Origin of the sequence: Clostridium culturomicium (assembly GCF_000821305.1) — a bacterium.
Classification (GTDB): domain Bacteria; phylum Bacillota; class Clostridia; order Clostridiales; family Clostridiaceae; genus Clostridium_J; species Clostridium_J culturomicium.
The window spans coordinates 461,372-519,042 of record NZ_CCXK01000016.1 but is presented as its reverse complement, the minus strand read 5'-3'; the positions used below and the strand labels follow the sequence as shown (position 1 = coordinate 519,042).

At 32.6% G+C, this 57,671-nt stretch carries 54 protein-coding genes (2 of these 54 running past the window's edge); 47 read left to right on the top strand and 7 right to left on the bottom strand.

Annotation, left to right across the window (positions count from 1 at the left end):
• The 11 genes from BN1075_RS20790 to BN1075_RS11710 all read left to right on the top strand — a co-directional run.
• A protein-coding gene (locus BN1075_RS20790; protein WP_052406517.1) for a cell division protein ZapA crosses the window boundary here: on the top strand, positions 1-173 show its 3' end. 538 nt of this gene lie to the left of the window's left edge; only the last 173 of its 711 coding nucleotides appear in the window; the start codon falls outside the window, past its left edge; the stop codon is at positions 171-173.
• Positions 174-345: 172 nt separating this feature from the next.
• Positions 346-1,338, top strand: coding sequence for a glycosyltransferase (locus BN1075_RS11750; protein WP_040193336.1), 993 nt, complete (start codon positions 346-348; stop codon positions 1,336-1,338).
• A gap of 262 nt (positions 1,339-1,600) precedes the next feature.
• Positions 1,601-3,961 carry a peptidase U32 family protein gene (locus tag BN1075_RS11745; protein WP_040193335.1) on the top strand — a complete coding sequence of 787 codons (2,361 nt, stop codon included), beginning with the start codon at positions 1,601-1,603 and terminating at the stop codon, positions 3,959-3,961.
• A gap of 17 nt (positions 3,962-3,978) precedes the next feature.
• Positions 3,979-6,345 (top strand): endonuclease MutS2, encoded by a 2,367-nt coding sequence (locus tag BN1075_RS11740; protein WP_040193334.1) that lies wholly within the window; start codon positions 3,979-3,981, stop codon positions 6,343-6,345.
• Between the two features lie 13 nt (positions 6,346-6,358).
• Positions 6,359-6,832 carry a 2-thiouracil desulfurase family protein gene (locus BN1075_RS11735; RefSeq protein ID WP_040193333.1) on the top strand — a complete coding sequence of 158 codons (474 nt, stop codon included), beginning with the start codon at positions 6,359-6,361 and terminating at the stop codon, positions 6,830-6,832.
• A gap of 28 nt (positions 6,833-6,860) precedes the next feature.
• On the top strand, positions 6,861-7,883 hold the full coding sequence (locus BN1075_RS11730; RefSeq protein WP_040193332.1) for an alpha-hydroxy-acid oxidizing protein: 1,023 nt from the start codon (positions 6,861-6,863) through the stop codon (positions 7,881-7,883).
• 241 nt (positions 7,884-8,124) lie between these two features.
• On the top strand, positions 8,125-9,021 hold the full coding sequence (ptb, locus tag BN1075_RS11725) for a phosphate butyryltransferase (protein WP_040193331.1): 897 nt from the start codon (positions 8,125-8,127) through the stop codon (positions 9,019-9,021).
• A gap of 25 nt (positions 9,022-9,046) precedes the next feature.
• The gene (gene iorA, locus BN1075_RS11720) at positions 9,047-10,813 is read left to right on the top strand and encodes an indolepyruvate ferredoxin oxidoreductase subunit alpha (protein WP_040193330.1); all 1,767 of its coding nucleotides are present in this window, start codon (positions 9,047-9,049) and stop codon (positions 10,811-10,813) included.
• A 1-nt stretch (position 10,814) separates the two neighbouring features.
• Positions 10,815-11,402 carry an indolepyruvate oxidoreductase subunit beta gene (locus BN1075_RS11715; RefSeq protein ID WP_040193329.1) on the top strand — a complete coding sequence of 196 codons (588 nt, stop codon included), beginning with the start codon at positions 10,815-10,817 and terminating at the stop codon, positions 11,400-11,402.
• 134 nt (positions 11,403-11,536) lie between these two features.
• Positions 11,537-11,677 (top strand): hypothetical protein, encoded by a 141-nt coding sequence (locus tag BN1075_RS21585; RefSeq protein WP_156132791.1) that lies wholly within the window; start codon positions 11,537-11,539, stop codon positions 11,675-11,677.
• A 176-nt stretch (positions 11,678-11,853) separates the two neighbouring features.
• A complete protein-coding gene (locus BN1075_RS11710; RefSeq protein ID WP_040193328.1) occupies positions 11,854-12,699 on the top strand; it encodes a hypothetical protein in 846 nt (281 codons plus the stop codon).
• A 58-nt stretch (positions 12,700-12,757) separates the two neighbouring features.
• Here BN1075_RS11710 and BN1075_RS11705 read toward each other — a convergent pair whose 3' ends face one another.
• Positions 12,758-14,248 carry an aminotransferase class I/II-fold pyridoxal phosphate-dependent enzyme gene (locus BN1075_RS11705; RefSeq protein WP_040193327.1) on the bottom strand — a complete coding sequence of 497 codons (1,491 nt, stop codon included), beginning with the start codon at positions 14,246-14,248 and terminating at the stop codon, positions 12,758-12,760.
• Between the two features lie 431 nt (positions 14,249-14,679).
• Here BN1075_RS11705 and BN1075_RS11700 point away from each other — a divergent pair, with 431 nt between their 5' ends.
• The 25 genes from BN1075_RS11700 to spoVAE all read left to right on the top strand — a co-directional run bounded on the left by BN1075_RS11700 (position 14,680) and on the right by spoVAE (position 41,507).
• Positions 14,680-15,741 (top strand): tetratricopeptide repeat protein, encoded by a 1,062-nt coding sequence (locus BN1075_RS11700; RefSeq protein ID WP_040193325.1) that lies wholly within the window; start codon positions 14,680-14,682, stop codon positions 15,739-15,741.
• Between the two features lie 297 nt (positions 15,742-16,038).
• On the top strand, positions 16,039-17,883 hold the full coding sequence (locus tag BN1075_RS11695; protein ID WP_040193324.1) for a polysaccharide biosynthesis protein: 1,845 nt from the start codon (positions 16,039-16,041) through the stop codon (positions 17,881-17,883).
• 35 nt (positions 17,884-17,918) lie between these two features.
• Positions 17,919-19,022, top strand: coding sequence for a DegT/DnrJ/EryC1/StrS family aminotransferase (locus BN1075_RS11690; protein WP_040193323.1), 1,104 nt, complete (start codon positions 17,919-17,921; stop codon positions 19,020-19,022).
• A 55-nt stretch (positions 19,023-19,077) separates the two neighbouring features.
• On the top strand, positions 19,078-20,394 hold the full coding sequence (locus BN1075_RS11685; protein ID WP_040193322.1) for a nucleotide sugar dehydrogenase: 1,317 nt from the start codon (positions 19,078-19,080) through the stop codon (positions 20,392-20,394).
• Positions 20,395-20,489: 95 nt separating this feature from the next.
• Complete coding sequence (locus tag BN1075_RS11680) at positions 20,490-21,590, top strand: Gfo/Idh/MocA family protein (RefSeq protein ID WP_040193321.1); 1,101 nt, start codon at positions 20,490-20,492, stop codon at positions 21,588-21,590.
• A 16-nt stretch (positions 21,591-21,606) separates the two neighbouring features.
• Positions 21,607-22,899 (top strand): flippase, encoded by a 1,293-nt coding sequence (locus tag BN1075_RS11675; RefSeq protein WP_040193320.1) that lies wholly within the window; start codon positions 21,607-21,609, stop codon positions 22,897-22,899.
• A gap of 10 nt (positions 22,900-22,909) precedes the next feature.
• The gene (locus tag BN1075_RS11670) at positions 22,910-24,007 is read left to right on the top strand and encodes a leucine-rich repeat domain-containing protein (RefSeq protein ID WP_040193319.1); all 1,098 of its coding nucleotides are present in this window, start codon (positions 22,910-22,912) and stop codon (positions 24,005-24,007) included.
• A 14-nt stretch (positions 24,008-24,021) separates the two neighbouring features.
• The gene (locus tag BN1075_RS11665; RefSeq protein WP_148315496.1) at positions 24,022-25,380 is read left to right on the top strand and encodes an O-antigen polymerase; all 1,359 of its coding nucleotides are present in this window, start codon (positions 24,022-24,024) and stop codon (positions 25,378-25,380) included.
• A gap of 18 nt (positions 25,381-25,398) precedes the next feature.
• Positions 25,399-26,502 carry a glycosyltransferase gene (locus BN1075_RS11660; protein WP_052406516.1) on the top strand — a complete coding sequence of 368 codons (1,104 nt, stop codon included), beginning with the start codon at positions 25,399-25,401 and terminating at the stop codon, positions 26,500-26,502.
• A 14-nt stretch (positions 26,503-26,516) separates the two neighbouring features.
• The gene (locus tag BN1075_RS11655) at positions 26,517-27,599 is read left to right on the top strand and encodes a glycosyltransferase (RefSeq protein WP_040193315.1); all 1,083 of its coding nucleotides are present in this window, start codon (positions 26,517-26,519) and stop codon (positions 27,597-27,599) included.
• A 15-nt stretch (positions 27,600-27,614) separates the two neighbouring features.
• Positions 27,615-28,682 carry a non-hydrolyzing UDP-N-acetylglucosamine 2-epimerase gene (gene wecB, locus BN1075_RS11650; protein ID WP_040193314.1) on the top strand — a complete coding sequence of 356 codons (1,068 nt, stop codon included), beginning with the start codon at positions 27,615-27,617 and terminating at the stop codon, positions 28,680-28,682.
• Positions 28,683-28,684: 2 nt separating this feature from the next.
• Positions 28,685-29,905 carry a glycosyltransferase family 4 protein gene (locus BN1075_RS11645; RefSeq protein ID WP_040193313.1) on the top strand — a complete coding sequence of 407 codons (1,221 nt, stop codon included), beginning with the start codon at positions 28,685-28,687 and terminating at the stop codon, positions 29,903-29,905.
• A 12-nt stretch (positions 29,906-29,917) separates the two neighbouring features.
• A complete protein-coding gene (locus BN1075_RS11640) occupies positions 29,918-31,087 on the top strand; it encodes a DegT/DnrJ/EryC1/StrS family aminotransferase (protein ID WP_040193312.1) in 1,170 nt (389 codons plus the stop codon).
• Between the two features lie 242 nt (positions 31,088-31,329).
• Positions 31,330-31,980 carry a sugar transferase gene (locus BN1075_RS11635; RefSeq protein ID WP_040193311.1) on the top strand — a complete coding sequence of 217 codons (651 nt, stop codon included), beginning with the start codon at positions 31,330-31,332 and terminating at the stop codon, positions 31,978-31,980.
• Between the two features lie 22 nt (positions 31,981-32,002).
• Positions 32,003-32,890: a DMT family transporter gene (locus BN1075_RS11630; RefSeq protein WP_040193310.1), complete on the top strand. Its 888-nt coding sequence runs from the start codon at positions 32,003-32,005 to the stop codon at positions 32,888-32,890.
• A gap of 230 nt (positions 32,891-33,120) precedes the next feature.
• Entirely contained in the window at positions 33,121-34,644 is a 1,524-nt protein-coding gene (gene hutH, locus BN1075_RS11625; RefSeq protein WP_040193309.1) for a histidine ammonia-lyase, read from the top strand.
• Between the two features lie 35 nt (positions 34,645-34,679).
• On the top strand, positions 34,680-35,576 hold the full coding sequence (ftcD, locus tag BN1075_RS11620) for a glutamate formimidoyltransferase (protein ID WP_040193308.1): 897 nt from the start codon (positions 34,680-34,682) through the stop codon (positions 35,574-35,576).
• 98 nt (positions 35,577-35,674) lie between these two features.
• Positions 35,675-36,922 carry an imidazolonepropionase gene (gene hutI, locus BN1075_RS11615; RefSeq protein ID WP_197072305.1) on the top strand — a complete coding sequence of 416 codons (1,248 nt, stop codon included), beginning with the start codon at positions 35,675-35,677 and terminating at the stop codon, positions 36,920-36,922.
• Between the two features lie 32 nt (positions 36,923-36,954).
• Entirely contained in the window at positions 36,955-37,590 is a 636-nt protein-coding gene (locus BN1075_RS11610) for a cyclodeaminase/cyclohydrolase family protein (RefSeq protein WP_040193307.1), read from the top strand.
• A gap of 345 nt (positions 37,591-37,935) precedes the next feature.
• Positions 37,936-38,271 (top strand): anti-sigma F factor antagonist, encoded by a 336-nt coding sequence (gene spoIIAA, locus BN1075_RS11605; RefSeq protein ID WP_040193306.1) that lies wholly within the window; start codon positions 37,936-37,938, stop codon positions 38,269-38,271.
• 17 nt (positions 38,272-38,288) lie between these two features.
• The gene (gene spoIIAB, locus BN1075_RS11600; RefSeq protein ID WP_040193305.1) at positions 38,289-38,720 is read left to right on the top strand and encodes an anti-sigma F factor; all 432 of its coding nucleotides are present in this window, start codon (positions 38,289-38,291) and stop codon (positions 38,718-38,720) included.
• Positions 38,721-38,728: 8 nt separating this feature from the next.
• A complete protein-coding gene (gene sigF, locus BN1075_RS11595) occupies positions 38,729-39,484 on the top strand; it encodes an RNA polymerase sporulation sigma factor SigF (protein ID WP_040193304.1) in 756 nt (251 codons plus the stop codon).
• A gap of 173 nt (positions 39,485-39,657) precedes the next feature.
• Positions 39,658-40,110 carry a stage V sporulation protein AC gene (gene spoVAC / locus BN1075_RS11590; RefSeq protein ID WP_040193303.1) on the top strand — a complete coding sequence of 151 codons (453 nt, stop codon included), beginning with the start codon at positions 39,658-39,660 and terminating at the stop codon, positions 40,108-40,110.
• Between the two features lie 4 nt (positions 40,111-40,114).
• On the top strand, positions 40,115-41,134 hold the full coding sequence (spoVAD, locus tag BN1075_RS11585) for a stage V sporulation protein AD (protein ID WP_040193301.1): 1,020 nt from the start codon (positions 40,115-40,117) through the stop codon (positions 41,132-41,134).
• Between the two features lie 16 nt (positions 41,135-41,150).
• Entirely contained in the window at positions 41,151-41,507 is a 357-nt protein-coding gene (spoVAE, locus tag BN1075_RS11580) for a stage V sporulation protein AE (RefSeq protein WP_040193556.1), read from the top strand.
• Positions 41,508-41,565: 58 nt separating this feature from the next.
• Here spoVAE and BN1075_RS11575 read toward each other — a convergent pair whose 3' ends face one another.
• Positions 41,566-44,262: a transglycosylase domain-containing protein gene (locus BN1075_RS11575; protein ID WP_081911568.1), complete on the bottom strand. Its 2,697-nt coding sequence runs from the start codon at positions 44,260-44,262 to the stop codon at positions 41,566-41,568.
• Between the two features lie 206 nt (positions 44,263-44,468).
• Here BN1075_RS11575 and yunB point away from each other — a divergent pair, with 206 nt between their 5' ends.
• Positions 44,469-45,092 carry a sporulation protein YunB gene (gene yunB / locus BN1075_RS11570; RefSeq protein WP_040193299.1) on the top strand — a complete coding sequence of 208 codons (624 nt, stop codon included), beginning with the start codon at positions 44,469-44,471 and terminating at the stop codon, positions 45,090-45,092.
• A gap of 196 nt (positions 45,093-45,288) precedes the next feature.
• A complete protein-coding gene (locus BN1075_RS11565) occupies positions 45,289-45,753 on the top strand; it encodes a helix-turn-helix domain-containing protein (protein WP_040193298.1) in 465 nt (154 codons plus the stop codon).
• 159 nt (positions 45,754-45,912) lie between these two features.
• On the opposite strand, the gene hpt is transcribed toward BN1075_RS11565, so the two are convergent.
• Positions 45,913-46,440, bottom strand: coding sequence for a hypoxanthine phosphoribosyltransferase (hpt, locus tag BN1075_RS11560; RefSeq protein ID WP_040193297.1), 528 nt, complete (start codon positions 46,438-46,440; stop codon positions 45,913-45,915).
• A gap of 271 nt (positions 46,441-46,711) precedes the next feature.
• On the opposite strand from hpt, the gene hflX reads away from it, so the two are divergent.
• From hflX to BN1075_RS11520, 8 genes are all read left to right on the top strand, one after another.
• On the top strand, positions 46,712-48,511 hold the full coding sequence (gene hflX / locus BN1075_RS11555) for a GTPase HflX (protein ID WP_040193296.1): 1,800 nt from the start codon (positions 46,712-46,714) through the stop codon (positions 48,509-48,511).
• A gap of 118 nt (positions 48,512-48,629) precedes the next feature.
• Entirely contained in the window at positions 48,630-49,295 is a 666-nt protein-coding gene (locus BN1075_RS11550) for a HEAT repeat domain-containing protein (RefSeq protein WP_040193295.1), read from the top strand.
• Positions 49,296-49,552: 257 nt separating this feature from the next.
• Positions 49,553-50,200 (top strand): YigZ family protein, encoded by a 648-nt coding sequence (locus tag BN1075_RS11545; RefSeq protein ID WP_040193294.1) that lies wholly within the window; start codon positions 49,553-49,555, stop codon positions 50,198-50,200.
• A gap of 97 nt (positions 50,201-50,297) precedes the next feature.
• A complete protein-coding gene (locus BN1075_RS11540) occupies positions 50,298-51,032 on the top strand; it encodes a YebC/PmpR family DNA-binding transcriptional regulator (RefSeq protein ID WP_040193292.1) in 735 nt (244 codons plus the stop codon).
• Between the two features lie 264 nt (positions 51,033-51,296).
• Positions 51,297-51,551 (top strand): hypothetical protein, encoded by a 255-nt coding sequence (locus BN1075_RS11535; protein WP_040193291.1) that lies wholly within the window; start codon positions 51,297-51,299, stop codon positions 51,549-51,551.
• A gap of 135 nt (positions 51,552-51,686) precedes the next feature.
• Positions 51,687-51,884 (top strand): hypothetical protein, encoded by a 198-nt coding sequence (locus tag BN1075_RS11530; protein ID WP_040193289.1) that lies wholly within the window; start codon positions 51,687-51,689, stop codon positions 51,882-51,884.
• A 157-nt stretch (positions 51,885-52,041) separates the two neighbouring features.
• On the top strand, positions 52,042-52,809 hold the full coding sequence (locus BN1075_RS11525; protein WP_040193287.1) for a dimethylarginine dimethylaminohydrolase family protein: 768 nt from the start codon (positions 52,042-52,044) through the stop codon (positions 52,807-52,809).
• Positions 52,810-52,832: 23 nt separating this feature from the next.
• Positions 52,833-54,287: a basic amino acid/polyamine antiporter gene (locus BN1075_RS11520; RefSeq protein WP_040193286.1), complete on the top strand. Its 1,455-nt coding sequence runs from the start codon at positions 52,833-52,835 to the stop codon at positions 54,285-54,287.
• Positions 54,288-54,384: 97 nt separating this feature from the next.
• On the opposite strand, the gene BN1075_RS11515 is transcribed toward BN1075_RS11520, so the two are convergent.
• The 4 genes from BN1075_RS11515 to BN1075_RS11500 all read right to left on the bottom strand — a co-directional run bounded on the left by BN1075_RS11515 (position 54,385) and on the right by BN1075_RS11500 (position 56,829).
• Complete coding sequence (locus tag BN1075_RS11515; protein WP_040193285.1) at positions 54,385-54,903, bottom strand: DUF4362 domain-containing protein; 519 nt, start codon at positions 54,901-54,903, stop codon at positions 54,385-54,387.
• A 72-nt stretch (positions 54,904-54,975) separates the two neighbouring features.
• A complete protein-coding gene (locus BN1075_RS11510; protein ID WP_040193284.1) occupies positions 54,976-55,749 on the bottom strand; it encodes a YfjL-like protein in 774 nt (257 codons plus the stop codon).
• 26 nt (positions 55,750-55,775) lie between these two features.
• The gene (locus BN1075_RS11505) at positions 55,776-56,342 is read right to left on the bottom strand and encodes a zf-HC2 domain-containing protein (RefSeq protein WP_040193283.1); all 567 of its coding nucleotides are present in this window, start codon (positions 56,340-56,342) and stop codon (positions 55,776-55,778) included.
• The gene (locus BN1075_RS11500; RefSeq protein WP_040193282.1) at positions 56,332-56,829 is read right to left on the bottom strand and encodes an RNA polymerase sigma factor; all 498 of its coding nucleotides are present in this window, start codon (positions 56,827-56,829) and stop codon (positions 56,332-56,334) included. The genes BN1075_RS11505 and BN1075_RS11500 overlap by 11 nt, the downstream gene beginning before the upstream one ends.
• Positions 56,830-57,009: 180 nt before the next feature.
• Here BN1075_RS11500 and BN1075_RS11495 point away from each other — a divergent pair, with 180 nt between their 5' ends.
• Positions 57,010-57,671 carry the 5' portion of an AI-2E family transporter gene (locus BN1075_RS11495; protein WP_081911566.1) on the top strand. 421 nt of this gene lie beyond the right edge of the window, so the window shows 662 of its 1,083 coding nt (coding positions 1-662); it begins with the start codon at positions 57,010-57,012; the stop codon falls past the right edge of the window.

The following is a 57,671-nucleotide window of genomic DNA, read 5'->3' as shown; positions in this document are numbered from 1 at the left end:
AAGATGAAAACAGGAAGCAACAGGGTTTTAGTAAAAAACTTCTTGCTGAAAATAATAGATTTAGATATCAAGAAATGGCTAAAGTAAGAAAGATAGAAGAACTTACTAGAGAGCTAGAGGATAAAAATTTTAAGCTAATAAAATTAGGACAAGCTCCGTTAATTAAAAAGTAAAAATCACAAATGACAGTTCTTTTCGACTGTCATTTTTATTTTATAATAATTATATATATATTTATTATATTGAGATTTATTTTTATTAATAAAATTATTGCTATTGGTGATAATTAAAATTTGTAGGGCATAGGTATTAGATAAAACCATAATTCTTTAGGAGGATTATAACGTGAAAGTTTTACTATGCGCTAGAAGTGACTATGCCAATTCAAATAGTGGAGATATGGATATTATATTTAAGATATACAACTTTTTAAAAGAGAGAAATATTGAGGTACAGATATGTGGTGCCAGTGAGGAGGTTGACTATGGAAAGTTTGATATAGTACATCTCTTTGATGTAAAAAACATATTTGATACCTATACACATTTTAAAAGAGCAAGTAATTATAAATGTAATATTGTTGTGTCACCTATGTATTTTAATATGAGTAGATTCTTTGAATATACTAATAATACATCCAGAGTCAACTCTTGGAACAATTGCAAGGCTTATCGAGAGCTTATTCTAAAAAAGAGCAAACTAATAATATGTAACAGTAATTATGAGAGAGAATTAATTGCCAAGGATTTTGGTATAGGGGGAAAGGTTATTACAGTCCACAATGGAGTAATGGTAAATTACGAAGATATACCACTTTATGATTTTAAGAGCAGGTATGGTATAGATAAATATGTATTGTGCGTTGGGAGAATTTGTGAATGTAAAAATCAATTGACCTTAAGTAAGGTGTGCAATGAGCTAAAAATAAATTTAGTTTTAGTTGGAACAGCTATGGATGAAGAATACTTAAAGGCTTGTTTGAAATATAAAACAACAAACTATTTAGGTTTTATGAAGGAGTATGATTTATATAATGCTTATACTTTTGCAAAGGCTCATGTTTTAACCAGCTTTTCAGAAGTAACCAGCTTGTCATCACTTAAGGCTGGGGCACAGGGGTGCAATATCGTGGTTTCTGAAGAGGGAGCTTCGAGAGAATATTTTAATGATATGGCATTATACTGTAATCCTTATGACTATGATAGTATAAAAGCAGCAGTTAAAAAGGCTATAACAACTAAAAAGAACGATAAATTAAAGAATTATATAAGAGATAATTATAAGGTTGATAAGATGCTAGAAGAGATATATAAGGGGTATTTATTGTTAACGAAGTAGAAAGGGATACAGAAAAAATATCTTTAAATAGTATTTATATAAAAATAATGACAAAATTAAAAATGTAAGAGACCATCCAAGGTTTTCTTACATTTTTTTATTGAGTTCAGGAATGTAACCTTTGAAAGGGTTGCATTGTGGTGAATTGTGGTATAATAAACGATGAGAATGTTTTGAGATAAAACAAAGGATAAAGAGATTAACTAAGTAGTTGGAAGAAGGCAGATTTGGCTGCTTTCGTTGAAATATTAGGAGGATAACAATGGATAAAATAGAATTACTTGCACCAGGTGGAAGTATGGAAAGCATTTATGCAGCTGTTCAAGGCGGAGCAGATGCTATATATATGGGTGGAACTAAGTTCTCTGCAAGGGCTTATGCCAGCAATTTCGGTGAAGAGCAGTTAATTGAGGCAGTTAAGTATTGTCATTTATATAATGTTAAGGTTTATATTGCCTTTAACACTTTAATTAAGGAAGAGGAATTTCAAGAAGCTATAGATTATGGAAGGTTCCTTTATACTATAGGCGTGGATGCATTAATAACTCAAGACCTTGGGCTATTTAAACGCCTTAAGGAGGAGATTCCTGATTTTGAGATACATGCTTCAACTCAGATGAGTATTCATAATGGAGAAGGAGCACTTTTCTTAAAGAAGCAGGGCTTCCATAGAATAGTTCTTTCAAGAGAGTTAAGTCTTGAAGAGATAAAATATATCTCTACAGATTTGGGAATTGAAACAGAAATCTTTGTTCACGGGGCTTTATGTATCAGTTACTCTGGTCAATGCTTAATGAGTAGTGTTATTGGTGGAAGAAGCGGAAATAGAGGACGTTGTGCTCAGCCTTGCAGACTTCCATACAGCATAATCATGAAAAGCACTGGAGAAAGCAAAGAGGGTTACTTATTAAGTCCTAAGGATACTTGTACTATTGAAGAAGTTAAAGCCTTAATTGAAAGTGGAACTTCCTCCTTAAAGATTGAAGGAAGAATGAAGAAGCCAGAGTATGTAAGTGGAGTTGTAACCAGTTATAGAGAAGCTATAGACAGCGTTTATAATAAAAAGAAGTTTGATATAGCACCTAAGAAGGCTATGCTAAATCAGTTATTTAATAGGGAAGGTTTCTCAAAGGCTTATCTTAAAGGCAACATAGGAAGAGATATGATGGCTTATAACTGCCCTAAGAATACAGGGGTATTTCTTGGGAAGGTAGCTGGAGATTATACTATAAAACTTGAAAAGGACTTAAGATGCCAGGATGGAGTTAGAACAGATAATAGTGGTTTTACTGTTACTAACATTATTAAGGGCAAGGAAAAGGTTAAGGAAGCCTTTAAAGGCGATGTGGTTAAGCTGATTCCATCAAAATATAAGCCAGGTGATTCAGTGTATGTTACTTCAGATAGTAAGCTTTTAAGTGAGCTTCAAAAGAATTATGAGGATATCTATGGAGTTAAGCTTCCACTTACAATTCATGTGAGAGTTACACCAGGTGAAAAAATGTATCTGGCTGCGGATTATGACGGACAGCATTTTGAGGTTTATGGTGATATGGTAGAGATTGCATCCAATAAACCTATGGATAGAGATTCTATGATAAAAAATCTTGGAAAGCTTGGAGATACACCATTTAAGTTAGAGGGTGTAGAGTTTGAAAAGTTCGAGGATGGATTCTTAAGAGTATCTTCTATCAACAGTGGAAGACGTGACTTAATTGAAAAAATAATGCATCACCTTGATAATAGAGATAGAAGAATAATTAAAAATACAGATAAAGATGAAAAAGAAGTATTTGCTAAGCATAAGTTTAAGGATGAATACTTAATCTGCGTTAAATCTGATGAACAGCTTAAGGCAGTTCTTAATTTTGCAAAGGAGAATCCAGAAGTAGCACCAGCTTTAGCTGTGGACATTTTCCAAAAGGGTTCTGTTATTAACCTAGATAAAGTTAACTATGATAATTTATACTTAGTTGTTCCTAATATAATTAAGAGTGAATTTGAGCAAGTTGTTACTATAGTTCAAAAGCAGCTTCCAAAGATAAAGGGGATAGTTACAGCTAACCTTGGTATTATTAATATCTTTAAGGATAAAACTTCAATTATTGGAGATTACAAGCTGAACATTATTAATAGTGAAGGCTATAAATTCTATGGTAGATTTACTGATATGTCAGCGTTAAGTGTTGAACTGAATAGCAGAGAAATGTTTGGAGTTGCAAAGAAGCTGAAGGCTCAAGCTCAGGTTGTTGTATATGGTAAGTATGAGCTTATGATAAGTGAATATTGTGTTATAGGAAGCACTTTTGGAACTAAGAGTGCAGAGTCAAGTTGTAGCTTTGGCTGTCACAAGGATAGGTTTGTTCTTAAAGATAGAATGAATGAAGAATTCTTGGTGAAAACCGATAGATACTGCAGAAGTCACATATATAATACATTAGCTGTTAATCTTGTACCTTATTTAAAAGAATTTAAAAAGAATAACATAAATAATTTCAGAGCAGACTTCATTGATGAAGATTATGCAGAGACAATGCAGGTTCTAAGCTATATTTTAAAAGGTGAAGAACTTCAGACAAAAGAAAATTACACCAGAGGTCATTATAAAAGGGGTATAGAATAGAAGGCAGGGGAGATTAAATGAACGAAAAAACCTTTAGGGTACTAGAGTACCACAAAATAAAAGAAATTCTAAAGAAATACACAAAAACTACGGCTGCTAAGGACATTATCGATGGCCTTCAGCCTTACACAAACTTATATGAAATTAAAGAACATTTAGAGGAAACAAAGGAAGCTTTAATATTACTTACAACAAAGGGAGCACCTCCTTTTGAAGGCATATATGATGTTAGAGAAGCACTTCTTAGAGCTAAGAAAAACTCTACCTTAATGCCAGTGGAACTATTAAGAATAGGTAATATGTTAAAAAGCTCAAGAAACTTTAAAGAGTATGTTCACTGTAAGGATGATGAAGAGAAGTTTAGAGTTTTGGAGGATATAGTTACTGGAATAGTTCCTTTTAAAAATATTGAGGATGATATCTTCAGAGCCATATTAAGTGAGGAAGAAATTGCGGACAATGCCAGTGATACTTTATTCATTATAAGAAAGAAGCTTAAGGATAAGAGCTCCTCAATAAAAGAAAGAGTAACCAGCATGGTTAGAACTTATTCTAAATACCTGCAGGAAAATCTTTATACTATTAGAGGAGACAGATATGTACTTCCAGTTAAGATTGAGTATAAGGAACAGGTAAAGGGACTTGTACATGACCAAAGTGCTACAGGTTCAACACTATTCATTGAGCCAATGGGCTTAGTAGATTTAAACAACGAGATAAAAGAACTTAGAAATAAAGAAAAAGCTGAAATAAATAGAATCCTTAAGGATTTAACGCTAAGAATAGCAGGAAACATTGACGTTATTCAAAATAACGGAGATATAGTTTGGGAATTAGATTTTATATTTGCAAAAGCTAAGTATGCTAATAAATTAAACTGTGTATGTCCTGCAGTTAATGATAAGGGAATCATTGATTTAATTGAAGCAAGACATCCGTTAATAGATCAAAAGGTAGTTGTTCCAAGTAATATCTATCTAGGACGTGAATTCACTTCTCTAGTAATTACTGGACCAAACACTGGAGGTAAAACCGTTACTCTTAAAACTGTGGGTTTAATTGAGCTTATGGCAATGAGCGGACTTATGATTCCTGCTAGAGATGGTTCAACGGTAAGTGTATTTAACAAAGTTTTTGCGGACATTGGAGATGAGCAGAGTATTGAGCAGAGTTTATCAACCTTCTCTTCTCATATGACTAACATAGTTAATATAATCGGAGAAGCAGATGAAAATACTTTAGCACTATTTGATGAGCTTGGTTCAGGAACAGATCCAACAGAGGGAGCTGCCCTTGCTATGAGTATCTTAGATAATCTAAGAGATAGAGGCACAAAAATTATGGCAACAACTCACTATAGTGAATTAAAGGGATATGCTTTAAAAACTATGGGGGTTGAAAATGGTTCTGTGGAATTTGATGTGGAGACCTTAAGACCAACTTATAAGCTTTTAATAGGAGTTCCAGGAAAGTCTAATGCCTTTGAAATTTCAAGAAGACTAGGACTTCCGGAGTACATTATCGGAGCAGCTAAAGACAATATTTCTACTGAATCTTTAAAATTTGAAGAGCTAATTCAAAACCTACAGGCTAAGAGCATAAAAGCAGAAAATGATGCAAGATATGCTGAAAGCTTAAAGCAAGAAGCTGAAAAGTTAAAAGGTAAATATGAAGAAAAGCTTTATAAGCTTGAAAAGGTTAGAGAGAAAGCTATGTATGATGCTCAAAGGGAAGCTAAGGATGTTATCAAAGCTGCCAAGGAAGAAGCAGATTCTATAGTTAAAAATATTAGAGACCTTGAAAGATTAGGCTACTCTTCAGAGGCTAGAACTAAAATTGAGAAGGAAAGAAAGAAAATTAAAGATTCTCTAGATAACATTCAGGATAAATTAAGCAAGAAAGATGAACCACAGGGAGAAGCTCTAACAAGCGTAAAACCTGGAGAGGAAGTATTCCTTTCATCTTTAAATCAAAATGTTACAGTTTTATCTGAAGTAGATAATAAAGGAGAGGTTCAAGTTCAAGCAGGAATTATGAAAATCTCTGTTAAGCTTAAAGACTTAAGAAAAGGAAAAGTAACTGCAGAAGATAAAAAGAAAGCTAAAATGCAGCGAAGAGAAGCTAAGCTTAACATGAAAGCTGTTTCTTCATCAGTAGATTTAAGAGGAATGGATTCTCAAGAAGCTATATATACAACAGATAAATATTTAGATGAAGCTTATCTTGGAGGACTTGGAGAAGTAACAATAATCCATGGTAATGGAACTGGTGTATTAAAGAAATCTATAAATGATTTATTGAGAAGTCATCCCCATGTTAAGAGTTACAGATTAGGAAGTTATGGTGAAGGCGGTACTGGAGTTACAATAGCAGTACTTAAATAAGGTGGTGTAAAGTTTGATATTAGTAAGTGGTTGTCTTTGTGGTATTAACTGCAAATATGATGGAAATAACAATTTAAATGATAGAGTTATGGAATTATTAAGACAGGGTAAGGCTGTGCCAGTCTGCCCTGAGCAGCTTGGTGGCCAAGCTACTCCAAGACCTCCTCATGAAATTATTAATGGTGATGGAGCTGGAGTTCTTGATGGGACTTGTACTGTTGATGGACCAGAAGGAAATGATGATGTTACTGCAGAATTTCTTAAGGGGGCCTATGAGACCCTTAAAATTGCTAAGGAAATGGACATTAATATAGCTATTTTAAAGGCGAGAAGTCCTTCCTGTGGTAAAGGAAGAATCTATGATGGTACCTTTAGTGGGGCTAAGAAGGATGGAAATGGAGTAACTGCAGAACTTTTAATGAGAAATAATATAAAGGTTTATTCAGAGGAAGAGTTAGATAAATTCTTTGAAGAAAACCAAATATAAATAAAGTTAAATGATTGGTGGGGACAAGATGAATTATAGTGATGTGAAAAAAGAAGCAAGAGTAAACTTAAATGGCAGCTGTAAGGTTTGTAAGGTATGTAATGGTGTTGCTTGTGCTGGCGAAGTTCCAGGCATGGGTGGAAAAGGTACAGGAAATGCTTTTACAGAGAATGTGGTTGCCTTAGAAAAGTATAAGCTTAATATGAGAGTAATCCATAGTGCAAAAAATCCTGATACATCAATTGAGATGTTTGGAAAGAAAATGGATATACCTGTTTTTGCTGCTCCTGTTTCAGGAACAACTCTTAATATGGGTGGAAAGTATTCTGAGGATGACTATATTAATTGGGTTATAGGCGGTTCCTTAGATGCAGGGATATTCCCAATGGTAGGAGATACTGCGGTAGACTCTTTCTTAATATCAAACTTAAAAGCCTTAAAGGAGTTTGAAGGGGAAGGTATAGTATTTATCAAGCCTTGGGAAAATAAAAATATCATTGAGAAGATTAAATTAGCTGAAGAAGCTGGGGCTTTTGCAGTTGGTGTTGATATTGATGCCTGTGGTCTTATAACTTTAGCTCTTCATGGAAAACCAGTAATGCCAAAGAGTGTTGCTGAAATTAAAGAGCTGGTTGACAGTACTAACCTTCCATTTATCTTAAAAGGAATAATGACAGTAGATGAAGCTCTGCTTGCTGTAGAGGCTGGAGTAGATGCAATCGTAGTTTCAAATCATGGAGGAAGAGTTTTAGATGAAACCCCTGGAACAGCAGATGTTATTGAAGACATTGCTAAGGCTGTAGAAGGAAAAGTTAAAATTCTTGCAGATGGTGGAGTTAGAACTGGAGTTGATGTGCTTAAGTTCTTAGCCTTAGGTGCAGATGCTGTTTTAATTGGAAGACCTTTTGTAACTGCTTCCTTTGGAGGACAAAGAGAAGGTGTTAAGACTTACGTTGAAGGCTTAAAGGGTGAATTAAAATCTGCAATGGTTCTTACTGGTTGCAATAATATTGCTAGTGTTGATAGAAGAATTATATTTGATAAAAGGTAAGTTAAAATATTAAATTATTATTAAAAAAGCAGCTATAGTTATTTCAAATATATGAAATAGCTACAGCTGCTTTTATTATATAAAATACTTTAACACTTTAAAGTTCAACAGTGTGAATTGACTATTATTTACAAGAAATATATACTAAAGTTGACTTGATTGAAAATTGCGACAAATTACTTGTGAAATTAAAATTATAATAAGTTAGAGGAATTTGAAAAAGGTTATAAGGGGTGAATGTATGATTAAAAATCTTGAGGAACTTTTAGAAGCTGCAAGAAATGGAAAAAAGAAAACGATATCAGTAGCAGTTGCACAAGATTCCGTAGTGTTAGAATCCGTGATTAAAGCAGTTGAATTTGATATTGTTGAAGCTATCTTAGTTGGGGATGAAAAAGCTATTAGATCAATAGCAGAAAAAGAAGGTATTAACTTATCTGAAGTTAGAATTATTAATGAACCGGATATTAATAATGCTGCTGCATGGGCTGTACATCTAGTTACTGCAGGGCAAGCGGATTATTTAATGAAGGGACTTATAGGAACTGCTTCTTTATTAAAGGCAGTATTAAATAAAGAAGCTGAATTAAGAACCAATAATTTACTATCTCATGTGATGATTTATGATGTACCAACATATCATAAGCTTTTATTCCTTACAGATGGTGGAATGGTACCTTATCCCGAATTAAAGGACAAGATTGGAATCATAAATAATTCTGTTTCAGTGGCAAAGTCGCTAGGAATAGATACACCTAAGGTTGCACCTATCTGTGCAGTGGAGGTTGTAAATCCATCAATGCAGGCAACTATCGATGCGTCAACTCTTTCAACAATGAATAGAAGAGGACAGATTAAGGGCTGTATTATAGATGGCCCATTAGCCTTAGATAATGCCATATCTAAGGAGGCGGCTAAACATAAGGGCATAGTCAGCGAAGTAGCTGGTGAAGCTGATATTCTTTTGGTTCCTAACATAGAGTCAGGAAACTTTTTGGGTAAATCCTTAACTTACTTTGCAAAGGCAGAAAGTGCAGGCGTAATTATTGGAGCAAAATGCCCAATTGTCCTTGTTTCAAGAGCAGACAGCTTCAAATCTAAATTATATTCAATAGCCCTAGGAAGTATATTGTGCTAATAAATTAATGAAGGTGGTATAAGCTATGAAAAAAGTTATTATGACTGGTAATGAAGCTATAGCTAGAGGAGCCTATGAAGCAGGATGTCATGTGGCATCAGCTTATCCAGGAACTCCAAGTACAGAAATATTAGAGAATTTTGCACTATATGATGATGTTTATGCTGAGTGGGCACCTAATGAAAAGGTTGCTTTTGAAGTTGCTTCAGGTGCATCTATTGCAGGTGCTAGAGCATTAACAACTATGAAACACGTAGGACTAAACGTAGCAGCGGATCCATTATTTACAATGGCCTATGAAGGAGTAAATGGTGGCTTTGTTGTGGTGACAGCTGATGACCCAGGAATGCACTCTTCACAAAATGAGCAAGATAACAGATTTTATGCACCACATGCTAAGGTTGCATTAATAGAACCTTCAAATTCACAAGAATGTATAGAGTATATGAGAGAAGCTTACGAGATAAGCGAAAGCTTTGATACAGTAGTACTTTTCAGAACAACTACAAGGGTATGCCACTCAAAGACTGTGGTTGAGGTAAATGAAAAGATTGAAAAAGCTATAAAGCCTTACGAGAAGGATATAAAGAAATATATAATGACACCAGCACATTCTAGAGCTAAGCACTATGAGGTTGAGGATAGGTTAGAAGCTTTAAGAAAATATTCTAATAGTTCAAAGCTTAATAGAATAGAAATGGGTGATACCCAAATAGGTATTATCACCAGTGGTATTTCATATGAATATTGCAGAGAGGTTTTAGGAGACAATGCTTCTTACTTAAAGATAGGTTTTGCATATCCACTACCAGATGAGTTAATAAGAGAATTTGCAGCTAAGGTGGATAAGCTTTACGTTGTAGAAGAAAATGACCCATTTTTAGAAGATGCTATTAAGGCTATGGGAATTCAATGTATAGGAAAAGAAATTATTCCAATATGTAATGAATTAAACCCAGACGTTATTAGAAAAGCTATTTTAGGAGAAGTAAATGAAGTAAATTATAAAGTTGCTGAAGTAAACCCTCCATCAAGGCCACCAGTTTTATGTCCTGGATGTCCACATAGAGGTATTTTCTATGCGGTTTCCAAGTACAAGGATGTAATTGCAACTGGAGATATAGGTTGCTACACTTTAGGGATGAATGCACCACTTAATGTCACAGATACAGTAATTTGTATGGGTGCTTCAATTTCAGCAGGAGTTGGTATTGAGAGAGTTAATAGAATTGATAAAAGAGATAATAAGAAGGTGTTTGCTTTCATCGGAGATTCAACCTTCTTCCATTCAGGAGTTACGGGTTTAATAGAGAGTGTGTATAATAACACTCCACTTGTTACAGTTATATTAGATAACAGAATAACAGGAATGACAGGACATCAAGAAAACCCTGGTACTGGTAAGACACTACAAAATAGACCAGCACCAATAGTTGATATTGAAGCTTTAGTGCTCGCAACAGGAATTAAAGAAGAAAATATTAGAGTTGTAGACCCTTATAAGCTTAAGGAAACAGAAGCTGCAGTTAAGGATGCTCATAACAGTACAGAGCCATTTGTAATTATTACAAAGCAGCCATGTGCTTTAATCAAAGATGTATTAAAGAAAAGAGTTAACATGAGTTGTGCAGTTAATGGCAATTGTAAGAAATGTAAGCTTTGCTTAAAAACTGGATGTCCAGCATTGCAGTTTAAAAATGGAATAGTCTCTATTGATGAATCAATGTGTAATGGCTGTGGCTTATGTAAGGATGTTTGTCCATTTAATGCAATAGAAAAGGTTGGTGAGTAATATGAAGGAAACTAAAAGCATATTATTTATAGGTGTAGGTGGACAAGGAACTATCCTTGCTTCAAAGATATTATCTGAAGGTTTATTAAGATATGGCTACGATGTTAAGATGTCTGAAGTTCATGGAATGGCTCAAAGAGGTGGAAGTGTAACAACTCAAGTTAGATTTGGAGAAACTGTACATTCACCACTTGTTGAAATAGGAAAAGCTGATGCCATAGTTGCTTTTGAAAAGAGTGAAGCTTTAAGGGCATTAAATTACTTGAAAAAAGGTGGATACTTAATAGTTAATGACTATGAAATTCATCCAGTACCAGTTTTAATAGGAGCTGAAAAATATCCAGAAGGAATTGAAGAAGCGTTAAAATCACAAATTGAAAACACTGTAATAGTTAAGGCCACAGAAATAGCTCAAGAGCTTGGAAATATAAAGGCTCAAAATGTTGTTCTTTTAGGAGCTTTAATTAAAGCTTTGAATATTGAAGATGTAGAATGGAATGAAGTAGTAAAATCTATAGTTCCACCAAAAGCAATAGAGTTAAATGAAAAGGCTTTAAAGGCTGGAATGGATCAATTAACTACTGTTTAATTATCATGACATATTATTTTCACATTTATTTTATAAATGACATAAGTGATACTCCAAATCTATGATTTGGTTAATTGGAACTTACTCCTTCGAGCGAAGCGAGAAGGAGTTTCCTTAAGTGAGCATCCCAATCTATGATTTGGGATATGCGAACTTACTCCTTTGAGAAAAATCAAGAAGGAAGTTCAATTAAAGAAAATAGGTCTTTAATTAGAAAAGGAGTTCATATGAATTTAGATTGCCCGAATGTAGAATTAAGAATGAAGGCGGTTTAGATGTCACTAAAAATATTAGCTCTGCCTAAAAGGTGCAGGGCTAATATTTTTTATTATAGAAACAAATAATTAATAGGAATTTTATGATTTTTTGATATAATGTAAAGTATATCGAAGTAATGTAATACGCAATTTAATATAAAACACAAGACAAAGTATAAGTAGGAGGATGAAGTATGATAGTATATAGAATGGCATCAGCTGAAGAAATGGCAGTAATAAAAGAATATAGCAAATTGTTTGAAGATATAAAAGTATCTGAATCTGTAGATCTAGGTGGAAAGCTTTATAAAGAAGTTATCTTTAAAAAGAAAGGTATTGGAAAGAGTGAGGAATATTTATACTTAGATGGAGAGAATAAAATAGTAGAGAAGGAAAGTATAAGAGCGAGAGTAGCAAGACTTACATTTTTTATGGATGCTTATCTTAATGATGAACCAGGAAGCATAATAAGAGCACTTCAAGGTGAGGATGAAATTGAAAAGAATAAAGATGATTTAGAATTAATGGAGGAAGGACTGAAGTTAATTTCTAATAGATGCTCAAAGTATAATATTGATAAAGGTGAAATAGAAAAGGTACAAGCTATTTTAGTTAAGCTGCTGGAGTTAAGGGGCAAAACAAATGAAAAGCTTAAAGATTTTCTTAAGGTTGTTGAAGCAGAGATGCAGAATAAGAAGTATTTCGATGAAGCTGTAATAGATAACTGTATGGCATCATATAAAGAAGTTATGATTTGTAACTATGAAAAAGTTCAGCTTATATCAAGGGCTGCTCTTAGCTATGGGAAGCTAAGAGGTGCTGCAGAAAAGATGAGAAGAGGGTATAATTTAAGATTTATTACTTCTCACACAGAAGCTTTAATGAAGGTATCTTACATGATGGGATACTTTGAAAATCTTATAAAAGCTTATGGAAGTATGGCTAAGATGACTTATAATGATTATTTAAAGAACATAGTTAACTCAGGTAAAATCAATGCAGAGTACAAATGCTCAGCAATAAGAAAGAAGCAGAAATAAAAGACCACAGTAGCCTTAATTTTTAGGGTTACTGTGGTTTCATTTATCTTGATGGTATTTATTCTACATTAATGAATACTGCGTCTTCTTCTTTAACAACAAGAATATATTCAACTTCTGGGTCTTCTGTTCCTTGAACGTAAAGACCTGCATCTTTAAGGTTTTGTACGTAATCGACAATTTCTTTAGTAATTTTTTCACCAGGGCAAAGTACTGGAATTCCAGGAGGATATGCCATAAGGAATTCTCCGCTTATCATACCAACACTATCTTTAATTCTAACAGGAGTCTTCACACTGTTGAATGCTTCGTTAGGAATCTGGATTTGCTCAGGTATTGGCGGAATATCTAAGAAGTCTGCCTTAGGCGTTCCCTTACCATAATAGTCATCACTGATTTCTCTAAGGGCACTTAGAAGTCTTTCCATGCCTTCAAGTGTGTCTCCAAAGGAACCAACAATAAGAACGCTGTAAAGGTCTGATAATTCCATTTGAATGTGATACTTATTTGCAAGTATCATATCTAAATCATAACCTGTAATTCCAAGGTCACGACAAGTTATTGTTATTTTAGTTGGATCAAAGGCATAAGCACCAGCTTTTCCTAGAATTTCTTCACCGAAGCAGTAGAAACCAGGAATCTTATTAACTTCTCTTCTTACATAGTTAGAAAGCTCAATAGTTTTTTCTAATAATTCTTCACCATGTAAAGCAATCTGGCGTCTTGCAGTATCAAGAGATGCCATTAATATATATGAAGGAGAAGTTGTGTGCATTAGGTTTATAACTTGCTTAACTCTGTTAACATTAATTCTTTTTGCATTAACTTGAAGTAATGAACCTTGAGTCATTGCACCAATAATCTTGTGAGTGCTTTGTGCACAGATATCTGCACCTGCTTCCATTGCTGACATAGGTAGCTTTTTATTGAAATTTAGGTGAGGTCCATGTGCTTCGTCAACTATTAAAGGTATATCATACTCGTGAACGATGTCAGCAATTTGCTTAATATCAGTAGATACACCATAATAAGTTGGATTTATTATAAGAACGGCTTTAGCATCCGGATTAGCTTCTAAAGTTTCTCTTACTGTTTCAGGAGCTACACCGTTAGCAATTCCTAATTTTTTATCAAGCTCAGGCTGCATATATACAGGAATTGCACCTGCTAAAATAATTCCACCAGTAATAGATTTATGTACATTTCTTGGAACTATTATTTTGTCACCAGCACCAACTACAGAAAGAATCATGGCTTGTATAGCACCGGAAGTACCGTGAACAGAGAAGAAGCATGCATCAGATCCGTAAGCATCAGCAGCTAATTCTTGAGCTTTTTTTATTGGTCCAGTTGGGTGATGATAGCTGTCTACAAGTTTAAATACTGTTACATCAATTTTAAATGGATTTTCACCCATGAAATTTTTAAATTCTTCGTCTGCACCTACACCTTTTTTGTGACCAGGTACGTGGAAAGGAAGGGTGTCTCTATTAACATATTCCATTAGAGCGTCAAATAATGGAGTTTCATTTTGATTTAATTTATACAATTCTATACCCTCTTTCTATTTAAATAATATTAAGTAAGTGTTCTTATTAACACAAACTTAAGGGAGAGTCTAAATCTAAGATTTAGGTACTCGGATCTACTCAAATCAGTGAAATAAGTAGAAGCTTACTCATAATAATTATTCATATAATTATACTTAAAATACATTTCTAAATAGTTTAAAATTATAAAACAAATTTATTATAGAATAATATACATACCAATGCAATAAAAATTTCATTTAATTCCTGAATTAATCAATATTAGAGAGTAAAATAGCTATATTTATTATATATTATAGCTTTGAACCTTAAAGATTATTTATTATTAATTTATTTTAAGCAATCATGGTTGAAGTTGCGAATTTATGTTAATATATTTAGATGTAGAAGAAAATAAAGAAATAAAATTAATAGGTTAGAAGGTGTTATGATGAGTAATGGAAATTATTTTTTAGAAAAATTAGAGAAAATGCTATTTCTTGAAATAAAAAAGGATAGCAAAATAAATGAATATAAATTTAAAGAGAATATATATATGCCGGTAAGTTCTGAAAAAATAGTAAACAAAGCTAAGTCTGGCGATAATCTTCAAGATATACCGGTTAATTTGTTTGTAGAGGGTATGTTTTTTGTTTTAGGAGCAGATGAAAAGTTTACTCACAATGGAACTTATATTGAGGTTATAAAGTCAATTCCAAACAGTACAAATTATATAAAAGGTAGAATATTTGATAACATAAAGAATGATAAGTATGAGGATGCTTTCATTATGTTAAAGGGACTTTTACAAGTAGAAGTTTCTAAAGATAATTTAGATAAAGGTTTAATATTAGCTGACGGACTTAGAAAAACTCACTCTGCGTTTAAAGACGAGGAATTAAAGCTTATAGATCTAGCTAAAAAATACAATGATTATGCAGCTCCATATTATTATGATGCTATAATTAAGTATGAAGAAGGTGACATTGAAAAAGCATTCTTTAATATAAATCAATATATTTCTTTAGGTGGGAAAGTTACTGAAGAAGTTGAGGAACTTAAAAATAATTTAAGTATAATAAACGAGTACGACCACGGAAAGGAACTAGTTTATGAAGAGCCTAAAAAGGCATTAGAAACATTACTTCCATTAGTAGATGTTTTAGGAAACAAGGCAGAAGTTTACTATTATATATCAATTTGCTATAGAATTCTTCAGAATTACGAAAAGGCAATTTATTACTTAAATGAAGCTTTAGCAATAGATAGTAATTATGTTCAAGTATTTAATGAACTAGGTATTAACTATGCTTGTTTAAATGAATTTGGAGAAGCTATTAAGTATTTTAGAAGAGTATTTGAACTTACTTCATCTATAGAGGTTTGTACAAATTTAGTAATGTGCTATATGAATAATAATGAAATAGAGCAAGCAAAAACACATTTAGAAATAGCTAAGAAGCTTGATCCGAATGATGAAATAGTTAAAGAGTTAGAAGGAATATTAAAATAGAAAATTAAATTTTAGCAGAGATGTTTATTTTAAGCATCTCTGCTTTTTTATTTACAACTTAATTTTTAGTATAAAATACTTAAAAATGGTATAAGGTAATAAATGCATTGCAAAAAGTAGGAATAAAAGTGCGTAAACTAACATCTTCATAGGAGAAATATAAATAAAAGAACACGTGGTTATTGTTCTGAATAAATATATAAATAAAGGTTAAAAATTACTAATAAATGGATTAGTTTGAGAATATGTTAAAGATACTTACTATATTCTCTATATTAGATTATAGGAAGTGAAGTTGTGGAAAAAGATAAAAGAATTATATTTATTGATATGATACTCATATTGATAAGCTTATATATAGCCATGCTATTGAGGTTTGATTTCAGGGTGCCACCGGGGTATATCGAATTTTTTAAGGTTTCGGTAATACCTGTAATGATTTTTACTATATTTTTTAATATGCTTTTTAAGCTTTACAGCAATATTTGGAAGTATGCATCAATTGAAGAGTTATTATCAATTATTTTTTCTATGACTGCTACCAATATTGTATTTATTATGTATGGATATGTTATTACCCATACCTTATTAAAATATCAATTTTTTAGGTTTCCATTAACTGTTCATATTATATTTTGGCTGCTTAGTGTTATCAGCTTAGGCGGTGTCAGATTTTTTTTCAGAATTATTGAAGGCAGTAATATTGGAGAGAAGGCGGTAAGAAGGAAAAAGAATCTTTTAATCATTGGAGCTGGAGACGCTGCTGCAATTTTGATTAAAGAGATAAAAAATAAAGCAGGCTTAAATTATAAAATTGTCGGACTCATAGATGATAATGAAAAGAAAATTGGAAAGACAATTCATGGAATTAAAATACTAGGTAATAGAGACTTAATTATTCAAGTGTGTAGAACTAATCGTGTAGATGAAATTATGCTTGCAATGCCATCGGTAGATAAGGTCACGAAGAGTGAAATATTAAACATATGTAAGCAGGTAACAAAAAATATAAAAACTATGCCTGGCATTTATAAAATTGCGGATGATGAAATTGCAGTTAATAAAATGAGAGATATAGATATAAATGATTTATTAGGAAGGGAATCCATTAAGTTAGATTCGAAGAATATAGATAAATATATAAAAGGTAAAAATATTCTTGTAACTGGTGGAGGGGGAAGTATTGGTTCAGAAATTGCGAGGCAGATTGCAAAGTTTGAACCTAAAAAGATATTAATATTAGATATATATGAAAATAATGCATATGATTTAGAGATGGAATTCAATAGAAATTATCCACATATAGATAAACAAGTAATAATTGCATCGGTGAGAGATAAAGCGAGGATAAATCAAATTTTTAAGGAACATAGACCGGATGTAGTATTTCATGCTGCCGCACATAAGCACGTTCCTTTAATGGAAAGTAATGTGGGGGATGCAATAAAGAATAATATTCTAGGGACATATAATGTTGCAATGTGTGCTAATAAATACAGGGTGGATAAATTCGTACTTATTAGTACGGATAAAGCTGTGAATCCTACAAACATAATGGGGGCAACTAAAAGATTTTGTGAACTTATAATTCAAGCGATTAATGAAGTTAGTGAAACAGATTATGTAGCTGTGAGATTTGGAAATGTATTGGGGAGTAATGGTTCAGTAATACCATTATTTAAAAAGCAAATTGAGAAAGGCGGACCTGTCACTGTAACGCATCCTGAAATAACTAGATTTTTTATGACAATTCAAGAAGCTGCACAGTTAGTGATTCAAGCAGGAGGATTTGCTGAAGGTGGAGAGATTTTTGTCCTAGATATGGGGAAGCCTGTTAAGATGGTTGAATTAGCCAGGGATTTAATTACTTTATCGGGATTTAAGCCAGATAAAGATATAAAAATTGAATTTATTGGGCTAAGGCCAGGTGAAAAACTATATGAGGAACTGCTGATTGATGAGGCTGGATTAACAACTACGGACCACAATAAAATTTTTGTTGAAAAACCAAAGGATGCCAATATTGAATTTATCGAAGAGGCAATTAAGGAATTTATGAATGTTGATAATATGTCAAGAGAAGAACTTATAAAATTGATTCAAGAGAAGGTACCTACATATGTAAGAAATAAATGTTACTAAATTCATATACCAGCTTATAGATAGGAGTGAAGGAAATGAAAATTAATTTATTAGATTTGCAAGCTCAATATAAAACAATTAAGGAAGAAATAGATAATGCAATACATCAGGTGTTGGATTCATCAGTATATATTTTAGGACCAAATGTAAAGAAATTAGAAAATAGTATAGCTGAGTATACAGGTGTGAAGCATGGAATTGGTGTTGCCAATGGAACGGATGCATTATTACTTGCTTTAGAAGCTATTGGAATACAACCAGGAGATGAGGTTATAACTACACCTTTTACTTTTTTTGCATCTGCAGAAACCACTTCTGTGCTTGGAGCAACCCCTGTTTTTGCAGATATCTTACCAGATTCCTTATGCATTAATCCAGAGGAAATAGAAAAATGCATTACAGAGAGAACAAAAGCTATTATTCCAGTTCATATATTTGGTCAAATGTGTGATATGGATAAGATAATGGATATAGCTCGTAAATATAATTTATTTGTAATTGAAGATTGTGCTCAAGCTATTGGTGCAGAGTATAAAGGAAGACGTGCAGGGTCAATAGGAGACATAGGAACTTATTCTTTTTTCCCAACTAAGAATTTAGGAGGATATGGAGATGGAGGAATGGTTGTTACAAATAATGATGAATTAGCGGAAAGAGTAAGGTTGTTAAGAGCCCATGGAGCAAAAGAAAAATATACCTATGTTGCAATTGGTCATAACAGCAGATTGGATGAACTACAGGCCGCGATTTTAAATGTTAAGTTTAAATATATTAATCAGTGGAATGAAGCAAGAAATATTAAGGCTAAAATATATAATGATTTGATAAGTGGTTCTAAACTTGTAACTCCAACGGAATTAAGTGGGAATAAACACATATATCACATGTATGTAGTGCAATCCTATAGAAGAGATGAAATAATAGCATTTTTAAAGGAAAATGGAATTTTTACAGGAGTATATTATCCTTTACCAGTTCACTTACAGCAGGTTTATGAATATCTTGGTTATAGGGAAGGGGATTTACCAGTTGCGGAAGATGCATGTAAAAAAACTTTTGCGCTTCCATTATACCCAGAAATAGAATTAGAAAAGCAAGAATATGTAGTGGATAAAATTAAAGAATTTTTTAATAGATGATAATATCTAAATTAAATAGAAAAGCCTTGATAAAGATGGAGTTTGGAGGAAAATGATGGGTCAATTAAAAGAAAAATTGATATTAAAGTTAAAGAATAAAACGGCTAAGTTGGGAGTGGTTGGATTAGGATACGTGGGACTACCTCTTGCTGTAGAAAAAGCTAAAGCTGGTTATGAGGTAATCGGGTTTGATGTTCAAGATAAAAAAGTTGAAATGGTCAATAGAGGTGAAAATTATATAGGAGATGTAGTTACAGATGATTTAAAAAGTCTGGTTGAATCAGGAAAATTGAAAGCTACTACAGACTTTAGCTTTATAGGAGAAGTAGATACTGTTTGTATTGCGGTACCAACTCCTTTAGATGTGTATAAACAACCAGATTTATCTTATGTAATAAAGTCTACAAGAGATGTATCTAATTTTTTAAGAAAGGGAATGCTTGTTGTTTTAGAGAGCACAACATACCCAGGAACAACTGAAGAGGTAATTAAAACAATATTAGAAGAAAGCGGCTTAAAATGTGGTGAAGATTTCTTTTTAGCCTTTTCACCAGAAAGAGTTGATCCAGGCAACAAGCTTTATAATACAAAAAACACACCTAAGGTAGTTGGAGGGTGTACTCCGGAATGTACTGAAGTTGCAGGAATGCTTTATAGAAGTGTTTTAGAAGGGGACATTATGGAAGTTTCTTCACCAGCGGTTGCAGAGATGGAGAAAATTCTTGAGAATACCTTTAGAAATATTAATATTGCCCTAGCAAATGAGATGGCAATTTTATGCAACAGAATGGGGATTGATGTCTGGGAAGTTATTGATGCAGCAAAAACTAAACCTTATGGCTTTATGCCATTCTATCCAGGACCAGGAATTGGTGGACATTGTATTCCTTTAGATCCATTTTATTTGGAGTGGAAGGCAAGAGAATATGATTATCATACAACATTAATTGAAACCTCAGGTATTATAAATGATTCTATGCCTAATTTTGTTATAGAGAATGTTATGAAGCTTCTTAATAGCCATAAAAAAGCATTAAATGGAGCTAAAGTACTTGTATTGGGAGTAGCATATAAAAAGGATATTGATGATATGAGGGAATCACCAACCTTAAAGGTGTTAGATCTTTTAGAGAAAAATGGTGCAGAAATAATTGTAAACGATCCATATATACCTAGTTTTAAGCATAAAAATGTGGAGTATGTTTCTGTGGATTGGGAAAAGGTGATTGATGATACGGATATAGTGCTCATAACAACGGACCATAGCTGTTATGATTACGAAATTATTGTTGAAAAGGCTAAATTACTTTATGACACCAGAAATGCAACAAAAAATGTTAGGAATAATAGGGAAAAGATTAATAAACTTTAGTGTGAGTAGATACAGTACATAAGAGGTTCCTTATGTACTGTATCTAAATATTATTACAACTAAAAACTTATCTAAACTTATTAGGAGGATGGACAATGAAAATATTTAAGGTAGCAGTAATTGGATGTGGAAGAATTTCATATAAAGGCATTGAGGCCATTGTAAATAATAAGGAATTTTTAAAGCTGGCTGCAGTATGTGATCCTGTTGAGGATAAAGCTATTGCAAAGAAAAAGGAATATCTTGAGAAGATTAATGAAGATCATAGTGTCAGTATATATAGGGATTATATGGAGATGCTTGAGAAGGAGCAGATTGATATCGCTTATATTGCTACAGAAAGTGGATATCATCCAGAAATATCAATAAATTGCATGAATAAAGGAATTAATGTAGTTGTTGAAAAGCCTATGGCGCTATCAATAAGTGATGCAGAAGCTATGATTGATAGTGCAAAGAAAAATGGTGTTAAGCTTTGTATAGCTCATCAAAACAGATTTAACAAGGCTGTTCAAAGATTAAGAAAAGAAGTAGAAGTTGGAAGCTTTGGGAAAATGGTGAATGGAACTGCAAGAATACTTTGGAACAGGAATATGGGGTATTATGAACAGGCACCATGGAGAGGCACTTACGAATTAGATGGAGGCACATTAATGAATCAATGCATTCATAATATTGATTTATTACAGTGGATGATGAATTCAGAGGTTGATACTGTATATGCTCAATGTGGAACATTTCTTAGAAAAATTGAAGGGGAAGACTTTGGAGCAATTATCATAAGGTTTAAAAATGGAGCAGTGGGAATAGTTGAGGGAAGTGCATGTGTTTATCCGAAGAATTTAGAAGAAACCTTGAGTATTTTTGGAGAAAAGGCTGCAATATGCATCGGTGGAATAGCAGTTAATAAGATTGAAACCTGGAGAGTTGAAGGTTCATCAGAAAGTGAAGAAGAGGTTCTTGCAGCTCAAGATGATAATCCGTCTAATGTATATGGCTCAGGACATACATTGTTATTTAAGGATTTAGTGGATTCAATAATTAATGACAGGGAGCCACTAATAAGTGGAGAAGAAGGAATAAAACCACTTCAAATTATTCTTGCAGCATATAAGTCCTCTGCAACAGGAATGCCAGTGAAATTCCCAATGGGAGAATTTTCAACTAAGGAAATGAAGAAATTAATGAATAAGTAAGAGAGGTACCTACAGGGTGGGATATAAAAAAAATATAGCTAGTAACTTTGTTACACAAATAATTACATCAGCATTAGCTTTTGTAGTTAGTATTATAGTATCTAGAGTACTGGGACCTGAAGGTAAGGGGGTGGCAGCATACTTCCTATTGTTTTTTACAACAATAGGGCAGTATGGTCATTTTGGAATAACATATGCAACCCCGTACTTTAGTAAAAAAACTGAATATGATAGTGAGGAAGTATTTCATAGTAATTTTTCTTACACAATAACTATGTGTAGTATTATTTCTTTAATTATTCTGTTAGGAAGACATTTTGGTTTAATATTTAAAGAATATGATTATTTTATGATTTTTCTTGGTATTTTTACTTTAACTTTTACAATGATTATGGAATTCTTATCTACATTTTATATTGCTAATGAAAGAATCATTGAAGTAAATAGAATTAACTTAACTTCAAATCTGATTAAGTTATTTATAATATTTATTTTATGGATTACCTCTACTTTAACTGTTTATACATATTTATTGGTTTTAGCTTTTCCTTTAATTTTTAATACAGTTTCTATGAGGAGAAATTTGAAGGGGAATTTTAAGTACGTTTTAAATAGTGATTTGTTAAAAAGAGAATTCAAATTTGGAATGACTATATATTTAGCTACTTTGTTTATATTTATGAATTATAAAATAGATCAATTTTTTATAAAATTTATGCTGGGAGAAGCCCAATTAGGAGTTTATACCGTAGCTGTTTCTTTAGCTGAATTACTTTTCTTAATTCCAGGAAGTGTGGCGGGCGCAATTCTTGGAAGGTTATACAATATGAGCAATGATAGCCCAGAGGAAAGAAAAAGGCTTACAAGTGGAACTATAAAGGTAACTTTTTATGTAACCTTTATTTTAATGATTGCAGGAATAATCTGCACAGCCTTAATTCCATATATTTATGGGGAGTCTTATTCTGGAGCTGTATTGCCAACAATTGTTCTATTTATTGGAATTTTGTTTGCATCAATAGGAAAGATTTCATCATCATACTTTCAAAGTTCTGGAGAACCTAAAGTTCATTTGTACATAACTTTTTTAGTATTCATGGTAAATATATCAATGAATTGGATTTTAATTCCTATTGTAGGGATTGTTGGTGCAGCTATTGCTTCTAGTGTATCCTATACGGTTTATGGCATATCCTATGTGATTATATTTATAAAAAGAGAAAAATTTACTTTTGAAGGATTGTTTTTACTTAATAAGAATGAAAGAGAAATTATTTGTTCTACGGTAAGGAAACTTTTGAGAAGATAATGGAGGTCTTATGAAAAAATATTGGGAAGACTTTAAAGATAGAAAGTATGGAAATATAATAATAATTTCTTTATTAGTTTTATCAGTCATTATAGTTTTTGGGGGTGTTACATGGATAGTCCAGCAAAATAGCAGAAGTGAAGGATATAATAATGCTTCTGTAATAGAATTTAGAGATAAGAATTTTGAAAAAGCCATAAGGAAGAAAATTAACAAGTCCTGGGGAGAAATTTATGATGTGGATGTGGAAAATATAACAGCAATTAATTTAGCTAATAAGGGGATTGAAAGTATTGATGGAATACAATATTTTTATTCGTTAGTTAGCTTGAATCTTTCAGGGAATAAAATAAAAGATCTAACAGTAATAAGTAATTTAAGATATTTAAAAGAATTATATTTAAGTGACTGTGATTTAGTGGATGCCAGTGTGGTTGGAAATCTAACAAATCTTACATATTTGGATTTATCGAAAAATAATATTAATAATATTTCTTTTATAAGATCTATTACAGGCCTCACTTTTTTAGATTTAACAAGAAATAATATCAGTGATATTAAGCCGTTAATAGATTTAAAGAACCTTAATTTATTAAGTATAAATAATAATAGAATTAATACTGTTCAAGATGTAATACAGATAAGCAGTTTGGTTACTTTAGATATTTCTAATAACAGTATTGTAGATTTAACAGGTATTGAAAGATTGACAAATTTAATAGAATTAAAAGCTAACAACAATGGAATCGGAATTATAAGTTCCTTAGAGAACCTGAAAAATTTGCAAGTATTGGAACTAGCTCATAATAACATCAATAATTTAGAGTTTGTAAAGAATAATTCTGGTTTGAAAAGCATCAACATATCTAATAACGATATAAGTGATATAAACCTTCTTCAAGGTATTTCAGCCTTAGAAAAGGTAAGTATCAGATTTACTAAAGTAAAGGATATAGGGGTTTTAGCATCTTTGCCTAATCTTAATGAGGTTTATTTAGATGATGATGTAGATAGAGAACCAATAAGAGAAATGAAAACCAGATTTAAAAATGCTGATATAGTAACAAAAGAGTTTTTTGTGAATGCACTATATAATGACCAAAAGTAAAGGATGAAGTAATAATGATTCTTAAAATAATAATAGTTGCCATGGGATTAACGGTGAGTACTTATTTGTTTAAAAAGGCATCAGGCACACTAAATGTTAGAAAATTGAATTTGATTTCATATACATATTACTTATTTTTGTTGCAGACATATATTGGAGTAAGTCTGATGTATTTAGGGGATAGAGGTCATTATACCCTTAAATATGTTATTAATGAAGCTTCAATTGACAGAACTTATTATTATGTTTTGTTAACTGCTATTTTATTCCCCTTAGTCATAATGCTTGTATATAAAATTCTCAAAGTGGATATGAATACTATATATGATGAGTATTTAGCTAAGGATACAGAAACTTACAATGAAAAAGCAGTTTTTTTTATTGTAGTTGCTATTTCAGCAGTTTGTATATCATTAATGATATTGCTTTTTATAAAAATCGGATATATACCGTTGTTTAAAATATTATTTGCTGAAAATGGGTTTAACTTTAAAACAGAAAGAATAAAGGTTGCACAGGTTACAATCATAAATCAATATATTAAAAATATATTAGTACTTTCGCTGATACCTGTTTTATCATATATAGCATTTACTTATTCTTGTACTACAAAAAAAGTAAGTTGGTTTTTACTATTTGCCGTTTTATTCACCTCGTCAATATTTATCAAAACCTATAATTTTGCTAAAACACCAGTTATATTTTATTTATTTACGCTGGTTATCTTATTCATAATTTTAAACAATGGAATAAATAGGCTTTATTTTTATGGAATAATAGCTTCATTTGCCATATTAATTTTTTCATTATATGGAGTTATGGGAGCTAACATGGAGATATCACTATATAACGGTCCTATAGGAAGAACTTTATTTACACAAGCTGGAACTTTAATATATCATTTTGATTTTTTCCCAGAGTCCTTTCCATATTTAATGGGAAGAAGCTTTGCAGGCTCAATATTGGGAATTGTTGGTTCAACTATGACAAGTGTCAGGTCAGCTAAAATAATCATGTCCTTTTATGGATCACGTAGTGTATATGATGGTATTGCAGGAGTTATGAATGCCTTATTTATAGGTGAGGCTTATGCAAATTATGGTTCTATTGGAGTAGTTATTAGCATTGTTTACGTAGCACTTTTATTTGGTTTGATTTTATGGCTGTTTACAAGAAAGCTAAAAAAAACTGCTTTGAATGTTGCGTTATTGGGCGTTTTTACTAGTGAGTTAGCGAATACAACACAAGGCGGATTCTTTGATTTTTTATATAATGCAAATATGATTGTGATTGTTATTATGTTTATTTGTATAACCTGCTTTAGTAGATTTTTATTCAAAGATGAAAAATATAAAGGTAGAACTTATGATTAAGGATTGGAAGGGATGCTCATGAAAAAGTGCATTGTTTATTACCCATTTAACATTGATAAAAACCATCCAAGTGCAACGAATATCAGACCGGTAAAGTTTATAGAAGGCTTTAAAGAAGCTGGATATGAAGTTGAAGTAATAATGGGTTATGGACAGGAGAGAAAGGCAAGGGTGGAAGAAGTTAAAAGAAAAATAGAAAAGGGTGAAAGATATGATTTTCTTTATACAGAAAGTGCTACAGAACCAACACTTTTAACTGAGAAAAATCACATTCCAAAGTTTCCATTTTTAGACTTCGGCTTCTTTAAGTACTGTAAGAAGAAAGGTATACCAATAGGGTTGTTTTATAGAGATATTTATTGGAGATTTAGCTTATATAAGGAAAGTGTAGCTCTTCAAAAGAGAATACCTGCATATGCTTTTTATTATTATGATTTGATGATGTATAAGAAATATTTAAATGTGCTTTTTTTACCGTCAACGATGATGAAAAAGTACATACCGTTTAATATCTCAATTCCAACATATCAGCTGCCCTCAGGATGCGAGGAAGTACTTGTAAAGAACTCGTCTCCTAAAGAGAATAAAACCATAAAAATTTTATATGTGGGGGGCATAGATAAGAAATTATATAATATCGAAGGTTTGGTTAAAGCGGTATATGAAAATGAAGAATTTACTATGGATATATGCTGCAGGGAAAATGAATGGAAGAGTAATAGAGGGCAGTATGAAAAATATCTAAATGATAGAATTCATGTAATTCACAAAAATGGAAAAGAACTTGATGAAGCAGCAATGGAAGCTGATTTGTTTTCCTTAGTTTTTGAAACCTCAGAGTATAGAAAATTTGCAATGCCAATGAAGCTGTTTTCATATATTGCTTACGGAAAGCCTATTATAGGGATAAAAGATACAGCAGGGGGAGACTTTATTGAAGAAAATAATATTGGATATGTTGTGAATTACGATGAAAGTGAAATAAAAGCTCTACTAAAAAGGATTGAAATAATATCAGAGGATGAAAAGGAAAGAAAGCTGCAAGCTGTTAAGGAAGCTTATAAGAAGAACACCTGGAAGCAGAGAGCTATAATGGTGGCAGAGTGCCTTAACAAGAAGTAGCAAGAGGAGAAACTATGAAAATTTGTTATTTATCAGATGCTAATAGTATACATACAAAAAAATGGTGTAATTATTTTAAGAGTAAGGGATATGAAATTCATGTTATTTCATTAAATGAGGGTAGTATTCCAGGGGTAAAAGTATATAGTTTAAATATGAAGCTTGATGAAGTTAAAGGACGCAGCTATTTTGGCAAGTTTAAATATATAACGCTAATAGGGAAAGTTAAAAGGCTTGTTAATGAAATTAAGCCGGATATACTTCATGCTCACTATGCATCAAGTTATGGCTTTTTAGGTGCGTCAACAGGGGTTCACCCTTATATTATTTCACTATGGGGAAGTGATATATATGATTTTCCTAAAAAGAATATTTTGTTTAAAAAGTTTCTAGAAAGAAATTTAGAAAGAGCAGATATTATTTTATCTACAAGCAGAGTTATGGCTGATGAAGCTAAAAAATACACAGATAAAAATATCGAAATTACACCTTTTGGAGTAGATATTGATTTGTTTAAACCGCTGGATGATAGTAAGAAAAAAGAAAGTGATAAGTTAATAATTGGAACTATCAAAGCTTTTGAAAAACAGTATGGAATTGAGGATTTAGTAAAAGCTTTTGGGTTATTATCGAAGAAATATAAAAATATATATTTAGAGTTAGGTGGAAGTGGTTCGCAGCAAGGTGAACTTGAGCAACTTATTAAGAGTTTAGGTATTGAAGATAGAGTTAAATTTTTAGGGTTTATGCCACAAAGGTCGGTTGTTGAAGCTTTAAACAGATTTAATATAGCAGTTTTTCCTTCAATATTTGAAAGTTTTGGAGTCGCGGCTGTAGAAGCGCAAGCATGTGGAATTCCTGTAATAGTGTCTAATGCCGAAGGTCTTAAGGAAGCTACTTGTCCAGGAAGAAGCAGTATCCAAGTAGAAAAGGGAAATGTTGAACAGTTAGCGGAAGCATTGCAGGAACTCATTACTAATGAAAAATTAAGAGAAGATATGGGTAGGTTTGGAAGAATTTTTGTGGAAGAGAATTTTAATATAAAAGATAATTTTGATAAGGTGGATAGATTATATCGAAGAATTACTATTATATAGGAGAGGAAATATTAAATGAAGATAATAACGGTCATTGGAGCAAGACCTCAATTTATAAAGGCTGCGGCAGTTTCAAATAAGTTGAGGAAAAAAAATCAAGAGATATTGATTCATACAGGACAGCATTATGATGAAAATATGTCAAAGATATTCTTTGATGAACTTGATATTCCATACCCAGACTATAATCTTTCAGTTGGTTCTGGAGGCCATGGAAAGCAGACTGGAGAGATGTTAATAAAACTTGAGGAAATATACGAAAAAGAAAAGCCAGAATTGGTATTAGTTTATGGTGATACAAATTCAACTTTAGCTGGAGCATTAGTAGGAAGTAAAATGCTTATTCCAGTTATTCATGTGGAGGCTGGTCTTAGAAGCTTTAATAAATCCATGCCAGAAGAACAAAACAGGATAATAACAGATCACTTGTCCTCATTACTTTTTGCACCAACAGAAATAGCGGTAAAAAATTTAAGCAACGAAGGAATCGTCAATAATGTTTATAATTCTGGAGACGTAATGTTTGATGCAGTGCTGCATTTTGGTGAGGTTGCAAAGAAAAAAAGCAATATCATAGAGGAGCTTGGAATTAAAAATCAAGAATATATTTTAACTACTATTCATAGAGCTGAAAATACAAATGATATTTGTAGGTTACAAAATATAATTGACGCTTTAAATGAATGTGGAAGGATTGTGATTCTTCCATTGCATCCAAGGACTAAAAAGTATATTCAGGATTATGGGTTAACTTTCAATAGCAATATTAAGGTAATTAGTCCTATAGGTTATTTGGATATGCTTTCATTAGAAAGAAGCTGTATAAAAATTGTAACAGACAGTGGCGGAGTACAGAAGGAAGCATTTTTTATGCAAAAGCCATGTATAACTATGAGAGATGAGACAGAATGGGTTGAAACTGTAGACAACGATTGGAATAGAATTGTGGGAACTGATAAGAAGAAAATATTAAATGCAATTATTGGTTTTGAGCCTAAGATGCAGCAAAAAGATATTTTTGGAGATGGAACTTCTTCAGAAAAAATTTGTGAAATAATCGAAAGCGAAAGAATTGGGAGGTAATCATGAAAATATTATTTTTAACCCAATATTGCCCTCCAGAGGTGGGTGCACCTCAAAATAGAATATTTGAATTTGCCAAACAGTTAAAGAGCTTTGGACATGAGGTTACAATTTTAACAGCTATGCCGAATTATCCAAGGGGTGAAATTTTTGAGGAATATAGAGGGAAGAAAATAGTGACAGAGAATCTTGATGGAATAAACATCGTAAGAACTGGAATATATGCAACTAAGAGTAAGGATTTTACCAAAAGACTTCGAAATTATCTTTCATTTACTTGGACTAGTGTAGCTCAAGGAACAAGACACATAGGAAGACAGGACTTTATTATCACAGAATCACCACCTTTATTTTTAGGATGGTCAGGATATGTTTTAGCAAAGCTCAAAAAGGCAAAGTTTGTTTTTAATGTATCAGATTTATGGCCGGAGTCAGCTGTAAAGCTAGATGTACTTCATAATGAAGCTATGATAAGGGCATCCATATGGCTTGAGGAGTTTTGCTATAAGAAGGCAGCTGCAGTTACTTGTCAGACTCAAGGCATTGTTGATAATATTGTGAATCGCGGCTTTGATAAAAGAAAGATTCATCTTATTACTAATGGAGTTGATACTGAATTTTTCAAAAGAGAGAAGCGTTCGCAGGAATATAGGGAGATTATTGGAGTTAATGATAAATTTGCAGTGGTTTATGCTGGAATTCATGGTCTAGCTCAAGGGCTGGAAGTTGTAATAAGTGCAGCAGAGCTTTTAAGGACTGAGAAGGGGATACAGTTTGTATTCATTGGTGAAGGTCCAGAAAAACCAATGCTTGTGGAGTTGGTTAAAGAGAAAAAACTTGAGAATGTAACCTTTTTACCAATACAGAGCAAGAAGGATATGCCACAGATAATTGCATCTATGGATGCTACGGTAGTACCTTTAAAAAAACTAGATTTATTTAAAGGAGCATTGCCTTCAAAAATGTTTGAGGCATTAGCATCAGAACTGCCTATTGTTCTTGCAGTTGAGGGGGAAGCAGAGGAACTAATTAAAAATGCCAAGGCAGGAATTGTGGTTGAGCCTGAAAATGAAAAGTCTATTGCACGGGCTGTTTTAAAGTTATATGAAGATAGGGACTTAAGAGAAGAACTAGGACGGAATGGAAGAGACTATGTTATGAAGTATTTTTCTAGAGAAGCTATTACTCGAAGATTAGAAAAGATTCTATTGGATTTAAAGTAGGGAGTGAAGGATATGTATAAGAAGCGGGATACTTTTTTACCTTATGCTATTCCATTAATTGATGAAAATGATATAAATGAAGTGGTTGATACTTTGAAATCTGGATGGGTTGCAAAAGGACCTAAGACCATGGAGTTTGAGAAAAGATTTGCAGCTTATGTTGGAGCAAAGCATGCCATAGCAATGAATTCTGCTACTGCAGCACTTCATATTGCACTTATTGCAGCGGGAATTAAACCAGGAGATGAAGTAATAACCACATCAATGACATTTGCTGCAACGGTTAATACAATTGTACACATGGGGGCGATACCAGTGTTTGTGGATATAGATCCAGAAACAGGCTGTATTGATGCAGATAAAATTGAAGAAAAAATTACTAAAAAAACTAAAGCAATTGTTCCAGTACATTATACAGGTCATGCTTGTGATATGGACAAAATCAGAACAATAGCAGAGAAGTACAATCTTTTTGTGTCAGAGGATGCAGCTCATGCCGTTGAGACCTTTTACAAAGGTGACTTAATTGGTAAAAAAGGAGATTGTGCCTGCTTCAGTTTTTATGCAACTAAAAATATATGTACAGGTGAAGGGGGGATGCTTACAACTAATAGGGATGATATAGCAGAAAAAGCCAGAGTTATGTCACTTCACGGTATGAGTAAAGCTGCATGGAACAGATACGGTAAAAGTGGATCTTGGAGATATGATATAGAATATCCAGGCTTTAAATATAATATGTTTGATATTCAAGCAGCTTTAGCGAAGACTCAAATGAATAAATTAAATGAAATGCAGAATAGAAGAAAAGAAATTGTAAGTGCATACAATGATGCTTTTAGTAAAGTTGATGGTGTAAAGATACCAGTTGTAAGGTCTTATACCACTCACTCTTGGCACTTATACGTGCTAAGATTAGAACTTGATAAGCTGACAATAGATAGAGATAGATTCATTGAATTGATGAATGAAGCTAATATTGGAATTAGTGTGCATTTTATACCTGTTCATTTAATGAGTTACTATAGAAATAATTATGGGTTTAAGGAAGGTGACCTTCCACTTACAGAAAAATATTTTGATTCTATAGTGTCGTTACCTCTTTATCCAAAGATGACTAATGATGATGTCGCGGATGTTATTGGAACAGTTACTTACATAATAAGTAATAATCATAAATAAGAATATAACAGTAATGCTGAAAAGCGTTGATTTAACTAATGAAACTTGCTTTTTAGATAAATAGTCGAGAAGGATTGTATTTGTAAAAATATAGTCCTTTATTTTTTTACTTAAGTGAATATTATAAGCTCAGGGTGACAAGATTAATAAGAGAAAAAGTCATTAAACATGAAGAAATTTAAGGGGAATAATAGAGAGAAAGATAGATAAAGAGATAGATAAATCAATTAGGAGGAACAAAGGTGGAAAAAAGCATAGAGATAGATGTTAAAGAAAAAATCCAAAATAAAAAAATACAATTTTTCATAAAGAGAATATCAGATATTATTTTGTCTTTTATTGGAATCATAGTATTATCACCAGTATATTTAATAGTTGCAATAGCAATAAAACTAGACAGTAAGGGTCCAGTTATCTTTAAACAAATTAGAGTTGGTAGAAATGAAAAAAACTTTATTATCTTTAAATTTAGAACTATGGAAGTTTCAGCCGAAGAGAAAAGAACGTTGAATATTGATCCTGAGAATATGGACGCCTTTGTATTTCAGAGTAAGTCTGACAGTAGAATTACTAAGGTTGGTAAGTTTTTAAGAAGCAGCAGCTTAGATGAATTACCTCAATTGTTTAATGTATTATTTGGAACAATGAGCTTAGTTGGGCCAAGGCCAGAAATACCAGAGGTGGTTCAGTATTATCCTAAAGCTTATTATCAAAGATTATTAGTTTTACCAGGGATAACAGGTCTTGCACAGATTAAAGGGAGAGGTGAAATTGAGTTAGGAAAGACTATATTTTATGATTTAACATATATTAATAACTTTTCTATCGGATTTGATGTTAAAATATTAGTAGATACAGTGTTTAAGGTATTTAAAAAAGAGGGAGCATTTTAAGCATTTTTGAGGGGGGACAAAATTGAATAATGAGGGAAATAAGCTAATAGGAATATTTTATGTTATATTATCTTCTATTGGTTTTGGAGTTATGCCTGTATTAGTTAAATTAGCATACAGGGGTGGAGCAAATCCTATGAACACTTTACTGTTAAGGTTTACATTTGCTTCGCTTATTCTTTTAGTGTATATCAAAATTAAAAAAATATCACTTAGGATTAATTTAAAGCAAGGGAAAATCATATTCTTAATGGGAGCCTGTGGATATTCTCTCACAGCGATATTAGTATTTTTTGCTTATAAATATGTGGATGTTGGCATTGCAGGAATAATTCTTTATTCATATCCTATAATGGTTATGATTTTATCTATTATATTTTATAAAGAAAAGATAAAAATAAAAAAGATTATGTGCGTATTAATGACGTTTGTAGGAATAACAATCATGGTTGAGGTACAAAGTGGAGTTCATATCAGTGCATTTGGTATAATTCTGGTACTTTTTGCAGCCTTAGGTTATGCTATTTATTGTTTGGGTGGGGCAAACAAAGAAGTAAAGGAGCTTAATAACTATATTGTAACTTTTTATTTAGCTTGCATTACAGCTATTATGGGTGGTGTTATTGGACTAGCCACCAATAGTTTTAATAAGCCTATAGCTTTAAGTGCAATTTTTATCATTTTGATAATAGCAGTAGTTTCAACTGTTGCAGCTCTTATGTTGTTTTTAAAGGGAGTTAAAATTATAGGATCAACAAATGCGGCAGTTTTTTCAGCTTTAGAGCCAATTGTATCTTTAGTACTTGGAGTAATTATATTAGATGAGGTTATATCAGTTAAAATTATTATAGGAACCATTTTAGTAATAGCTTCAATGCTAATATTGGCTAAAGAAGAAGTAAAAAAATAGCAAAAATATGATAACCTGTAATAGAAAACTATTGCAGGTTTTTATTCTATGTACTATAGTTTAAATAGAGAGTAAAGGTTTACGCAAGTAAAAACGATAATAAAAGACAGAATATTCAAATTTAACGGTGAAAGATAAAATAATATATTTTATACTATATTATGAAAAGTTATTTTATATACTTTTAAGGAGTATCTACTCATTTAGTTTTGACGAAGGGGGACATGTTCATGAATAAAGTAATCATCAATGGAAATGACCTGACATTGCAAGATGTAATCAATGTAGCAAGAAATAATTATGAGGTTGAAATTAGTCCAGAAGCAGAAGCAAGAATTAATAAATCTAGAGAGATTGTGGATAAGATTGTTGCTGAAGATAAAGTTATTTATGGAATAACAACAGGCTTTGGAAAATTCTCAGATGTTTCAATTTCAGGAGAAGACTGCAAAACACTACAAAGAAATCTTATCATATCTCACTCTTGTGGTTTTGGAAATAGGTTAGATTCGGATATAGTAAGGGCAATTATTTTGCTAAGAGCAAATGCTCTTTCAAAAGGATATTCAGGAATTAGGTTATCTACAGTTAAAACCTTAATAGCGATGTTAAATAAAAGAGTTCATCCAAGCATTCCAGAAAAGGGATCCTTAGGAGCTTCAGGAGATTTAGCTCCATTATCCCACATGGTACTTCCAATGATTGGAGAGGGAGAAGCTGAATATAAAGGGGAAATACTTAGTGGAAAAGCAGCCATGGAAGCTGCTGGAATTCCAACAATAGAATTAATAGCAAAAGAAGGTTTAGCTTTAATTAATGGAACACAGGTTATGACAGCTATAGGGGCATTGGCACTATGGGATGGAATAAACTTGGTTAAGAGTGCGGATATAGCAGCGGCACTTACGGTAGAGGCTTTAAGAGGAGTTAAAGATGCCTTTGATATAAGAACACACAGTATAAGACCTCATGAAGGTCAGCTAGCTACAGCAAAGAATATTCTGGCACTAGTTGATGGAAGCTCTTTAATTACAGCTCAAGGTGAAATAAGAGTTCAGGATGCGTATACCCTGAGATGTATTCCACAAATTCATGGTGCATCTAAAGATGCATTAAATTATGTAATGCATAAGGTGGAAATAGAAATCAATGCTGTTACAGATAATCCAATTGTAACAGAAGAGGGAGATGTAATTTCAGGAGGAAACTTCCATGGACAGCCTATGGCTTTAGCTTTTGACTTTTTAGGTATTGCCATGAGTGAGCTTGCTAACGTTTCTGAAAGAAGACTGGAAAGATTAATAAATTATCAATTAAATGATTTGCCAGCATTTTTAGTTAAGCATGGAGGCTTGAATTCAGGCTTTATGATTACTCAATATGCAGCAGCAGCTTTAGTATCTGAAAATAAGATTTTAGCTCATCCTGCAAGTGTTGATTCAATTCCATCCTCTGCAAATCAAGAGGACCATGTTAGTATGGGAACAATAGCTGCAAGGAAAGCGAGAGATATTATAAGAAATGCCGAGAGAGTTTTAGCTACTGAAGTTCTAGCGGCTTGTCAGGCAATAGATTTTAGAAATGATTATGTTTTAGGTACAGGAAGTAAGGTGGCATACAGTAGAGTAAGAGAAAAAATTAATTTTATAGACAATGATGTTGTTATGTATAAGGAAATTGATAAGGTAACAGACCTTGTTCGCAGCGGAGCATTAGCAGAAGCTGTTGAAGAAAAGGTAAAAATAAATCTATAGTATAATTAAGTTTACTCAAAATAGGAGGGTTTATCATGGGAAGAATAATTGAATGTATACCAAACTTTAGCGAGGGAAGAGATTTAGAAAAGGTCGAAGCAGTAGTTAATGTTTTTAGAGGAGTTCAAGGTGTAAAACTTCTTGATTACTCAAGTGATGCTGATCATAATAGAACAGTTGTTACTGTGGTTGGGGAACCAGAAGCATTAGAAGCTACAATTATTAATATGGCTGAAAAGGTATATGAAAATATAGATATGAGCAAGCATTCAGGCGGACATCCAAGAATGGGAGCTTTAGACGTTGTTCCATTTGTACCTATAGATGGGGTTACAATGGAGGAATGTGTTGAGATGGCTAACAGAGTGGGAAAAACTATAGGAGAGCGTTTCAATATACCTGTATATCTTTATGAAAAGGCTGCAACAGCTATTCATAGAGAAAATTTAGCAGCAGTTAGAAAAGGACAATATGAAGGTTTCTTCAATAAAATAAAGGAAGCTGACTGGGCACCGGATTACGGTCCATCTGAAGTAAATGTACAAGGTGGATGTGTGGCAGTTGGTGCTAGACAGCCATTGGTTGCTTTCAATGTAAACTTAGGTACAGATAATATACAAATAGCAGACACTATTGCTAAAACAGTTAGACATATCGGTGGAGGTCTAAGATTTGTTAAGGCTATGGGTGTTAAATTAGAAGATAGAAACATAGTTCAAGTTTCAATGAACTTAGTAAATTATGAGAAGACTGCAGTTTACAGAGCCTTTGAGATGGTTAAAATGGAAGCTAAACGATATGGAGTTCCTGTTATAGGCAGTGAAGTGATCGGGCTTGTTCCAATGGCGGCTTTAATAAGCTCTGCAGAATATTATCTTCAAATAGAGAATTTCTCTATGAATCAAGTTCTTGAAAAGAGGATAAGCGAATAAAATTAATGATGGTGGTCATAGCTTAAATTGAATGATTTTTCAGGAAGTTTGAGCTTGTGACTACCTCTAGTTTTATAGCTATATAGGGGGAACAAACTATGTATATAATTATAAAAAATATAGATTGCTTGGTAACCTGTGCAGGACAAGGAAGAAAAGCAGGGGCTGCAATGAAGGATGCAGGCATCATAGAAAATGGGTATGTAGTTATTGAAAATGGTAAGATTAAAGCCATTGGCAGCGGTGAGGGCTATTTAGAATATTTAAAGGAATATTCTAAGGTTATAGATGGAAGAGGCAAAACAGTGACTCCAGGACTTGTAGATCCTCATACACACCTTGTTTATGCAGGAAGCAGAGAGAATGAGCTTCCTATGAAATTGAATAAGGTTGGATATATTGAAATATTAAATAGTGGTGGTGGAATCTTAAGTACAGTTAGAAATACCCGTGCAGCTTCAATAGAGAGTTTAGTTGAGGCTAGTAAGAAGCGCTTAGATTTAATGTTAAGGCATGGAACTACTACTGTTGAGAGTAAATCAGGCTATGGACTTGATTTAGAGACAGAAAGAAAGCTTTTAAAGGTAAATCAAATTTTAAATGAAGAGCATGAGGTTGATATAGTATCCACCTTTATGGGAGCACATGCTATTCCTCCAGAATTTAAGGGAAATAGAGAAGGGTTTATAGATACCTTAATTAATGAGATGATTCCTAAAGTTGCAGAGGAGAATTTAGCTGAATTTATAGATTGCTTCTGTGAAGAAGGAGTGTTTTCAACTGAGGAAACGGAGAAAATACTTAAGGCTGGAGAAGAGCATGGCTTTAAGTTAAAGCTTCATGGAGATGAAGTTGAATCTATTGGAGGAGCAGAGCTGGCTGGAAAGCTGAAATGTATTTCAGCTGAGCATTTAATTGCTGCTTCAGATAAAGGAATTAAGGCATTAAGTGATAATAATGTTGTCGCAGTTCTATTACCTTCAACAGCCTTTTATTTAATGGTTGGAAAATTTGCAAGAGCTAGAGATATGATTGATGCTGGGGTTGCTGTAGCTTTAGCTACAGATTGCAATCCAGGCACTTCACCAACAGAATCTCTTCAAACTGTAATGACCTTTGCATGTTTTGGAATGAGAATGTTGCCAGCGGAAGTTATTAATGCCATGACAATTAATGCAGCTAGTGCAATAAATAGGGAAAAAGAAATTGGATCTATTGAAGTTGGTAAGAGGGCTGATATAGCAATATTTAATAGTCCAAATTTAAATTATTTAATCTATCATTTCGGTATCAATGCTATAGACACAGTAATAAAAGATGGTAAGATAGTAGTTAGTAATTTATAATTAAATAAAGTTTAGTATTAGGAGGATGAATTATGTTAGATAAAATGCATGTAAATGAGTTTATAAATGAACTTGCTTCAAATTCACCAGCACCAGGTGGAGGAAGTGTTGCTGCCCTTTGTGGATCCCTTGGAGCTGCATTAACTTCAATGGTATTTAACTTAACAGTAGGAAAGAAGGCTTATTTAGCTTTAGGTGATGAAGAAAGAGCTTCAGTTGATGCTGGATTAGTAAAGGCTAATGATTTAAAAGATGATTTCTTAAGGCTTATGAATGAAGATACACAGGTTTTTAATAAGCTTATGGCTGCGTTTAAGATGCCAAAGGAAACAGAAGAGGAAAAGGCAGCAAGAAGTGAAGTAATTCAAGAGGCTTATAAGGCTGCAACAAATGTACCATTAGAGGTTGCTAGAAAAGCTTATGATATATATGAAATTATAGAGATTGCTATTGATCATGGTAATAAAAATGCTATTTCTGATGCAGGAGTAGCAGCTTTACTTGCACAAGCGACTATTGAAGGAGCTATAATGAATGTTAAAATTAATCTTGGCTCAATAAAAGATGAAGAATTTACAACAGCTTTAAGAGAAGAAATTAAAGTTATAAGTGAAGATGGTGTAAGATTACAAAAAGAGATCCTTGATGTAGTAAATGAGCATATTTAATATATTTAGAATTTAGAATTTAGAATTTAGAATAGTTGGAGAAAGTACGGTGGAATTTCTTTGGTTTTATTTTGCATCTAGTTGTTCTAAATTTGATTTGAACTTTTATTAGAAAAGACCTGGCTTTATTTAAAAGCTAGGTCTTTATTTTTTTATCTTAGAGGATTAATAATGTAGAAGGAAAAGAGAATGTGGGGATCACTATATGAAAAAGTCGCAATATGACTTAAATTTCTAAAAGAAATCTTGGGAAAAACTGTAACAAAATTAAAAGATGGTGTATAATGGATTTAGTATTCTAAATGGAAAAATTGGTAATATATATAATAGGTTGGAGGGACGTATATGATACTTAGATTTGAGCCTTTGGACGATAAGGTTGTAGTTGCCTTAGTAGGTGAACTTGATCATCATAATGCAGAGGAAGTTAGAATTAGAGTAGATGATATTTTAGATAATCACAGCTATAAGACTCTTATCTTTAACTTTGAAGGTGTAAATTTTATGGATAGTTCAGGAATTGGAGCTGTAATAGGAAGATATAAGAAGATGTCTTTAAGAGGCGGCAAGGTTTGTATCACAAATGTTAGACCTGCTGTAAAGAGAATATTTGAATTATCAGGGATGTTTAAAATAATTTCAATATATGATGATGTAGAAGAAGCACTAAAGAATGCTTAGGGGAGGATTTGAAGTTTATGGAGAATAAAATGAAAGTTGAATTTACTAGCTTATCAAGAAATGAAAGCTTTGCCAGAGTTGTTATTTCTGCTTTTGCTGCACAGCTTGACCCAACCCTAGATGAGATTAGTGATATCAAAACTGCTGTGTCTGAAGCTGTTACTAATGCTATAATTCACGGATATGGAGAAGAAAGTGAAGAACAGGTTGTAAAGCTTGAAGCATCAATTATCGGCAACGTGTTAGAGGTTAAGGTAATTGATGAAGGGAAAGGAATTGACAATGTGGATGTAGCAAGACAGCCGCTTTATACTTCTAGACCTGATTTAGAAAGATCAGGGATGGGATTTACTGTTATGGAAACTTTCATGGATGAATTAAAGGTTGTATCTGAAGTAGGTGTTGGAACAACAGTTATAATGAAGAAAGTTTTTAACTCAGTAGTGTAGGTGACAATATGAGTGATAAAGTTCATAGAAGCAATGGGTATAATTATGATGATAATAAAGAGCTTATAAGAAAAGCTAAAGCGGGAGATAATCTTGCACTAGACCTACTAACAGAGATGAATCTTCCGCTTGTATCATCAATTAGCAAGAAGTTCCTCAATAGAGGCTATGAATATGATGATATTTTTCAAATTGGATGTATAGGCTTAGTAAAAGCTATAAATAATTTCGATGATAGTTTTAATGTGAAGTTTTCTACTTATGCAGTGCCTATGATTATAGGGGAAATAAAAAGGTTTTTAAGAGATGATGGAATGATAAAGGTGAGCCGGAGTGTAAAAAATACAGCTCGTAAACTCCATTATGATAAGGATGCATTAACAAAGATATTGGGAAGGGAACCAACCCTTGAGGAATTATCAGAATATTCTAAGGTCGATAAAGAGGATATTTTAACAGCATTAGAATCTGCTAATAGTCTTCAATATTTATATGATACAATTCACCAAGATGATGGTGCACCGGTATTGCTTATAGATAAACTTAGTGAAGATTTTGAAGAAGATAATGACGTTATCGATAAAATAGCACTTAAAGAAGCACTTTCTACTTTAGATGTGAAATCAAGGCAGATTATCTTGCTGCGGTATTTTAAGGATAAAACGCAAATACAAGTTGCAAAGATGCTTGGCATAAGTCAGGTTCAGGTTTCGAGAATTGAGAAAAAGGTTCTTAAGATAATGAAAGATAGACTTACAGGTTAAATTTAGAATTTAGAATTTAGAATTATGGAAGGAACTCCTGGTGGAGTTCCTTTATTTTTTTATCTTTAAAGTTCTTTTGCTTGTGTTTTGTTTAATTTTTTAGGTTTTGCAGATACTAAGTATTATTGCTTTTACTAATGCAAAACAATGAAAATTATAAAGGAGGAGTACGTATGAAGGTTAAGGAAAAGAAAATTAAAGATAAGTTTCAAACTCTTTATGAAGATACCAAGCCAAAGCCAAATATTTTTAGAAATTGTTTTAGGGCGTTTTGGACGGGCGGATTAATCTGTGTCATTGGAGAAGTTATATTTAAGATTCTTCAATATACTGGTCTCGATAGAATACAGGCTGTAAACTGGGAAACAATTATAATGATTTTTCTTGGAGCACTGTTAACAGGAATTGGGATATATGACAAGATTGGAGATTATGCAGGAGCTGGATCAGTGGTTCCGATAACGGGATTTGCAAATTCTATAGTTTCTCCTTCTATTGAATTTAAAAAAGAGGGATATATATTTGGGGTAGCTGCTAAGATGTTTATAATAGCAGGACCTGTATTAGTGTATAGCATTAGTTCATCAGTAATATTAGGATTAATATATTATATCTTTAGGTGGTAATTATATGGCAAGAAGAATGGGAACACAAACAGCAGAGTTAACAAGTAAGCCTAGAATTCTAGGCACATATAGTATTGTTGGTCCTAAGGAGGGAAAGGGACCTTTAAAAAGTTTTTTTGATGAAGTTCTTGAAGATGATACTTGTGGATGCAAAACCTTTGAAGCAGCTGAAACTCAAATGCAGCTAAAAGCTGCGAGACAGGTATTATCTAGTGTGAATCTCAAAGAAAAAGACATTTCATATATGTTTTCTGGAGACTTAATCAACCAGTTAATGCCATCTTGTTTTATGGCACGTGAAGTTAATATTCCATTTTTAGGTCTCTATGGAGCATGCTCAACCTTTATAGAAGGTATTTCTATGGCGTCCATGTGTCTTGAAGGCGGCTTTGGAGATAATATGCTTGTAGTAGTATCTTCACACTTTTCAACAGCAGAGCGTCAATACAGGGCACCACTAGAAATGGGAAGTCAGAGATCACCTGCTTCACAATGGACAGTTACGGGGTGTGGTGCTGTGGTTTTATCGAGTAAGGGAAATAAAGCACCTTATGTAACTCATATTACCATTGGAAAAGTAAAGGATTATGGTATAACTGATCCAAATGAGATGGGAGCAGCTATGAGCCCAGCAGCGGTTGATACCATAAAACAGCATTTTGAAGATACAGGAAGAAAACCAAGTGATTATGATTTAATCGTATCTGGTGATTTGGGTGCAATTGGAAAGCAGATAACTATAGATTTATTGAAAGAGTATGGATATGATATATCTTCAAATTATATTGATTGTGGAGATGAAATCTTTGATGATCAAGTTCAAGCAACTAATTCGGGAGGAAGCGGAGCTGGCTGCTGTGCAACAGTAATGAGCAGTATGATTTATAAAGGATTAGTATGTGGAAAGTATAAAAGAGTTTTATTAATTGCAACAGGAGCACTTTTGAGTGCTATTTCAAGCCTGCAAGGAGAGAGTATTCCAGCTATAGCACATGCTATTGCCATTGAGTGTGGAGGTGAGTAGTATGGAGAATATGTGGATGGATTTTGCAAAGGTTTTTCTGGTAGGAGGAATTATTTGTGTTATAGGACAAATCTTAATGGATACAACAAAATTAACTCCAGCTAGAATACTTGTTATTTTTGTTGTAAGTGGAGTAGTGCTTCAAGCTTTTGGTATTTATGAGAAAATTGAAAAGTTTGGATTGTCAGGAGCAAGGGTTCCATTACCTGGCTTTGGGTTCACTCTAGCAAAGGGAGTAATGGAAGAGGTTGATAGAATAGGTCTTCTGGGAGTAATAACAGGCGGCGTTAAATCAGCTTCAGCTGGAATTGCTGCAGCAATTGTATTTGGATATTTAATGTCTGTAATATTTAACTCTAAATCTAAAATGTAATAAAAATAAAAAAGACTTTTCTAGTTTACCTAGAAAAGTCTTTTTTATTTAAACAGTTTTAACCAAACATTTTTATAAAGTCATACATTGAAAATCTATAAGATGGGATATGGTAGGTAGTTGCACCATTAGAGTTTGCACCGTTACCAGTACTATTACCCTGACCAGTACTTTCATCTTCACCTTCGCCATCTCCATTGTCACCACCTGTTTCACCATCGGTACCATTACCATTGCCTCCACCTGGATTTTCAGGTTTCTCAGGTTTTTCAGGTTTTTCTGGTTTCTCAGGCTTGTTTGGATCTTTATTTTCCTCATCTTTAGGTTTTTCTTCTTCTTTATACTCTGTTGGATCTTTATCACCAGGATCAGGAGCTAGATATTTACTATCTGTCATTACAGTAGGATATCTATTTTTATCACGAGTGATAAATACTACCTTCTCAATTTTATCCTTAGGTGTTTTATCAGATGGGAAGTAGTATTTAGCATTGTCTCCTTCACCAACTTTAACAACCTCAAGTTCAACGTGAACATTATCTAAGGTTGTAGGCTGAGTTCCATTAATGAACATTTCAGTATATATTCTGTTTCCTCTAGGATCTCTGCTTGTAAGTTCAGTAGGTAGAGTTCCTGAATCCTTAGAAATAGAAACATAAGAAATACCACCTGGTTGTTCAAGTTCTTTATACTCAAGTCCTTCATGGGCTGATTTCATCATTTGCCCCCATAGAGCTGCTGACCTATCACTGTTATGAAGTCCTAAAAGACCAGCATTATAGTCAGGACCAGGTAGAGGACTGTTATCATCATATCCAATCCAGATTGCTCCAGAGAAATATGGTGTTAATCCAGCAAAAGTAAGGTTTCTGAAGTCTTCAGATGTACCTGTTTTACCTCTAACCTCCATACCACCGAAGATAGCACTAGGACCTGTATATGCGATTGATTCCTTCATCATATCGTAAGTGATGTAAGCTGCTTGTGGAGATAAAACTTGAGTTGCTTCACCTTGAGGCTCAAGTAGAACCTTACCATCTTTATCAGTTACTTTTGTGTAGATTTTAGCTTCGTTCATTACACCTTGATTTCCAAAGGCACCAAAGGCTTGAGCCATCTCATGAGGAGTGGTACCATCAATTTCTCCAAGGGCAAGAGCGGAGATACTTGTTTTATTACTTTCACTGATGCTTAAGCCAAATTTTTCAGCATAAGCAACAGAAGTTGATAACCCTATTTTATCTACGATAGAAACTGCTGTTGTATTTTTAGATTGTCTAATAGCTTCACGAACAGTTATATAACCATCATATCTGTTTGGAAGGTTAGTAGGACTATAAGTGCTTCCATCAGATGTATATTTTGAACCTACATCTCTTGGAAGAGGTCCGTCAACGAATACTGAACCAGCAGTAAGAATTTGACTGTCAATGGCAGGTCCGTAAACTGTAAGTGGTTTTATACTAGAACCAAAAGCACGTAGGAAGGTTTGACCGTCATTTCCTACAGAAATTGCTCGATTGTAAGACATTGCTGGATGTTCACCAACACCACCAATTAAAGCTTTTGTTTGACCATTAACATAATCTACGATTGCTCCTCCTGCTTGAACTCCTGGGTAAGCAGAAAGGAAGTCATTCATTATTTGTTGAACAGAATCCTGTAATTGTTTATCCATTGTTGTATAAATTCTAAGGCCACCGTAGCTGATTTTGTCATAAGCTTCAGTCTCTGTGTAACCATAAGTGTCCATTAAGTCGGCGGCTACTTGTTTAACAACTGGTCTAGAGAACCATTCATAATTCATTACGTTTGAGCCCACATCAGTAAAGGTAAAGGTTAATGGTTCTGCCATTGCTTCGTCATATTCAGCTTGAGATATCTTTCCAAGCTCTAGCATTTTACCTAAAACTAAACTTGTTCTAGGTGAATCAAAAGCTATACCTTGCTCAAAAGCAGCTAATGAATTTGTGTAAGATAAATATGGATTTTGGGCAGCACTTGCAAGGAATGCACATTGTTTTAAGGTTAGGTCACCAACCGATAAATTAAAATACATATTTGCAGCAGCTTCAATACCATAAGCATTACCACCTAAAAGAATAGTATTCATATATGCTTCAAGAATCTGATCTTTTGACAGTTCTTTTTCTAAATTTATAGCCATATAAATTTCTTGGATTTTCCTCTCTATACTTGTTCTGTCTTGCATAGAGCTAACTAGGAAGTATTTATACTTAACAAGTTGTTGGGTGATTGTAGAAGCTCCTTGAATCTCTGCGTTAGATAAACCAAGGATAATTTTTACGTCTTGAATGATTGCTCCTCCAAGTCTTCTAATATCAATTCCTTCGTGCTCATAGAACCTTTGGTCTTCTATGGAAACAAAGGCATCCTTTAAGTATTGAGGTGCATCAGCAAATTTGACGGAAATTCTCTTTTCAGGAGATTTGTATTCATCGATTTCTTCACCTTTATCATCATATATAAGGGTTGTTTCACCATTATTCATGATTAAGTTAACATCAAGCTCAGGTGCTTTGCTAATAAGGTGTCCAACTACACCGAATCCTGCAGCGATACTTGCTACAATCAGCAATAAAAGAGTTATATATATAACCTTAAAAACTATATTCTTTTTCTTTTTAACTTTCTTAGGTTTATTTTTCGGGGATTTTTTATTTTTTGATTCTTTATTTTTATCATTAGGGTCTGATTTCTTTGTTGTTTTATCTGAATTTTTATTTTCTCCCATATTCTCCTCCTTATGATTTAAATATACTTCCATCAATATATTATAACTTATATTAGGTTATAAATACAACATAGTATTCTTTAATGGTAATTTTCAACATATATATAGTATTAACTTTTAAGCTCAATTTAATTTTTATCTAATAATTAAACATTAAAAAATATACATTTATTAACATTATACCAGATTTGAAAAGGAGTAATACTATGAAATTATCTATTAAGATTAAATTTGCAGTAATAGTCATCTTGTTAATGGGGGGAATAGTTACCTTCGTATACACTTTAGATGATGTTATTATGCCAAGAGTTATGGTTACTTGCGATGCAACTATGCGGGCAAAGGTAACAGAGCTAATGAATAAAACAATTTTAGATGAGTATTCAAAGAAATTTAATTATGATGAAATCATGGTTACAGAAAAAGATTCTGAAGGAAATATAACAATGATGACTGCGGATACCTTAAAGCTTAATGAAATTGCCACATCAACGGTTTTAAAAGCTCAAGCTGCTCTTGAAAAAATTGACAAAGTAGATGTGAAGATACCAATAGGACATATAACAAAAAATAATCTTTTAGCAAACTACGGACCAAAAGTTACAGTTAAGGTTCATCCAATAGGAAGTATAACAACTAAGTACATTTCACAATTTGATTCAGCAGGGATAAATCAAACTAGACATACTATATACGTAGAAGCAACCACAAAAGTTAAATTAATTTTACCTTTTCAAAGCAGTGAGTTAGAAGTTGTAAATCAAATTCCAATTGTTGAAACAATAATTGTTGGGAAGGTGCCAAATACGGCTATACAGTTAAATAGGTAATATTTATGATTTTGGAGTCTTTAATTTAGAATTAAGATTAAGGTAAGAATTTTATTTTTAAGTAACATAAAGTCTGATAGAATACTGATATATACAAAGATGCAACTAGTGGTTGACAAAAAATACAGTAAGATTGATAGTATGTAATTCACAGTTTTGATAAGATTTTAGTATAAATATTGAGGAGGAATAGAAAATGAACATATCAGAAAAAATTTTAAAATTAAGGAAATCACATAATCTGTCTCAAGAAGATTTGGCAGAGAAACTTAATGTATCTAGACAAAGTATATCTAAATGGGAAAATGGCCAATCAATTCCAGAAACAGAAAAATTAATTGAGTTAAGTGAAATATTTAATGTTTCTATAGATTATCTTTTGAAATCATCTGAAATAGATGAAATATCAATTAGAACAGAAATATTAGAGAAACAACAAAAAGAGCTAATGGAAAAAGAAAGAAAAAATGAAAGAGTAAGATTACTTATATTAAGTAGCATTGCAACATATTTAATTACAGCTGCGATATATATTATTGGTAAAGTCTATTTTGAAGTATGGAATCCAGGTGTAATATTAAGTGAGCTTGCAATAGCAACTGCAATAGTAATTATTATTAATCTTAAATATAATACCAACACAAATACATCAAAGGATTAGATAATAAGATAGACATATGAATTTGAAATGAATAATGCTTTTTCCTAGTTAATTCTAAAAGCGTTAATTAACTTCTGTGAAAATTTATTAAGCAAAGCAAAAAATGAACTCTATAAGAGTTCATTTTTTATATAAATAAAAATAATTTCAAATTATAAATTATTTAGATTCCCAGTTGAAGATATATGGAATATTTCTATATAAATCTCCGTAGTTTAATCCGTATCCTACTACGAATAAATCTGGAATTGTATAACAGCAGTAATCTGGAGTTATATCAACTTTTCTTCTTTCAGGTTTATCTAAAAGAGTACAGCATTTAACACTTTTAGCTCCTAGAGATTTAACATGGTCAACTACAAATTTCATAGTTATTCCGCTATCAACTATATCGTCTACTACTAAAACGTCCATTCCTTCTATGTTATCAGGTACGTCTTGAACTATTTTGCATACACCAGTGCTTTCCTCTCCGTGTCCATAACTTGATGTTGTCATAAATCCGACAACTGTTGGTACTGTCATTTCTCTAACTAAATCTGCAGCAAATATGAAGCTTCCTCTTAATAGTGAAAGTACATAAACTTGCTTTCCTTCATAATCTTTTGAAATTTCTTTACCTACTTTTGCAACAGCTTCGCTGATTTCTTCTCTTGAAAAGAGAATATTTCTTTGTTTACCTTCCATTGTAATCACACCTCAATTTATATTTACATTAATGAGTTCATAGTATAAAATTAAGTTAAAATTGTCAATAGTATAAAATAGGTAGAAACTGAAATCCCTAAATTAAAGCCATTACTCTATGTAAGCCTCCAAATCTATGATTTGGTTAAGGAAAACTTAAGTAAAAGTCTAAAAATTTGATTTAGTTACTTGAATATACTTAGGAAGAATATTATTCCAATGAATATGAGAAGTAGTTTCTTTAAATAAAACTGTCAGGGAGATGAAGATAATGATAAATGGAAATACAGATGGAGTTAAAAATTTTATATTAAATAAGCTTGAGTCTATATATGACATGCAGTTTCAAAAATCAGAGATTTTAACTGAGGAGCTTGCAAAACTATTAAAGGAAGCAACTTTAGAAATCGAAAGGGAAATAAGTGTTGGTATAGACAGAAAAGGAAAGGTAATCAGCGTTGCTGTTGGAGATAGTTCAACAGTTGAGGTGCCTCTTATTGACACTAGAGAAGGAAGATTATCTGGAGTAAGGGTAATTCATACTCATCCAAACGGTAATCCAAGATTATCAGCATTAGATATTTCAGCGCTTTTAAAGTTAAAGCTGGATTGTATAGTTGCAATAGGTGTAGATAAGGAAACAGAGTTAATTTATGATATTGGCTTCTGTGACGTGGAAAATAGCATTTTAGTTGAGGATGAGGTTAAGGATTTAAGTACTGAACAGATTGTAGAATATAATTTCTTAGAAAAGTTAAAGTACATAGAAGATATTTTTACAGGAAATAGAGTTGAAGAGGATAATTCTGAAAGAGCTATTTTAGTTTCAACAGAGGATGAGGAGAGTCTTGCAGAGCTTAAGGAATTAACGAAGGCTTGTGAGGTTACTCCAATTCATGAGGTGCTTCAAAAGAGAAATAAGGTTGATTCAGCATTTTTCATTGGAAAGGGAAAGGTTGAAGAAATAGCGTATCTTAGACAATCTCTTAGAGCTAACGTAGTAATATTTGATGAAGAATTATCGGGCTCTCAGGTTAGAAATCTCGAAGGTGCTATTGGTGCAAAGGTTATAGATAGAACAACACTTATTTTAGAGATCTTTGCAAGAAGAGCAAGAAGTAAGGAATCTAAAATTCAGGTTGAGTTATCACAGCTTAAATACAGATTAAGCAGAATCGGCGGACTTGGAACTATGCTTTCTAGAATGGGTGGAGGTATAGGAAGTAAAGGTCCAGGTGAAAAGAAGCTGGAAATCGATAAAAGAAAAATCAGAGAAACAATCTATGATTTAAATAAAGAGTTAGAAAAGATTAAAAATGTTAGAGCAACTCAAAGGGAAAATAGAAATAAGGATAATTTATCAAAGATCTCTATAGTTGGATATACCAACGCAGGAAAATCAACCTTAAGAAATGCTTTATGTGATTATTCTCCAACAAAATCAGCAGTGGTAAAGGAAAAGGTATTTGAAGCAGATATGCTTTTTGCTACCCTAGATATTACAACTAGAGCAATGTCACTTCCAGATAACAGATTAGCTGCTGTAACTGATACCGTTGGGTTTATTAGTAAGCTTCCACACGATTTAGTTGAAGCTTTTAAATCAACCTTAGAGGAAGTTGTATATGCTGATTTGCTTTTACATGTGGTAGATTCATCAAGTGATACTGCAGTAAAACAGATTGAAGTAGTTGAAGAGGTTCTAGGAGAGCTTGGTGCAGGGGATAAGCCAACAATATTGGTGCTAAATAAAATTGATAAGGCTACAGAAGAGCAGATTAACACAATAAAAGAGAAGTATAGTAACCATACAATTATTGAAATTTCAGCAAGGGAAAGATTAAACTTTGATGGGCTTTTAACAAAATGTACAGAAATACTTCCATATAAGTTAAAAACCTTTAAGGTGCTTGTACCTTACAGTGATTCCGCTGCCGTTGCATACCTACATAGAAATGCTTTAGTAGAAAGTGAAGAGTATGAAGCAGAAGGAACTGTACTTGTGGTGCAAGGTGATGCTGAGGTTTATAACAAGTCAGCACAATATATAATTGAGTGTCCAAATATTTGATTTGGTCTACACGAATTTACTCATTCGAATGAATATGAGAAGGAGTTTCCATAAAAAATAAAATAAATATGGCTAAGGTAAAACTTAGCCATTAGTTTTTGAATTAGGAGACAAGGGTTTGAATAAAGGATTAATTAAGTACGATTGGAATTTTATTGAGAATTATACTAATGAAGAAATTAGCTATTTTTTAACCTTAGAAGGTAAGTCTGTTGATGCTGTGGCTAAAATAAGAAATCTTGATAGGGCTACAGTTCAAAAGCATATAATAAACTGTAAGATAAAATATAGATATTTAGTTAAAAGTAAGTCACCAATGGAGCTTTTTATGTCCTTAAAGGATGTGCCAAAGGCTGAAAGGTTATTGGTTTTAAATGGATTAGATACGGTAAATAGAGAGAGATTAATTCATTATATATGTACTTCTTACATGGATATGGAGCTTAAGGATAAGGAAGCTGCCATTTGGGTTATGGGAGAAATGAGAAGCTCAAACTTCTTAGATTTACTCATTAAGGCAACGGTAAATAACCATGTCAGCATACGAAGAATGGCAGTTTCAGCGCTTGGAAAGCTTGGAGATGTTAAAGCTTTAAGGGCATTGATGAGGGCTTTAGATGATAAAAACCCACAGGTTGTCAGCTATTCAGTAAAGTCATTGCAAAAGCTTAACTCTAGGGAAGCTGATGAAAAAATAAAAATATTGTATAATAGAACAGATAAAGCATACATAAAGAAGGCTTGTGAAGACTATTTCAAACAAGTAAATGAAGATCATGATTAAATTTGTTGTTAAGCAAGATTAATATCAGAAGAAGATTTTATATTTAATTAAGAATGTCTGAATGTAGAATTAAGAATAAGAGTGTTTTTTCTCACTACGTTCGGAGAAACTTTGATTTAATGTTTAAATGAAATGAGCAATTAAGCGTTGAGAGTTGTAGCAATCATAAAATTAACTAAAAGAAAAGAGATTCCTTAGGAATTTCACCCATTCTACATTCTTAACTCTTAATTCTAAATTAAAAAAGGGGTGGACGAATGAGTTATTTTACTGTCAAGGGAAGTGCAGTGGCTGAATTTCAAGAAAAGAAATCTGTATTTATAGGATATATAAAGAGAGTTACTACTGAAGATGAAGCAAAGGCCTTTGTTGCAGAGATAAAAGGTCAGCATAAGGAAGCTACCCATAATGTATATGCCTATGTAGTTGGAGAAAATAAGGGGATTCAAAGATACAGTGATGATGGGGAGCCACAGGGAACTGCAGGGATTCCAGTTTTAGAGGTTATTAAGAAGAATGATTTAACTGACGTAGCTGTGGTAGTTACAAGATATTTCGGTGGAATCTTACTTGGAGGGGGAGGCTTAATCAGGGCTTACTCTAAGGGGGCCGCTCTAGCTGTTGAAGAAGCTGGAATAGTGGAAAAAGTAAAGGGGGTATATCTTAAGTTTACTTTGGACTATGATCTGATAGGAAAGATTCAATATTTGTGTGGAACAAATAACTGGCACATAGAAGATACAGTTTATACTGATAAGGTGGATCTATTTATGTTTGCTGAAGTTATAGAAAAGGATAAGGTAATTGCGGCCTTCGTGGAAGCAACCAATGGCAAAGTTATTACAGAAGAGGATGATCCGGAATATTTATTTAAAGAGGGGCATAGATACTTCAGAGTTTACTAATTCCATGTGTATATTTGAAATTATTAGATAATATATGGTATAATAGGTGCATTGAGTTTAAAGCATAGAATTTATATAGAGTACAGGAGGAGTTAATATGTCAGGACATTCTAAGTGGCATAATATCCAAGCTAAAAAGGGTAAAGCAGATGCTAAAAGAGGAAAAATATTCACTAAAATAGGTAAAGAAATCATGGTTGCAGCTAAAAATGGCGGAGCCAACCCAGAGACAAATGCTAAGCTTAGAGACGTTATAGCAAAAGCAAAAGCAGCAAACATGCCTAATGATACAATTACAAGAGCAATCAAGAAGGCTTCAGGAGAGCTTGGAGCTGTTAACTACGAAACAATTATGTATGAAGGTTACGGTATTGATGGAACTGCAGTTATCGTTGAAGCATTAACAGATAACAAGAATAGAACAGCAGGAAATGTTAGATATGCCTTCACTAAAGGTGGCGGAAACATGGGAACTATGGGATGCGTAGGATTCATGTTCCAAACTAAAGGTGAAATCATCATCGAGAAAACTGATGAAACAGATGAAGATGAATTAATGATGATGGCTTTAGATGCTGGTGCAGAGGACTTTGCAGCAGAGGATGAAGTATTCGTTATTACTACGACTCCAGAAGATTTTGGTTCAGTTAGAGAAGCTTTAGAAGCTAACGGAATTGAATTTTTAGAAGCAGAAGTTAAAATGATTCCAGACACCTACACTGAAATAGGTGAAGAATCAGCTAAGAAATTCCAAAAGATGCTAGACATGCTTGAGGACGATGATGACGTTCAAAACGTGTATCACAATGCTGAGTCTGAGTACTTAGATTAATAATAAAATAAAAAAATGTAAAGGTATCTCGTAAAGGGATACCTTTTATTTTAGAAAAAAGTAAAATTTTAATTTTAACATGAAGGTTAGTGATAAGTAATCATATATATAAATAGTTTAATATAAATGTTAATGTATCATTCACACTTCTATATTATATAGCATATATATATCAAAATGATATATAATTTAAAACAAAAGTGCAACATAAATGCAGGATAAATATTGAATATGTAGAATATATAATTATAGGAGGTGAATAGTATGGTATTAATGCGCGAAAAACTAAATGAGAAGGATGTTGTGATTGGTAAAATATATCCGAAGGATTTGATAAATTTTTACTGTAAGGAATATGATTGTGCTTTAGTTAAGCTTAATCCTACAGTTAAACCATCAACTTATAAGGGTTTATATTTGGTGAAAGACATAATTAATGATGCAGATATGATAATCAATAAAGACTTTAATTCTAATGTTGCATACAAAAAGAAAGTTATTATAATTGAAAGAAATTAAAAGAAATTAAAAGAATAGGCGACCTTCCTTATAGGAATAATATGTGCAAGGAAACTCCTTCTCACATGCGTTTGAAGGAGTAAATTCGACTTAGTAAAATCAAAGATTTGGATGTTCACTTAAGGAGGTCGTGTTATGGAAAAGGATAAGAAAAGCAATAAGGTAATACAAGGGGATAACTTTGTTATGTATAACGATATTATCATTCCATCAAGTCCAGAGCAGCAATTTATGAATGACGATTTACAGGCTATGGAAAATGTGGAACAGTCAAAGGAAGACGTTAAATTAAATAATCTGCAGGATTCTTATTATGATGGATTTGACGAATAATTTTTAATGTTAAAAGCTGGTTTTAAAGATTGAAAGACTTTAAAGCTAGCTTTATTTTTGAAAAAATAGGTAAATATATTCGTTAAAATATTGGCATAAATATTGAAAACGATAATATTTATATAAATGAAAAACAATATCCATGAAAGGAGAAATAATGTTTAAAAATGTAATTGTAAGACGTCCATGTAGAGCTATGGTGGATGGAATAACTACTGCTGATTTAGGAAAGCCAGATTATGAGTTAGCTTTGAGGCAGCATGATAGCTATATTGAAGCACTTAAGGAGTGTGGTGTAGAGGTTACAGTATTGGAAGCAAATGAGGAGTTTCCAGATTCATGTTTTGTTGAGGATGTAGCTCTTTGTACTAAGCATTGTGTTATTGTTACGAGACCAGGTGCCTTAAGCAGACGGAAGGAAGTTCTTCAAGAAGATATGCAGACAGCTTTAAAGGGTTTCTTCAAAAATATTGAGTATATAAAAGAACCTGGAACTATAGAGGCTGGAGATATCATGATGGTTGGTGATCATTTTTACATTGGTCTTTCTGAAAGAACTAATGTAGATGGAGCTAATCAAATGATTAGTATATTAGAGAAATATGGATTAAGTGGTTCCGTAGTTCCTTTAAAGGAGGTACTACACTTAAAAACTGGACTTTCTTATATTGAAAATAACAATCTTCTAGTTGCTGGAGAATTTGTTTTAAGTCCTATTTTTAAGGATTTTCACAAAATTGTCATAAATGAAGATGATAGTTATTCTGCAAACTGCATTTGGGTTAACGATATAGTTTTGGTGCCAAAGGGCTATCCCACTACTAAAAAGGCTATTGAGTCATTTGGGTATAAGGTAATTGAAGTTGATACTTCAGAGTATAGAAAAATTGATGGCGGATTAAGTTGTCTATCCCTTAGATTTTAATAATTTAATATGGAGGAGTTAGAATGTTAAATAACAGCGACCTAAATAAATCAAACGGTTTAGGCTTTGCAAGGCTTACAGCAGTAGCTATAGGTGCCACTATAGGTGGTGGAGTATTTAGTCTTGCAGGTGATATGGCAGCTAACGGAGCTAATACAGGTGCAGTAATTGTTGGATGGATAATTTGTGGTATAGGAATGCTGGCTTTAGCTATGTGTTTCTACGGCTTAAACAAAATCAAACCTCACTTAATAGGTGGAATTTACAGCTATGCCAACGAAGGTTGGGGAGATTATGTTGGATTCAACTCAGCGTGGGGTTACTGGATTAGTGCACTACTAGCAAACGTTTCCTATGCAACACTTTTATTTGCAGCAATATCATATTTTATTCCGATATTTGGTTCAGGAAATAATATTTGGTCAATTGTTTGTGCATCGCTTGTTATTTGGTTTATGAATTATTTAGTTTTAAGAGGAGTAAAGGAAGCTGCAGGAATTAATTTAGTTGTCACAATAAGTAAGGTTATTCCTATACTTGTTTTTATAGTGGCAGTTATATTTGTGCGAGCTTTTGATCCATGTATATTTATGCAGAACTTCTGGGGAGAGCCAGGGGGGCTTTCTTTTATAGAACAAGTTAAAGCTACTTCAGGAACTACAGTATGGGCTTTCATCGGTATTGAGGGTGCCGTAGTTATATCTGGAAGAGCTAAGCGTTCAAAGGATGTTGGTAAAGCAACAATAACAGCGTTTTTAAGTGTACTAGCTATATATATTATGGTGTCTTTACTTAGTATGGGAGTTATGCCACGTGCAGAGCTTGCAGAACTAGGAAATCCACCGATGGCAGGTATTTTGAAATCAGTTGTTGGTCCTTGGGGTGCAGCGATAGTAAATCTTGGTGTAATAATTTCTTTGGCAGGGGCAACTCTAGGCTATACAATTATTGCATCAGAATGTCCTTATCTTGCAGCTAAAAATGGAGTTTTTTCAAAAATATTTGCTAAGGAAAATAAGAATGGAGCACCTGTTAATTCTTTATTCTTAACAAACGGCATAATTCAAATATTTCTTATAATAACTTATTTAAATGAATCTACTTATCAAATTTTTTATACAATTTCTGCTAGTATGATCATGATTCCATATCTTCTAAGTGCATTATATTACTTGTTAATTTCGATTAGAAAAGATGGATTTGATGGACAAAGCTTTAAGGAAATTAACTTAGCGAGATTTATAGGTGTTTTAGGAACAGTCTATGGTTGTTGGTTAATTTATGCTAGTGGTTTAACAGGCCTTTTAATTACAGCAATATTATATGCTCCTGGAACTATTGTTTATGTAAAAGCTAAGAAGGAGAAGGGGGAAAAATGCTTTGAATCTACTAAGGACAAGGTTATCTTAGCAGCACTTGTAGTGCTTGCTATAGTATCTCTTGTTTTAATATTCAACGGCACTATTAATCCATTCTAAAGACTATAAAAATAAACCTCGTTCTTAATTAAATAGCTTACTAGCTAAGGTTAGCAAGCTGTTTAGTTAAGTAACGAGGTTTTTATTGCGGTAAAATTTAATTTATATGAAAGGCTGCTATTGAAAATTTTTCACCGGAGGTAGTTTCTACCATGTAAAAGATAGTATTATTAACTACCTTTGTGTAGATTCGTTTAATTTCATATTCTTTTATTATTAAATCTTTAGGCCCTGAATAAAAGTTACGGCTTTTATCCTCCTTAAGGATGAGTTTGTTATTTACAAAAATTAAATCTGATATTATAGGTGAACCTTCAATTGTATATCTTGTAATTCTGACCATTTCATTTGCCTTAAGAGTCTTTTTTTCATAGCTTTCAATAAAGTTATCTAGTATTTCAACATTGTATTTGAAAATTTGGTCCAAGACTACATCACCATTTTTTATAGCTTCATCTGGCAGGTATTCTTTGGAAAGCAGGGATAAATCATTATAAGCTGATGATGGTAAAGTGAAGCTGCATTTTAAATTGCTGTTATATAGGTTATCAACAGCTAATGAGGTGGTAAAAAAACACAAAATCATTGCTGATAAAATAAGGACAACCCTTTTCATAAACATACCTCCATAAGAGCTTCATTCTTTGAAGCTGCTGTAATATTTATGTTTATAGGTTGCCCAGAATTGTTATTTAAATGTATCTATGTCTTTTACTGAAAGTGAAGTATTAGGCGTAAAACTGAAGGAGTATTTAACATATCCATACTCATCCTTTTCACCAAGCTCTTTATCAAAGGCGTTTCCATTAATGGTTGCGGTGGAATAAGTATAGCCATGTTCTTCAAGAAGTTGTTGGAGTATAATACCGTCTGCTAGAGCTTCTTCAGGGCTCTGATTTGTTGCATCAGTGATCATGTGAAGAGAAATAGGTTCATCAAGAATTAAATCTTTTGACCATGAAGTATTCTCATCTATAGTAAATTTTAAAATCTCTACATTGGCTTCAATAGCCTTAAGATTATGAAGTTCTTTTTGAAGGGCAGAGAAAATTTCTGAACTTGCTTCTTCACTTAGTTTTTGAGACAGCTTTTCATCAAGCCTTGCATATCTGATGGCATCATATCTAACTCTTGGGTTGAAAGTTCCTTTAACAGTTACATAATAATTTAGTCCTTGAGCAAACTTTTCTAATTCGATTTGGGATGGATCAGATGAGAGTGTAGCATAAGGGTATTCTCCAATTTTAATTACGTCGTAGGAATATTCACTGAATTTGAAGTTGTAGAACCCTTTTTCTACTCTGAACTCTTCATCAGGATAGGTATCTTTAAGATAATTAATGACTAATTTTTTCCCTATGGCATTACTTATGGGATTTCCATTAAAGGCATTATAAACTGTTAAAATAAAACTAGCTAATACAATCAATAGTAATATATATATGATTTTTTTCTTTTTCATAAATTAAACTCCTTTTCAATAGGTACCTAATTAATATTTTTTATTTTTATCATTAGAAGGCCAATAATGCTTCCGATGAAAGCAAATATTACATGGAATAGTGATATAGTTGTTGAACTAATTAAGCTATGACTTAAAACTTCCAATAAGGACATATCTAAGTATGAACTGTTAATGAAGTCTAAAAGGTTTGAACTAAAAGCCCATAAGAAGATTGGAACAAAGGAAAGCAGGAATACTAGTCTCATATCCTTATAAAATAAGTATGTAACTGCACCAAGTACAGGATACCAAAGGATGAATCCAAAGCTTTCATTTAAAAGAGATGTATTTATTGCTATGAAAAATGAAAGTCCCACAAAAATTATTTGATACATAGATAATTTCCTATTTATTTTCTTAAACATAGCTTCCTGATTCATAATGTTTTCTATAGGTTCTGGACTCAGTTCTGTAGAAGAAGCTTCAACAAGGGCTTTGCATTCCTTGCAGTTTTCAAGATGTTCATTTACCCATTCTGTGGTTTCATTGCTTAGCAGATTTTCGTTATATAAAGGCATTAAGTCCCTTATTATAAAACAATTAGTATTCATTATGTACCTCCATTTCCTTTTGAATTTTTAATTTTCCACGGTGAAAGGTTACCCGTGCATAATTTTCAGTTTTACTTAAGGTATCTCCAATTTCTTTAAAGGAGAGTTCACCGTAAATTCTGAGGAGAACAATTTCTCTAGTTAATTCATCTAATTTGTTTATTGCAGCCATTAGCTGAAATCGGTTATTTTTTTCTATTATTGCATCCTCTAGACTTTCAGCTATGGGACTCTCTATAATAAGTTTATTCTCTAGGGCTTTGAAGTATTTTTTGTTTCTATAGTGCTTTTTCAATAGATTATTAGCAATAGAAAAAATCCAAGTTTTTAAGGAGCAGTTGTTTTTAAAGGAACCATAAGTTTTTAAGGCTTGATAAAATACTTCTTGGGTTAGATCTTCTGCAAGCTCTTTACTTCCTGTTTTCATATAAAAGAAGCTATATAGCTTAGGCTGAATTTCTCCGTATAAGGAAGTTAAAAAAGTCATTTCACTCCTCCCTTCGTAAAAGTTTATAAATAATCAATTATTCGTGGTATTAGTACCATGAAAGCTGATAGTGTTACAAATATTTAAAAGTTTTTTGAAAAATTGAAGTTTGTAATTATTGAACAGTACATATTACTGTGATATCATAGGTTTCAGTAAGATAGATAAGGGTGTGAAATTTTGAAAAGTATAAAGAGCTACATAGGTTTAATTATAACTTTAGTTATATCCTATATTTTAATATGTTTTGTAGACAATTACAGTTATTTTTGGGGAATTATTTCTAAAATAATGTCATTACTTACTCCATTTATTATTGGAGCGATTATAGCATATATACTTGCACCTTTGGTTGATTGGATGGAAAAAAAACTTAAAATGAAAAGATGGATGACGATACTTATTATTTATGGGGTAGCCTTAGTTATGACAGTTGGTTTTGTTATAATGATTCTGCCATCTATAACAAATAGTATTATTGATATTATAAATCAGATTCCACAGTATACAGCAGAAGTTGAGGCTTGGATAACTAGCAATTTTGATTCTGTTATTGGACCGTATATGTCACAGATTCAAGATACATTGTTAACTATGATTCCTAAAATAAGTGAGCTTGTTAAAATAATTTTAGATAACTTTTTAGCGGCAACATTTTCTGTAACTACTATAGTTGTAAATGTAGTTTTAGGACTAATAATTTCTGTTTATATAATTATTGATAAAGAAGTGATTTTACAATACTTTAAAAAGCTTACGTATATTATATTGAAAAAAGAAAAGGCTAGCTTGGTAATAGATGTTGTTAAAACTTTCAATTCTAATATTGGTACATACATTGT

Coding starts and splice junctions, on each gene's coding strand:
- BN1075_RS11665 (WP_148315496.1), top strand. CDS start 24,022: ATGATTCTTAAAATAATAATAGTTGCCATGGGATTAACGGTGAGTACT.
- BN1075_RS11500 (WP_040193282.1), bottom strand. CDS start 56,829: ATGACTTTTTTAACTTCCTTATACGGAGAAATTCAGCCTAAGCTATAT.
- BN1075_RS11575 (WP_081911568.1), bottom strand. CDS start 44,262: ATGGGAGAAAATAAAAATTCAGATAAAACAACAAAGAAATCAGACCCT.
- hpt (WP_040193297.1), bottom strand. CDS start 46,440: ATGGAAGGTAAACAAAGAAATATTCTCTTTTCAAGAGAAGAAATCAGC.
- BN1075_RS11565 (WP_040193298.1), top strand. CDS start 45,289: ATGAACATATCAGAAAAAATTTTAAAATTAAGGAAATCACATAATCTG.
- spoIIAB (WP_040193305.1), top strand. CDS start 38,289: ATGGAGAATAAAATGAAAGTTGAATTTACTAGCTTATCAAGAAATGAA.
- hutH (WP_040193309.1), top strand. CDS start 33,121: ATGAATAAAGTAATCATCAATGGAAATGACCTGACATTGCAAGATGTA.
- wecB (WP_040193314.1), top strand. CDS start 27,615: ATGAAGATAATAACGGTCATTGGAGCAAGACCTCAATTTATAAAGGCT.
- BN1075_RS11670 (WP_040193319.1), top strand. CDS start 22,910: ATGAAAAAATATTGGGAAGACTTTAAAGATAGAAAGTATGGAAATATA.
- iorA (WP_040193330.1), top strand. CDS start 9,047: ATGAAAAAAGTTATTATGACTGGTAATGAAGCTATAGCTAGAGGAGCC.
- BN1075_RS11710 (WP_040193328.1), top strand. CDS start 11,854: ATGATAGTATATAGAATGGCATCAGCTGAAGAAATGGCAGTAATAAAA.
- BN1075_RS11510 (WP_040193284.1), bottom strand. CDS start 55,749: ATGAAAAAGAAAAAAATCATATATATATTACTATTGATTGTATTAGCT.
- BN1075_RS11640 (WP_040193312.1), top strand. CDS start 29,918: ATGTATAAGAAGCGGGATACTTTTTTACCTTATGCTATTCCATTAATT.
- spoVAE (WP_040193556.1), top strand. CDS start 41,151: ATGGATTTTGCAAAGGTTTTTCTGGTAGGAGGAATTATTTGTGTTATA.
- ftcD (WP_040193308.1), top strand. CDS start 34,680: ATGGGAAGAATAATTGAATGTATACCAAACTTTAGCGAGGGAAGAGAT.
- BN1075_RS11645 (WP_040193313.1), top strand. CDS start 28,685: ATGAAAATATTATTTTTAACCCAATATTGCCCTCCAGAGGTGGGTGCA.
- BN1075_RS11545 (WP_040193294.1), top strand. CDS start 49,553: ATGAGTTATTTTACTGTCAAGGGAAGTGCAGTGGCTGAATTTCAAGAA.
- BN1075_RS11700 (WP_040193325.1), top strand. CDS start 14,680: ATGAGTAATGGAAATTATTTTTTAGAAAAATTAGAGAAAATGCTATTT.
- BN1075_RS11685 (WP_040193322.1), top strand. CDS start 19,078: ATGGGTCAATTAAAAGAAAAATTGATATTAAAGTTAAAGAATAAAACG.
- BN1075_RS11520 (WP_040193286.1), top strand. CDS start 52,833: ATGTTAAATAACAGCGACCTAAATAAATCAAACGGTTTAGGCTTTGCA.
- BN1075_RS11745 (WP_040193335.1), top strand. CDS start 1,601: ATGGATAAAATAGAATTACTTGCACCAGGTGGAAGTATGGAAAGCATT.
- BN1075_RS11515 (WP_040193285.1), bottom strand. CDS start 54,903: ATGAAAAGGGTTGTCCTTATTTTATCAGCAATGATTTTGTGTTTTTTT.
- BN1075_RS11525 (WP_040193287.1), top strand. CDS start 52,042: ATGTTTAAAAATGTAATTGTAAGACGTCCATGTAGAGCTATGGTGGAT.
- BN1075_RS21585 (WP_156132791.1), top strand. CDS start 11,537: ATGATTTGGGATATGCGAACTTACTCCTTTGAGAAAAATCAAGAAGGA.
- BN1075_RS11690 (WP_040193323.1), top strand. CDS start 17,919: ATGAAAATTAATTTATTAGATTTGCAAGCTCAATATAAAACAATTAAG.
- BN1075_RS11530 (WP_040193289.1), top strand. CDS start 51,687: ATGGAAAAGGATAAGAAAAGCAATAAGGTAATACAAGGGGATAACTTT.
- BN1075_RS11610 (WP_040193307.1), top strand. CDS start 36,955: ATGTTAGATAAAATGCATGTAAATGAGTTTATAAATGAACTTGCTTCA.
- BN1075_RS11680 (WP_040193321.1), top strand. CDS start 20,490: ATGAAAATATTTAAGGTAGCAGTAATTGGATGTGGAAGAATTTCATAT.
- BN1075_RS11535 (WP_040193291.1), top strand. CDS start 51,297: ATGGTATTAATGCGCGAAAAACTAAATGAGAAGGATGTTGTGATTGGT.
- ptb (WP_040193331.1), top strand. CDS start 8,125: ATGATTAAAAATCTTGAGGAACTTTTAGAAGCTGCAAGAAATGGAAAA.
- BN1075_RS11540 (WP_040193292.1), top strand. CDS start 50,298: ATGTCAGGACATTCTAAGTGGCATAATATCCAAGCTAAAAAGGGTAAA.
- BN1075_RS11505 (WP_040193283.1), bottom strand. CDS start 56,342: ATGAATACTAATTGTTTTATAATAAGGGACTTAATGCCTTTATATAAC.
- spoIIAA (WP_040193306.1), top strand. CDS start 37,936: ATGATACTTAGATTTGAGCCTTTGGACGATAAGGTTGTAGTTGCCTTA.
- BN1075_RS11660 (WP_052406516.1), top strand. CDS start 25,399: ATGAAAAAGTGCATTGTTTATTACCCATTTAACATTGATAAAAACCAT.
- BN1075_RS11740 (WP_040193334.1), top strand. CDS start 3,979: ATGAACGAAAAAACCTTTAGGGTACTAGAGTACCACAAAATAAAAGAA.
- hutI (WP_197072305.1), top strand. CDS start 35,675: ATGTATATAATTATAAAAAATATAGATTGCTTGGTAACCTGTGCAGGA.
- sigF (WP_040193304.1), top strand. CDS start 38,729: ATGAGTGATAAAGTTCATAGAAGCAATGGGTATAATTATGATGATAAT.
- BN1075_RS11730 (WP_040193332.1), top strand. CDS start 6,861: ATGAATTATAGTGATGTGAAAAAAGAAGCAAGAGTAAACTTAAATGGC.
- spoVAC (WP_040193303.1), top strand. CDS start 39,658: ATGAAGGTTAAGGAAAAGAAAATTAAAGATAAGTTTCAAACTCTTTAT.
- hflX (WP_040193296.1), top strand. CDS start 46,712: ATGATAAATGGAAATACAGATGGAGTTAAAAATTTTATATTAAATAAG.
- BN1075_RS11655 (WP_040193315.1), top strand. CDS start 26,517: ATGAAAATTTGTTATTTATCAGATGCTAATAGTATACATACAAAAAAA.
- BN1075_RS11715 (WP_040193329.1), top strand. CDS start 10,815: ATGAAGGAAACTAAAAGCATATTATTTATAGGTGTAGGTGGACAAGGA.
- yunB (WP_040193299.1), top strand. CDS start 44,469: ATGAAATTATCTATTAAGATTAAATTTGCAGTAATAGTCATCTTGTTA.
- spoVAD (WP_040193301.1), top strand. CDS start 40,115: ATGGCAAGAAGAATGGGAACACAAACAGCAGAGTTAACAAGTAAGCCT.